Source organism: Ohtaekwangia koreensis, assembly GCF_900167975.1.
GTDB classification, from domain to species: Bacteria; Bacteroidota; Bacteroidia; order Cytophagales; family Cyclobacteriaceae; genus Ohtaekwangia; species Ohtaekwangia koreensis.
Genome location: NZ_FUZU01000001.1, coordinates 3,084,375 through 3,142,045, shown reverse-complemented (window position 1 = coordinate 3,142,045; position 57,671 = coordinate 3,084,375). Strand labels below are relative to the sequence as shown.

Genomic DNA, 57,671 nt, shown 5'->3' with positions numbered 1-57,671 from the left:
GTGCATCGGATGCAGAGAATCTTTTATTGCAGGCGAGCAATCCGAGCAATGTGATTGAACTGGCACAGAACTATAAAACGGCAGGTATATATATACATCATGGAGACAGCGATAAAGTTGTATCCGTAGATTATGCGCGTCAGATGAGAGCCCTGTTGGGTACATTTCATAAGGACTTCAGCTATTATGAATATCCAGGGGGATCGCATTGGTTCGGAAACGAGAGCGTTGACTGGCCGCCTATCTTTGATTACTTTAACTGGCATACTATACCAGACGACAGTGCAATCAATGTAGTAGACTTCACTACGGCAAGCACGGCTATATCGTCACAATTTCATTGGGCATCGATACTGCAACAGGAGCATTCGTTTAAATATAGCCGCATAAAGCTCAAACGTAACAAAAAGAAAAATGCAATCACGGGGACAACTGAAAATGTATCCGTACTAGCCTTCTCGTTAGAGGATTTCAAACCCAATACAACCTTGACGATTACACTGGATAGCCTTGCGTCTGTGCAGTATACGGTTAAGTCAGCAAATGATATAGTATATCTTCAGAAACAGGGAGCCTGGAAAATAGGGGTCAAGCCTGATCCAAAACATAAAGGGATCAATCGCAATGGATCGTTCAAAGAAGCCTTTAATCATAAAATGGTCTTTGTATATAGCACAGCCGGTACCAAGGCAGAAAACGAGTGGTCGTATAACAAAGCCCGTTATGATGCGGAAGTTTGGTACTACCGTGGCAATGGAGCAATTGATATCATAGCCGACAAAGAATTCAGTGCCGCTGCATACCGCGATCGTGGAGTCATTCTGTATGGCAATGCAACGACCAACACTGCGTGGAAAAAATTACTGGCGAATTGTCCTATTACGGTGCAGCGGGGAAGTATCAAAGCAGGAGGGAAGCAGTATACGGGCGATAACCTCGCCGCATACTTCACCTGGCCACGCGCCGATAGTGAAATTGCATCGGTGGGTGTTATCAGCGGTACGGGACTTTCTGGTATGCAAGCAACAGAGGCTAACCAGTACTTTGCTGCCGGAAGCGGTTTTCCGGATTACCTGATCTTTACAACGGACATGTTGAAGGACGGTGCAAAGGCTGTTAAGCTTGCCGGTTTCTACAACAACGATTGGAGTTTTGAGAACGGCCAGCAAGTTGGCAACTAACTTTTTATCAAATTCATAACACATCTATACTTTTATCTCTGCACGTTCTGAAATTACTTACCGGGCACTCCGGAGTGTAATTTCAGAACTACGAGGTATCATATCGATAAATCTCCTGATAGCCAAAGCATTCTAAGGACCAGGCGCGGTCAAAATCAGACTTTTGATTCAAGGTTACTGCCGCGCACATTCAAAAGTATATTTTAACTTTTAATTACAAAGTACTTTTAAGTACAACTATAATACGCTCTTTCCGTTAGACTGCATTGAGCAAATCCAATATATTGAAAACTATACCGATGATTACACCCTGGATAATAGAAAGCAGATCTGGAAGTAGGGTAGCACTATAAAAAATTTGTCTTAAAGCTTTGAATTACAAAGTACTTTTAAATATTCTAACTACATGGAAAAACTTCAGTCCCCCTTCACGCAGACAGATGCTATTCACTCTACCGGAGAAGAGACGCCCAACTCGATGATTTATATAGTAGGATATGCTCTTTTAAGTATATCATTTTGTCTTTATGTAACCTTTGCTTTTTTTAACCTGGATGAAGGAGAGCACGTTTCTACCTTTGTAGTGCATTATCTTCTGGCACTTGTATATGTAGTGCTGCTAATCACCGATCATTCATACGGTATCACAAAGAGCTGGAGAAAAGAAAATATTCACAAGACGGTTATCCTTCTTAACTTGTTCCTGATAAGTGCGTATGCGCTCAATAGAGTTTTTACAGTCTTCCAGGACTCGACTGATTGGCTTTGCGCGTACCTGATCATTGCTTCAATAACAACGTTGAGTTACCGGTTCTTTCATGTACTTCCACGGTGGGTTAACAGATTGCAACAGGTGTTATTGGGAAGTACCATTGTATTGTATATATACTTGTCAATCTTTGTTTCCTATATCTACGGTGTTGGAACGATCGGAATCCTGTTCCTGGGAATAGGAATGCATGCCTTTGTGCCGCTTACTGTATGTATTGCTTGCTTTTGTCTGTTACGATTTTCTTTACGCAATGGAAAAATACAATATCATGCGGTGGTTGTTGGTATCGTTGCAACGCTGGCATATGTCACCAGTTTTGTCATTGAATGGAGTACTCGTGTCACAAGAATCGAGACGCTCGCCAATCAATCTGTTATGTACCCGGAGATGGAGCTTCCGGTGTGGGTAACGATAGGACAATCCCAGAAGAACGACTGGATCTCGCAGCGCATCCTGAAGTCGGACCTGGTATATACAACCCACAACCGATTTGCCGATTGGCGATTTATGCCATCCTCATCGTCCTGGAGTGAAGTAAAAAAACATGATCCGTTGGTATATGTGGCAAGTATCTTTGACCCAATTTCCGTTTCGAAGGATGACCGGGTAAAGATACTACAGTCTTTTCATAATGGACGTCACCAGGCCCAAGAGCGCTTATGGTCGGGTGATAATCTTACAACCTCCTATATTGTATCGGATGTAGACATATATACAGATCTGCGATTGGCCTATACGGAGAAGTATTTGAACATTCGGAATAACGCAGGTGGCGACCACTGGTGGGGTAATACTGAAGAAGCGATCTATACTTTTCAATTGCCCGAAGGCTCCGTGGTAACTTCACTTTCGCTATGGATCAATGGCGCGGAGCAAAAAGGTATACTCACCTCGAAACAAAAAGCAGTGAAGGCTTACAAGACAATTGTTGGCGTTGAAGCACGTGATCCATCGGTTATACATTGGCAGGAGGGCAACACCGTTTCGGTTCGCATTTTTCCGTGTACGAAAGACGAAGAGCGCAAGTTCAAGATAGGCATCACATCACCGCTCAGGCTGCAAGAAGGAAAAGTATACTATGAAGGTATAACATTCCGCGGACCGAACCCAAGCGGTGCAAAAGAAACACATCGCATACGGTTTATAGGGGGTGCAAAGGATGTTGATCTGCCCGGTGACTTTATGAAGGATAAAAAAGGCGACTATATTTTCGAGCAGTCATACGATCCTGATTTTGCTTTCAGCTACAAGGCCGTTCCTGTAAAAGATAATCGATTCAGCTTTAACGGCTATACATACTCACTGGCAGCGCATGAGCCTAAACTCCAGCCGGTGACAATCAAAAATATATACCTTGACATCAACAATAGCTGGAGCCGGGACGAGATTGATGCACTGTCAGCGCTTTCGAATGAATATACACTGTATGCCTGTGTTGACCAGGAAATGATGAGTATAAATACTGACAATTGGAAAGACCTGACCAGGGCACTGCATGAACAGAATTTTTCATTGTTTCCCTTTCACCGCGTAAAAGATATAGAACACTCTCTGGTGATTACCAAGGGAAAAGCCCTCTCTCCACACTTGCGTGATTTCAAGGATAGCAAGTTTGCACAAGGTGTTCGCAAATTCTTTGCAGCAAGAAAAAAAATAAAAGTATATAACCTGGAGGGAGATGTGTCCACTTACGTAAGCTCGTTCCGTGAATTACGGGGATTAGAATTTACAGAAGGCTCTATAAACACACTTCTTAATCATTTGGGAAATAAAACATTTCCGTTGACAGAAGAATCAGACGAGCGTATAATTCTTCACGATGCACACATGATCATCAGAAAAGTAAAGGATGAAAATGCACCTGCGGGTGAAGACAACGCTCCCGACCATTTAGCACGTCTGTTTGCCTACAATAACATCATGCGAAATATAGGTTCCGATTACTTTGAGGATGACTATATCGATGAGACGTTGGTCGAGGAAGCCGCTACCGCCTACGTTGTCTCTCCGGTATCGAGTCTGATCGTACTAGAGACGCAGGAGGATTATAAGCGATTTGGTATTCACGATATTGATAACAGTTTATTGAATGCTAGCAAGAATTCATCAGGTGCCGTGCCTGAACCACATGAATGGATGCTGATTATACTGTTCCTGACTTTTATAGCCTATACGATATATAGATCAAAACTGAGACTGGCACAATGAACGTCTTGTTATTGTATTTGCGGTATTTTATTCGCCCCGATCATTATAAGTGTGTTGGCTGGATCACGCTCGGGATAGCAGGAGGGGCGATTGCCTTTCCGCTGTCCTTTGTCTCGGCTAGCAATGTATTATTAGGTTTTTGCCTGTTGCCTTTTGCTATACTTACCGATGGAAGGCAACGGGTAAACTATATATACCTGGTGGCGATCCTGATGATGGGTTCCGTTGCCTATATCTATGCTGTACGGACATTTTACTTTTTTGCACTGGCCTTTTATATTCTGTTTTTGTTTGAACTTGTGCTGGGCCGAATCAATTCCCTGGTGTTGTTCCTGCTGGCTTTCATGTCACCATTTTTCAACCAGATTGTTATCATACTTGGATTTCCAATCCGCTTACAACTGAGTGAGTGGGCAGGAAAATTACTTTCGGCAGCAGGGATGATGATACAGGTAGAGGGGAATGTGATGTTACTCAATGGAACGGCATTCAGCGTTGATGAAGCGTGCATGGGACTCAACATGCTGGCTACATCACTGCTCATGGGAGTCTTCCTCATCGCGCATCAATATCATACCCGAAAACTGAAGCTTGGCTTCTTGCCCCTGATGGTTTTCTTCTCTCTTGTTCTGTTACTCAACGTTGGCAGCAATCTTTTGCGCATTGTTATGCTCGTATTGTTCCGCATTGCACCCGGGCATCCTTTGCATGAGATGATGGGTATATTTTGCATGCTTTTGTATGTAGTCGTTCCGCTATATTTCCTCGGTCGTTGGATGATAAGCAGGTTTGGAAAACCTTTCTCTCAAGAGACACACCCTATGCAGATCAGTATATTTACGCAAGCCCTGATTACTGCATTGGCACTTGCAGCAGTCTGGACAGGCTGCCAAATCCGGCATGAAAGAATACATACAAATCCGGAACATGCTCACGTTCAATTGAAGGGGTTTCAGCCTGTAGACATGGAAAATGGTATCACCAAAATGTTCAACAAGAATATCCTGGTATATATCAAGAACATCCCGGAGTTTTTTTCCGGAGAGCACACACCATTGATCTGTTGGAAAGGAAGCGGCTATACCTTTAAAAGCGTAAAGACTATAGCTATAGATGGCCATGAAATTTACTGCGGGCAACTTCATAAGCCTGGCGCCATCTTGTATACAGCATGGTGGTATACTAACGGCAGCACAAATACTATCGATCAGTTAACGTGGCGAATGGAAATGTTTCAGGGTGAACCTGGCTTTTGCCTGGTCAATGTTACGGCAGGTACGGAGGCAACTTTACGTACGGAACTCGAAAGAATCTTTGGCGGAAATGCATTATCGATAAAACAGCAGATATAGTATGACACCGGATCAGAATTCAGTCATTACAATTCAAAGAAGCATAAAACGGATCTTGCAGGTATTTATAGGGGGGCTAGTCATTAGCGGTGTTACGGCATTTCCAATAGAGTGGGAGCTGGGTATAGCATATGCGTGGATACAATCCTGCTCGTGCGAAAACACATTAACGCGATGGATTGAACTTGCTTATACCGGAATTCGTGAGACCAATCTGCAATATCCTTTTATATCCTACGGAACAGACTGGCTTGCTTTTGCGCACCTGGTAATTGCTATAGTGTTTATAGGTCCTTTGCGGGATCCCTTTAAAAATATATGGGTAATTGAATTCGGACTAATTGCTTGCGCTGCCATTTTTCCGCTCGCCTTCATTGCAGGAAGTGTCAGAGATATACCGCTATACTGGCGCCTTCTGGACTGCTCCTTTGGGTTGATTGGTGGATGCCTGTTGTGGATATGCTATATGAAAATAAAGCAGCTTGAAAAACTGAGTGCACTCAAAAAGTAGCTGCTAATATTTCCGGCAATACAAGGCTACATCTTTGATCATATTTTTTCCGAATGCATAGGAGAGGCCTTTGTCTAAATACGATTTGGTAGGATTATCAAAAAAGAAGGAAGCTGAATTCGGTACATTAAATCCCCAGGAGCCAGAATATTCCAGTTGGCCGGGTAAGATCAATGCGATATGTTTACCTCCGGCAGATGTAGTATACACCGCGATCACAGCTTTCTTGTCGTTGGCATTTTTCTGCGCTTCATTTAATGCTTTTTGTTCGTAAGCATGTCCTAATAAAGTCCATTGGCCATTATCCAACATCGAGTTTGATATTTCAAAGATTTGCAGGTACCGTTTCAATTTATCAGAGTAAAAGGCATTTACTTTATATACCTTGGCAACTGATTCGCCTATAAAAGAACTGCATTGATATTTTTCGGGAGATGTACTGGTGCAGTTCAGAAACTGCGTCATTGAATTTGATAATTCCTGTTTCCAGTTTTCATTTAAACTTTGTCCGTGTGATTGGCTGAAGATCAGCAGGAAGCAGATTGCCACATAAAGTGACGGATGCAATTTCACTAAAAGGTTCCGGAAGCAGATTGGGTAATTTGGCAAACGCATAGAGCAGAATTTATAGAAACAAAATTATAACTTTCACTGATCCCTAAAATCAATCCGTGCTCCGGCCAGTACGTTGCGTGTAATCGTCATGTACTATTTTAATTCATTACACTACTTTGTAAAAAAGAAATGCATTCTTTTTGAGCTCTCATCGAAAAATATCATGCATTACCTTGTATCGCAATAGCTCAAATGCGCTCCTATATTGTTTGTAATTGAAAACACGTGTGTAAGAATCGAACCACTTTAGAATCAATCGAACCGCTGTATAAAATATTTTTCAAATATGCGTCTCACCATTCATCGTGATGATTAGCAGCATGTATTTTTTAAGAAGCCATGGCGGGATAGTATAGGACGGCTGAAACCTTTTTAAGAGAATTTCATAAGCGGTTATTGAAAGCGGGGCACATCCTCTATATTCGTTTTTATAACGACCTATAGAATGTACTGGTACGCACGCATCTTTACTTTATTATCACTGGCTATACATATCCCAACGGCAATTCATGCTCAGTCGGTATGCCGGGCCATTAATCTGAAGACTGAATACCTGGTGAACCCGATTGGTATTGATGTCCCTAATCCAAGATTTACATGGAATATCGAAGATGCGCGACACGGTGCACGGCAAACATCTTATCGCATTCTGGTTGATACAGATTCTATAGCGCTCACCGTAGACAAAGGGAGTATATGGAGCAGTGGCTGGGTTAATTCAGACAACACGCTGGCAATATATAGTGGTGAAAAATTAAAACCCTTTACACGTTATTTCTGGCGATTAGATATAGCCGATCACGAGAATACAAAAACCAGACAAGGTACTATTGCTCGTTTTGAAATCGGGATGGTGGACATGAAGAACTGGCAGGGAGCCTGGATCAGCGATGGTCATGATGAAAATACCAAACCAGCGCCATACTTCCGCAAGGAATTCACTTCTAAAAAGAAGATTGTGTCCGCCAGGGCGTACGTTGCAGCAGCGGGATTATTTGAACTATATATAAATGGGAAGAAGATAGGCGATCATCGTCTTGATCCGATGTATACCCGTTTTGATCGTAGAATTTTGTACCTGACCCACGATGTAACCAGGCAACTCCAATCGGGGACGAATGCTATAGGGGTGTTGCTTGGTAACGGCTGGTATAATCATCAATCTACTGCGGTATGGAATTTCCATACGGCAACATGGCGTGCACGTCCTGCATTTTGCCTGGACCTGCGCATCACTTATGAAGATGGCAGCACCGAAACTATTTCCACCGGCAAAGGATGGAAGACTTCATTGAGTCCGGTGATATTCAACAGTATTTATACTGCAGAGCATTATGATGCAAGGTTGGAACAGCCGGGTTGGAATGCTCCCGGCTTTATCGAAACAACATGGAAAGATATAATGTATCGTCAGGCACCTGCAGCACAGATCGTAGCGCAGACCCTGCATCCGATACGCAATGTTGAAGAAGTTACAGCCAAAGGCTTCCGGAAATTGAACGACACTACCTATGTTTTTGACCTGGGTAGAAACATTGCCGGAGTTACGCAACTTCGGGTCAGCGGCCCCGCCGGTACAACGGTACGGCTAAAGCACGGGGAGCGTGTGTATCCAAACGGCCGTGTAGATCAATCCAACATCGATGAACATTATCGTCCTGTAGGCACAACCGATCCCTTTCAAACCGATATCGTTATCCTTCGCGGGCAAGGGGAGGAACAATTCATGCCACATTTCAACTATAAGGGATTTCAATATATAGAGGTCACGAGTAGTAAACCATTAAACCTGAATCAACAAAGCCTGGTTGGATATTTTATGCATAGCGATGTACCGGCTGTAGGGCATTTAAAATCTTCGAATCCTATCGTGGATAAGATCTGGTATGCTACCAATAATTCGTATCTCTCGAATCTCTTTGGCTATCCAACCGATTGCCCGCAGCGCGAAAAAAATGGCTGGACGGGTGATGCACAGATCGCTATAGAAACTGGTTTATATAGTTTCGATGGTATTACTATATATGAGAAGTGGATGGCGGATCACCGCGATGAACAGCAACCGAACGGTGTACTGCCAGCGATCATTCCCACCAATGGCTGGGGCTATGAATGGGCCAATGGTCCTGACTGGACCAGCACGATTGCAATCATCCCCTGGAATATATACATGTTCTACGGCGACAGTAAAATTCTGGCGGATTGTTACGACAATATGAAGCGGTATGTGGATCACATCGATGCCACCTATCCCACCGGGCTTACAACGTGGGGGCTGGGCGACTGGGTTCCGGTGAAATCAAAATCTCCTGTGGAGCTTACTTCCACATGTTATTATTATGCGGACGCGGCTATCCTTGCCCGTGTTGCCGCTATACTAGGTCACCCTGACGACCAATTGAAATATACCGCGCTTGCTGCCAAGATCAGGAATGCCTTTAATACGAAATACCTGAACGCAGAGACCGGTATATATAGTACAGGACTCCAAACAGAATTGAGTGCACCACTTTTCTGGGGACTGGTACCGGATACGTTAAAAATAAAGGTTGCAACCAACCTGGCAAAGCGCGTGGAAGCGGATGGATTTCACTTGGACGTTGGTCTGTTGGGTCAAAAAGCAATTCTAAATGCATTGAGTGAAAATGGCTATGCCGATGTTGCCTATCGCATAGCCGCGCAAGAGACATTTCCTTCCTGGGGATGGTGGATTAAAAACGGAGCTACCACGCTATATGAAAACTGGAATATCCAATCTGCGCATGATATATCCCTGAACCATATCATGTTTGGAGAAATAGGAGCGTGGCTTTACAAAGGACTTGGCGGTATTAAGCCTGACGTAGACAAACCCGGATTCAAGAATATAATTTTGCAGCCGTATTTTGTTAAAGGCCTCAATCATTTTGAAGCGTCCCATACCGGACCACAGGGAACGATTACAACTTCCTGGAAGCGCCAGGGAAAACGAATCAACTATACAGTAACGATACCTCCCAATTCTACAGCCACGGTATATCTTCCGGAAACGAATCAAAAGGTATATCTCAATAAAAAGGTACTGCAGGAGAATCCAGTGCAATTGGTAGCAGGGAATTTTGTGTTTGAATGGAAGTAGGTTTGGCTTCCATTCTGATCTGCAAAGTAGAAAAATAATAAATAAACGAGCGGCGCCTGGCAAAGAATAAACCTCATGTTTTCGGTCGTTCAAAGATGTCGAATACCGAAAGGAACTATCACTTGAAGACGCGTGTATTATATTTGTCTGATAAGCTTTACAGGAGAACGTTAGATGAATTCATTGCCATACAACCTGGAGGCTAGTCCACATTTTTTAGATTTCGAGTTTAGCAGCACAGGGCCAAAAGGAGAGGTGCGAAAGATAGTTCGGTTCACGAAAATGAAGATTGCCGATGCCAGTATCGAAGTCTATAATATAGGCTTCGGAGATTACAATAAGTTGGAAGATAAAATCGATGATCTGATCGTAACGGATAATAAAGATTCCGATAAAGTCATGGCTTCGGTGGCCGCAGCAGTGATGACGTTTACTGATCATCGGCCTGAAACGCTCGTGTTTGCGCAAGGCAGCACAGCTGTACGCACACGGTACTATAACATGGTCATTGCCTATCATTATAAAGATATAAAAAGCAGTTTTGACGTCTGGGGGCACTACCAGGGCGAGTGGGAAGTATTCAAGCAAAATAAAGCCTATACGGCCATTTTGGCAAAACGTAAATAAGTTTGTACATTTGTATAACTAAATGATCGGTTTCATGTCTATAACCATCAGTCAGAAAACAAAAAGCAATGACAGTCGTAAGACTGTTGTGGTGAGTAAGAAAGTAAAGAGTCATGCAAAGGATCCCTTCTTTGTAAGCAAAGCCAAAGCAGCAGAAGCGTTCCTGAACAAACATGGATTGCCTGCAGGGTTCTCAAAATAGTCGCTGATTATAAGAATAGAAAAAGCCGGGTATATCACCTGGCTTTTTCATTTATAGAGTTGATTGTTTTATGAGCGTTGAATAAATCGCAAGGTATTTCCATTCGGATCGTCCACATAAAATTCGCGTGTTCCCCACGTCTGGCTCACCGGACTTTGGTGAACAGGAGAATTTTTATTGCCAGGCTTCAATCCTCGTCCTATATACTTTAGGAAAAGCATGTCTATGTCTTCTGCAATGATCGAAACAACGGCACCTGTGACACCGTCACCGCTATGAGAAGACAGATGTAGCTCTGCTCCCTCTCTTTGTAAAACGCTAAAGGAAGGCGCCCCGGTTTCAGGCCACGTGCCAACCCATTCAAAGTCCAGCACATGTGTATAGAAGAGTATAGATTCTTCCATATTGGCGCATTTCATCATCGGAATAATATTCATCTAACCCGCATTTACTTTAAAAGGTATATATGCATTTCAGACTATGTAGCATAGGGTAACTTTACAATGAAACTGGTACCTATACCAACGGTGCTCTTAATTTCAATGGTACCCTTGAGGCGATCCAAAGATCTCTTCAAAATATATAGTCCAAGACCAGTACCACTGGCATTTTGTGTGGCCCGGAAGAACATATCAAATATCCGGGTTTGATGCTCCGGTGCTATACCCTGTCCGTTGTCTGTCACTTCAATGGTAATGCCGGCCGTTTCGGTGTATACAATTACGTTTACAAAAGGGGATTGCCGTCTTGCATACTTGATTGCGTTTTCAATGAGGTTCTGTAAGATCGTGTTGAGCAGCATCCATTCGGAGTGAAATTCAATGGCGGGCTCAATCTCTTTTTTAAATTCAATATTGCTGAAGGCAGGTAATCCATGGAAGGACATGATGCATTCATCAACCATTTTAGCAAAGTCTATTTTCTCCTTTTGTAAATCCGTGTGACTGAGTGTTGTCAGGTTGATTAACCCTTTGATAATATTGTTCATCCGTTCAACCTGCGCATGTTGTCTGTCCACATACTCAAGGGCATGGGCATCGGTTATTTCCATCTTCGCTAAAAATGTCAACCCCAACATCGAGGCGATCGGACCTTTCAGATCATGCGAGATGCGATAAAAGAATGAATCCAATTCCGCATTTTTGTTTTCAATGATACGCGTCTGAAGTTTATTTGTCTCCAATGTAGTCTGCAATTCTTCATTCGCTTTTGAAAGCTGCTCCGTTCGCTCCTTTACTTTGAGTTCTAATTTCTCGGTAGCCTCTAATTGTACTTGCAGCGCCAGTTGCTGGGCTTCCTCTTTTTCCATTTTATACCTGCGGTAACGGTCGCCCAAGGCAAATGCGATGATGATCGTTTCAAGGGTTGCACCAATCTCTACAAAATGGGTTGTCCAGAAATTGAATTCAAATACACCACTGTTACGTAAGGTCAGGAGCAGTCCACCGATCAGATATATAGTCCATGCAGCAATAAAAAAGCTTGCCGTTTTATTGCCTTTCACGCGACAAACAATTCCGGTAGACATATATATAATGGTGGAGAGGGAAATGAGGTTATTGCCCGCAGATGAAAGTGTTTTGGTAGCCACCAGGATGGTAGCGATCACGGCCATTGGAATCAGCGACAGCAAAATATAGTACATGATCGTAGAGTATTGCCTGACCTCTAAAAATCGTATTGTAAAGATTGACAGAAAAATGGTGAGTATACCCAGCGTCATTCGTCCGGCATAGAAATTCATCATGGGACTTTCCGGCCATAGAAATTTACCGGCATACCCGGAAGCTGATGTGAAGATCAGAAACGTACATACAATAGTACAGATATAGAGCAGGTAATTTCCCTGATTGAGGCTCAGGTAAATGAAGAGGTTGTAAAAGAACATGACAATGAGGATGCCGAAGAATATACCATAGCCTATATCTACCCACCGGACCTCTTCATTGAATTTTTCTTTTTCTATAGCATAAAGCGGAAATGTTTTCGGACTTCTGCCAGCGATCCGTATATATACCGTACTGAGAGAGTCTGCCGTGAACTGTAACGGTAGCACATGTCCTGTATGTGATACTTTCCTGATGCTGTGCGCCCGGTAGTAGCCAGAAGCATCATGATGCCATGTGCTGTCGCTGTGCCATTGATAGAAGTCCACATATTCGAGAAACGGAGCTGGAATTTCAAGATACCAATGCACACCTGGCTTAGCGATTCGGGTATTGATCTTTAGCCAGATCGTTGACTTTAAATACCCGAACTTAAGGTTGCCACCACTGCTGTGAAAGCGTTGTTGGAATGCTGGCGTTGTTACCTGTTCGATCGAAACGGAATCGGTATCATCAATAAAGACTTCCGTGTTGGCATCGAGTCTGTAAATGATGCTGGTATCGGCCAGCAGATAAGGTTTTTGGGCAAAACTGTCGAAGTTCAAAAAAAAGAATAGGAGGGCTATCGCCAGGGTAGATTGCAAACCAAAAGAAAGACGCATGACGAAAGCCTTAATGACAATTAATCAAATATAGCTAAAATCAGAAGATGATAGCAGGAAAAGAAATATACCGTCATATATTAAAGCAGTATATTTTTAATGAAGAGTTTGCCGCAAGTCTTTCGCCAGGAACTGCACTTCAGAGTACGCTGCATACGATCGAAATAATGCTCACGAATAGATATCGACATCATAAACCCAGAAAGTATTTGAGGGTCGATCTTGTAAATCCTTACATTTGCGCAGCTGTTGACCTGCACTATGAGCCGGATCTCTTTAATTGTATTTTCTTGCATTTTGTTTTCCGGGTGTACCCGATCTTCTTCTTCAACTTCGGTTTCCTTTTATTATTGGCGAACCAGCTTTCAACTCACCCCAGCGGAGCAAGAGACGCTTGCGCTTAATGAGGTAACAAAATTATATGTGCGCTACTTTGACGTTGCCCTCAAAGATGGAAAGCCAATTCCAGTTTCCCCCATCACTTTTAAAGATTCACCGGGCAAGGCAACTGTTGTGCCGGTGATATATATTAAAAATGAAGTTATGCTTCACCTGGCATTAGAAGCAGAAGATCTGGCAAAAAAAATAGTGACGTATATAGACCAGATAAATACCCGTTATGCTATACTTTGTACAGAGATCCAGATTGATTGCGACTGGACATTGACAAGTAAAGAAACTTACTTCAACTTTCTTGAGCGGTTGAAGAAGGTAAGCAACAGGAAACTTTCGGCAACCATACGACTACACCAGGTTAAATTTCATATGAATACGGGTATACCTCCGGTGGATCGTGGTGTGTTGATGTATTATAATATGGGACGCATCAGTGCTGACTCGTTAAACTCTATATATGATCCCATGATTGCAAAGCGCTATACAGGCGCTCTGAAGAATTACCCGCTCACACTGGACATTGCGCTACCTGTTTTTACCTGGGGCATGCACATCCGCAATAATAAAGTCATTGCTTTGCTAAACAAGGTTGATAATGCTGCGTTTACCAATGACATTCATTTTGAAATGAGAGCACCATCATTTTTTGAGGTGAAGGAAAATGTCATTAAAATTGGACGCTATTTTGAAAAAGGCGACCGGATAAAAATCGAATCCATTACACCTGATGAACTTGAAGGCATGGCTGAAGATCTCTCTGGTTACTTGCGTGAAAAACCTCAGGAAGTGATCTTCTACGATCTTGATAATTTTAATTTGAAACACTACCCAAATGAAAAACAATTCTTTCAAAAAGTCAGTCGCTATTTTTAGCCTGATAGCCTTCGGTGCATATGGAGGGCTGCTTGCGTGCGCTGATTATTTCTGGGGCTATGATTATGATTCAAGCTTTACTCCCGAGACGTACGTTGACAAATCATATCTCCCTTTATTTTTTGCTCCCAATGATGTCTTCTATAGTATTGGTTTTGACAGCGATCATACCATTCGATTCAATGATGTTATCCTGGCAGATTGGTCAGGTTATCTAAAGGGCAAGATGACCACAAAGGAATTGTCGTTTTTCTTATTGAATGATAGTGCTGTTACCGTGATCAATCAATTATATACTGCCATTCAAAAAAAACAGAGCCCTCCTGCAGTGTATAGTAAGTTGAATCTCGCCGATGAAAAAGTAAGAGGTTTCATCGAATTCATGTATCACGCTAAAACAATTGAAGTAAGCAGTACACAATCTGCTGATTCATGGAACTACGATGAAAAGAAAGCTCCCGTAGTAGACTATAAAACTGTTGTCCAGGTAGAAAAGCTATATACATCAACTAGCGATGCTTTCCTGAAAAATCGATATTGGTTCCAAACGATGAAGGCTTACTTCTATAGTCAGAATAAGCAAAGTGTTATACCGTTCTTCGAAAAGACAAAAGCATCTGTTCCTGAGAATACATTATACTATCGTGGATTGTCATATGTAGCCGGAGCGCATTATAGCAGAAAAAATTATACTACGTCCAACTATTTATATAGTGTTGTTTTTGACAAGTGTCCGGAGTTACGAACGGTTACGGCCTATAACTTTCATCCACAGGAGGAAAAGGATTTCCGGGCTTCGTTGGCGCTGGCAAAAACTCCGGCAGAGAAGACTGGTCTTTGGGCATTGTTCGGTTACTACGCTGATGAGAAAACTGCGATCCGTGAGATCTATGCCTTGAACCCGACCAGTACACACCTCGACTATCTTTTAACCCGCCTGGTAAACAAAGAAGAAGTTAGGTTAAATGATATAGCTTTCAAATCTGCAGATGACTATCGCAAAAGTATGAAAGAGCAGCAGGGCAAAGATGCGCTGCAACTGGTGAACACCATTGCCAAAGAGGAGAAAACAGGTAAGCCATATTTATGGAATATCGCTGCAGGATATCTGAACATCTTTACAGGAAATCATTCCCTCGCCCTTCAGCTGTTGGAGAAAGGAGAGAAGCAAGGACCGAAGACTGACCTTGCTGCCAAGCAAATACGTTTGTTGAAATTGATCAATACACTGAGCAGTATAACCGTGATGGATGCCAAGGCCGAGAGTAAAGTACACCCTGAACTTCAGTGGCTATACATTACCTGTACCAAGAACCCCGATGATACATTCCGCTATACACACGCCCTGACATGGAGCAAGCGCTATATATCATCGCTATACCAGCGCCAGCAGAATCCGGTGTTGGCAGAGTTATTCAACCGCGATGATAAATTTTACCAGACGGTTGCTAACCAGGAAGCGATGAAAAGCTTTATGGCGAAGTCTTCTCAATCTCCATGGGAGCAGCTGGCAAAAGGAATTTATAACGTAACCTTGTCAGATATATATGAGTACCAGGCTGTGATGAGTGCCTATACCGGCAACCTTGATGCAGCCATTTCCTTTATGGAAAAGTCTGATCAGTCAAAAGATGCACAGTTGCTTGGAAATCCGTTTAACGGAAAGATCAAGGATTGTCATGACTGTGATCATGCAGCCACTCAGAAAGTGAAGTACACCAAGTTATCCTTCCTGAAGAAGATGAAGGAGATGCGCACCTTTGTTGACAAGGGCGAAGATGTATATAATAACAGCCTGTTGCTTGGAAACGCATTCTATAACATGACCTACTTTGGTAATGCCCGTGTGTTTTACTATGGAGCGATCACCAATCAATACAGCAACTATATAGATCCCTTTTACCAGCCGCAGTTGCTGCGCTGCGCCAACGCCAGGCAGTATTACCAAAAAGCGTTTGAGGCAGCAGCAAACCCAGAGCAAAAAGCGAAGTGTGTATACATGCTTGCCAAGTGTGAGCGTAACGAATTTTATACGGATAAATACCACAGCGCAAATGACTTTTACGGAGAGCCTGAAGTAAGCTTCCTGGCATGGGATGGTTTCAAGAAGCTGAAAAACGAATATGCGAGCACGCGTTACTATAAAGAGGTGATCAGCGAATGTGGTTATTTTCAAAAGTATATTGAAGGAAACTAAGAAGTGCTTTTACAGATACACACAGCCGTTCCGGTAGGGGGCTCGTTGTAGCGTCAGCAAACGAGCCAACCCCAGGGCTAGTGTATTTTTTTTACGAGGCCTTGTAATATAAAGGCGCTATATCAACAATTATAAAAGCCGTTTTTTTACTTCTATTCAACACCTACTTCAACTACGCGGACGGGTTGCGTTTACACCTTACAGCTTCTAAGTAAAACACTGATATCGTTGATAAGTAATTTATGCAAAAAGTGGTGAATTAGGCCTTTTCAATGGTTTGTTCTGGCTTTTAGAGAGCAATTCACCGCAACATCCTGTGCGCGTTTTTTTAGCACCCAATGTCAGATAGACTTTCATTTAAACGAGCAAAATAATTTTAAGCAGTTCACCTTTGTATAGTTCACTGACCGGGCAGCTATAGCACTATAGATTACTCAGAAGGCGAGAAGGTTACACTATAAATTAAAACGTTTAAATCTTATGATGACATTTCATGAAAAACTCAGCATCCTGAATATAATGAAGGAAGCCAGGCAGTCGATTGAACTGACCTATAACAAAAGACAAGTTGTTCAGAAATGTCAAATCGTACAGGTGATTAATAACGAATACATCATCATTCGCCAACGGAAGTCTTTTTTTTCAAACGTGCGTGCATTTCTGAGTATTGACGCTGTCGATGATATCAAGATCGATTAGTAGTAAATTGGTATATATAGGAAGTAGACTATGTTTACAGTATAGCCGTAGCAGTATATAAATCGCTCACACCAGCGACTCTTACCGGGTGAATACTTTTGATTCCGGATCCAATGCATCCTTGAGCCAATGGGGGTTCATCAGGTCGAGTTCATCGGGTAATCTGTGCAGCGGAAAATATGAGAACGCAGCGCTTTCACTGTTGGATATACCTTCCTGGATTTGATCTATAAGCTTTACTTCAAAGTACGTAACAACATACTGTACGGCTCTGTCGGGATAATAATATGTAGTATATTCCGGTGAAGAGTATACGCCAATCAATCGAACTACTTCACTTCGCGTATAGGCTTCTTCCTGTATCTCCCGGACAATGGCTTCCTGTACCGTTTCCCCGAACTCCACATGCCCTGAGATTACACACCATTTCTTTGTGTCCATTCGTCTTTGCAACAGAATATCTCCTTTTTCATTGAAGATAATGGCCGCCACGGCCGGTAAAATCTCTTTCCGTATCATAGGCATGAAGTTATAACCTATTCCACTGGTATGAAAGTATATATTATAGATTCTTCAGTGGGTGTTATATAGCGTATAACACGAACTATAGTAATCAGTTTTTTTGTATGAGAAAATCAAATCTGAACCTTTACGGATAAAGAATTCAGATTTGATTTTGTTGAGTATCACTGCAGAATTAATTGTGTGGTGTGCCGGGATCTGGACTCGTGTTCTTCTCGTATACTTTGAAATCTGTAATCCACAGGGATTCGTTTTTTAACAAGGGACTTTGTCCTACGGGGTTGTTGTCTAATCTACCACCTGCCAGGCTGCGGTAAATGCCATACTTGTTTCGAATAAATGAAGCACCACTACGCCACATATCAATGTTGGTGTCCTCGAAATCGATCAATACTTTACCGTCACGGATGCGAATAATTTCGCAAGCATAATAACCGTTATGTGTATAGTGCATCTCTTCACGTACCTGCACCCACTCATCTTCGAAATCTGACAAAGGTATATTGTTAACTACGGTACCTTTGCCCGTGCTTGCTCCATCTACGGAATGTATAATTTGCATGCGCTTGTTGGTGCCATCACTGTTTGCACGTGGTGTGATGGTGATTACCGGGCTGCCGTTGTTAGGTCCGTCTTGCGCCTTCAACTGGTGAATGTGGCAGAAATTGGCAGTCGGTTGAAAACCTGCGGGAAGTTTAAATTTCCATTCCAATATTTGCCACTCATCCCAGTTGCCTTGCACTTTGGCCCACGTAGTGTTGTTTGTTATTGACTTCATTTCATTTCGTTGACGATCTACCGTGGTAGCGCTGCATCGGTCTCCATCGATAACAGGATCTATATGTATATCAAAACGAAAAACAGGTTTAGCGAATGTAGCATCCCGTACAATATCGCAATGTATACCCTCGGAATGTCCGCCATATCCACTGTTGCAATGCGGATGTTCAGAATAATCAAAACCGAAAGTTTTCATATAGGTATTGATCTCATTGTAAGGTTTGCCGATCATCGAGGGAGCAGCCTCCATCGTAGATGTAAGGGTATATCCTCTGCAGCCAGGACCTGTCAGTGTCTTGGAGACGCATGTACGGCCGCTCTTTATCCAACCTGTTGTGCCGACCTGAGAGTATAGTGTATCCAGTGTAAACTCAATGACGTATTGGTTTGCACATCCGAGGTTATCAAACTTCACGATGTTGGCTGAATGTATAGCGCATCCTGTATTGCCTTCGCTGCTGGAAATCTGATGCGACCAATCTTTACCGTTAACGGATACCGACACTATATTTGATATCGTTGGACTTGCTTCGCCACACGTACCAAAGTCTATAATAAAGTGTCCCGGATCTTTTGTTCCAACACTCTTTGTAAGTGTATATTTCCAGGTGGTGCTGTCCACTACAAGTGAAACCTGGAAATCATTGTCAGACGGTTTGCGCATGGCGGATGCATCATCGCCGGTAGATCCGGAAGAGTCGTCTGCCGGCACCATACTCTCTTCCTTGCAAGCATATGTAACTGCTGCAAGGAGGATCACAAGAATGAGGGTTTGGGATAATCGTTTTTTCATTGGCGTTTAGTTTAAATTGGTGAACGTACAATGATGACGACCTGAATTCCTGTCTGCCTTACAAACTCAAGGTGTAAAAAACGTTCAAAGAACGGGTATAAAATTGATTGGATTGGCCCGTGGAAAACAAGCGAAGGTGTTTTGCCTGACCTCGCTCGTTCTTACTATATATAGTGAACAGCTTAAATGTTACACCACTATATTTCGGGAAGTGGATGATAAGGGATCTGCGTGAAGGACAGCGATAGCCTATACGGTTTGGTGTATATGTTCCGCCAGATATTCACTGAATCCGGTTGTCGCCTTTACAGGAATTGTGCCTTTGCCTTCAGGTCCGGTTTTACCGTCAACAACCATCTGCGTCATTTCGATGAAGTTCTTTGTAGCATCTGCGGTGAAGCCAAATCCCTGGAGCGTTTTTGCCCATTCCTGGCGAGGTATCTGCTGTACTTTGACTTCTCGTCCTAGAGCATTCCCGAACATATTCGCAATGTCAGTTGCGTTATACGACTCCGGGCCCTCTATTTCAAAGACAGGTTCGCCCTCTATATCTCGAACCATCATGTCGGCAATGAATTGTGCAACGTCTAGTGGCGATATCATAGATATTTTCAAATCAACAGGATAAAACGATGGGAGTATACCCGTATCCTGAATAACAGAAACATAATTCATCCAATTGCTATAGTAGTAAGCGGGACGTATAAAGATTTTCTGAATGTCAAGCGACATGAAGGAATGCTCAAGCAGGTATGACATCTTCAGGTTACCACTATCATTTTCATGTTGCGCTCCCATCGAGGATAATCCCACTATCTTTTTAATGGTTGAATTCTCAATAGCTTTTCTATAGTTGGTTAAGATCTTTTTAGTATCTCCAATCACATCATTGCTATTTCCTGTTTCCGGTGTTAACAGAAATATAGTATCACCATTTCTGAAAGCGTTCTCCAATGCAGGTAAATCAAATGCATCGGCCACTTCAATCGTCAGGTTTTTATTTATCTGTAGTGTTTTAGCTTTATCTGGATTTCTGATAATAGCTTTCACGCTTTCATTCCTGGAAAGTAAATTGTTAACGATAGCGGAACCAACTTGTCCTGAAGCACCCAGTATTATATTCATAGCGTTTTATTTTGATGCGCCGAGCGGTTGCATAGATTTTAAATACACGTCCATTAAGACGCTCGATTTAGAAGGTAAATAATTGTGCCGTAGCCATGGCGTTGCGGGATGCCTCTGTTTTAGCTGGTTGTTAAAAACAAAGTTCCGATAGTTAGTCTATCGGAACTTGGCACTTCTTTTCGGTTGTAGAGACTACGAATTATATACTTAATGCTTAATGATTATTCGTTTCGTAAAGAGTTCTTTGCCTTGCGATACATGAATATAGTATTCGCCTTCCGGCAAGTTCGCTGTACTTAACTGTAGTGGACCGTCTTTTAAGCTGGCTGATCTTCGTAGCTGGCCCTGATTATCGTAGAGTGTTATGTCATAAGCGGCAGAGGATGTACTTGCCGGTGAAGGGTTTTGTTTCTCTGCCTTTGTATTCTCGAGGCTGATGGTCACATAATCGTTTACCGGGTTCGGATATATACCTATACTATACATGCCGTTGCAATTCACATAAAAGTATGCGTAGCTGAAATCTGTCCAGCCGCAGTTAGCCGTATAGGCTCGTACTCCTACGTAATGGCTTCCGCAGCCATAAAAAGTAAATTCGTGGTTATAAGCACTGGTCTGTTGAAACGAGCCATCCAGATACCACTCGTAGTCATAGTAACCTGCGCCGGCAACCTGTGGCACTTCGGCATATACATTTGCGTAGCCTCCATAAAATGTATTCTGTGGTATGTTTACGGCTCCTATAGTAGGACCAACAGATACGTTCAGCCGGGTAGTAACGGAGGTGCTGGAGCACGGGGAGGTGATCACCACTTCAACCCATCCCGGACCATTCCAGTTTGCAGTTGCTACAACCGAATTGCCGGAAGTAGTGTTTAATGAAATGTTGCTGCTCTTCGTCCAGGTATAGGTACCGCCAGCAAAGTATGGAACCGAGTATGTAGTGTTGCCACAGATAAAAGAATTACTCGCGGATATTTTTGTGGCGACATAGTATTTCAGGTTTGTTGTCCCGTAGGGAGTATCGTTCCAATTGTGCTCCATTAATGGGTACATGTTCCATTTTGATTTGAATCTTCCTGGCGTTGGCGTTGTGATCGCTGTATGATCACCCGATCCCCATGAAACTTTTCCCGGATATGTTTCTGAACAAACCTGGATATAGCTTCCGTCCGTCATGTATACATCTTCGTCTGTTTGAACATAGTACCCGATCCATCGGGTTGGCCCGCCTTCTGCTATACTCCAGGCATATCCATGACAATTAAAAGTTCGTGACGAACTGTAGCCGTTGGAGGTAACAAATTGAGTCCGGTTTGGACTGGCAAAATAAGAATCCCAGTACGCGCGATCTGCATTGGACATCTCGGGGACAATATAGGCTGTCACTGCACTCCCTTTTGGTGTACCGATATAACTCAGTGTTTGAGCATTGATATTTATACTCAATGCCAGGAAGGAGAAAAATAGTATTCGTGAAATATTTTTCATAGTCTTAATTTTTTGAGAGGTATAGTTTTGTTTGACTGACAACATTATCCAGCACGGCATAGTCTGCCACTACACCTTGATCTGTAAAGTATTTATATTTTTCGTCCCGAAGTGAATTCAGTGCGGGGGTATAGTTTGATTGCTTTAGTATGCGCGCCATGACCCAGCCAGTAGTGCTATATGATAGCGAACCGTATACTTCCTGGTCATTCTTTTTTGCATCGAGTTTTTCTTTGGCTAGGCTCAGCAACGCTTTCCTGTTCCTGGTGTCGAGTGAGGAGAGCACGCTTTCCTGTGCCAGTAAAATTTCGATAGCCATGATCTGGAAGGAGTATTCTCCTTTTTTCTCCAATGACAATTGCCTTGCTGCGGCTGCCGGATTCATGGAAGTATATTTCTCCAGTAGTAACGTTGCAACATCCTTTCGCTTTAACAATTCATGGGCTCCGTTAAAATTCTCCTGCAGCTTTCGTATACCTTCCTGTGGCGTACTGAAAACCATAAGGTCTCCGAGCAGCGGGTAATTGAGGTATGTTTCAATCAGGCCTTTCGTTGATATAGTTGAAAGCAACGACTCGGGTAGGCTGCATGCATCACGCTTATCCTGGTAACTTTTCAAGGCGTTCCATTGTTCTGTTCCCCGCTTTACAGGGAAGTCATAAGCATCATTTGCTTTCTGTGCAAATCCACTGGTAAGATCAACGAGCATTACCAGCACGATAATGAAATAGAATTTTTTCATGGTGTAGTTTTTAATGGGTAACTAATGAGTAACGTTAAAAGAAGTGCGTCACTAAATTTAAAAACGCAAGCGTGATATACCTACGAAAAGTCTGGCGATCCCGGAAAAAATATCACTGTTACGACTTATATACATCTACATTCACAATCATTGCGAATGATTGTTTGAACTTGCGAAGAGTATACAACAAGGATAGATATAGCGAGAATAAAGACAACGGTTATAAAATAGCATTTTTTATTTGGGCCTCATCCTAAATCCCTCTAGGGGGAGAGGGACTTTTAAGCTCCCATTGTGTCGTGAATAGATTGTGTGGCCTCACCCTAAAGAGGCTGTCTCAAAAGTCTCCTCTTGAAAAAATGCCCCATATACAATTTTGTTTATGGGGCATTTTACTAAGTGATTAAATTCTTTATTTGGTATACAGATATATTAACGACATAGTATATGACTCATCAGGAACAAAAAAGACTTTTTGAGACAGCCTCTTTGTTTGGAGTGTTCTATAGAGTTAATCTTTGACTACACTGTTGTTTGCAAAGATGAAGAGTATCTGCTGATCTTCTCCAGTGATATATAGGAGAGTATTAATATACCCAGGAAGATTAACGGGAAGAATGCGTTGAATCCGAAGCCATCGACTACACCGTTGCTGACGGAGGCTGCTATAAAATCGAAAGCAAAACCTGCATACGCCCATTCTTTAACTCTGCGCGGTATAGCAGGGATGATCAACGCAATGGATCCTGAGACTTTGAATATCATCAGCATCGGACCGAAGTATGCCGGATAGCCGAGGTGACTGATTCCTTCGCGTGCCATTTCGGTGTGCGATGTGAGTGCTGGCATAACGCCTTCAAACAAAAAAATGATAATGGTTGTAATCCAGAAAGTGATTTTGTGCTTTTTCATAGTAGTTTTATTTTGAGTTGTTGATGATCGTTGTTGATACAAAACTACTGTGCAAAATCGATAGCGAGCGTGTGTAAATCCGACTATTTAGAGGTGGATTTGCGACAACTTCCTATAGCGAAAAAAACGTTACGAAAAGCGCGTATCACTCTTTGCTCTTGCTCACACTCTTCTCCATACCGGTAATGATCTTGTTAACTTCATTCTCCGTGGACTTTAATTTTGCCTGGCAAAGCGCAATCAACTCAGAAGCGCGCTTGACCTTATCAGCCAATTGATCGACAGAGACGGATTCATTTTCTATTTCGTGTGCAATCTGTACAAGCTCATCGTAGGCTTGCTCATAGGTTATATTCATTTCCATGGTAATCTTTTTTGAGGGTGACGGTGGCATCAATTTCTTTGTCGGCTAAGATGATTGAAATATTATCACCGGCTGCTATCGTGCTGGCGTTGTTTATAATTTTATCGTTGTGTTTTACAATGGCAAATCCCCGTTTAAGTGTATTTATAGGAGAAACTAATTTTACCAGCGATGTATAATGATCGAGGTTACTTTGCTGGTTTTTGAGATATAGTATATTGAAAGTCTTTAGATTTCCTGCCAGGTTTTGCAGGTCATTCCGTTTGTTTGAAATTGTAATCAATGGCCCAGATAACAACTTGGCTGAGAGGTTTGCAACAGCGCTCTTATTAACATCGAGTATATTTCTTGTAGTATGGATGAGGTTTGCCTTCAGGACCGCCAACTGTTGATAGCTTATCGAGAATGCTTGCTGTGCTTTGAGTAAAATCGACTTCTGCATGATTAGCAGAGCCTGTTCAAATGCGCGGTTGTGGGCTACAATAAACTCTGCTGCTTTGGTTGGCGTCTTGGTTGCTGTATGCGCCATCAGGTCTGCGATTGTTGTATTCTTCTGGTGTCCTATTCCGGTAATAATCGGTATAGGGAAGCGTGCTATAGCCTGGCCTACAAGGTAATTATCGAAGATGAGGAAATCGGTTTGCGCACCTCCGCCTCGCGTGATCACGACTGCATCATAGGCTATACCTGTATTATATACTTCGATCAATGTATCGCGTAAAGCGCCTGCATTGAGTTCACCCTGTACTTCGGTGAAATACTCATCAACCGTAAAAGTATACCGGAAGGGGTTTGCCAGTAAAGTATGTTTGAAATCCTGTAGTCCAGCAGAAGCCCTGGAAGATATAACAGCAATATTCTGGAGCACATGATTCAAAGGGAGTTTCTTATTTCTCGTGCTATACTCTTCGTTTACCTTTTGAATGTGCGCGGGATTTTCTGCTACCAGTTTCTCCAGCGTGGCAAGTCGATGCCGTTCAATGGCACCGAGTGTGAAGGCCAGATCTATACTGTTGACCTGGAGCTGCAAACCAAAGGTAGGGTGGTAGTCTACCGTTACATTTACCAGTACCTGTATGTCATTGGTAAATTTCCGTTCCGTGATACGCTCGAAATTTTCAATTTGCCTGGCGCCAACGCCCCAGGCTTTCGCTGAGAATTTAGCAAGAATATTGTTTGTGGTGGAGTCTTTCTCAACCAGTTCGAAGTAGTGATAATTGGAGGCAGCCTTGAACGTATGATTTGTAACATCGGCGATTACCCAAAAGCTCGTAGACCGAAAGGCATCTTTCAGTACGTTGTTTATAATCACGGAGAGCTCGGAGAGTCTTAATTGTGCCGGAGCCATTGGCTATATATCTTTCTGTATGATGTCTATATATACTACACTTCGAAACTATATTTCCAGGTAATTTATCGATCAGCCCTGGGAGAAATATCAGCCAGTGCCTGAATCATCTCTTTTTGAATGATTGCATCCAGTTGACCAAGTTTTTCAGCGAGGTCTTCATGTATAGTTTCTTTGTCGATTTTACCATGCTGAATCAGGTGTTGCAATTCGAATTGCTTCTTTAGAATAGATTGTAAATATACTGTATTCTGAATAGCATGTTTCAGTAAATATAACTGCAACACATCCGGTTTGGGAGTGTTGCCTTGCTTTTCAAATTCAGCATTCCGAAGATCTTCGATGTTGGCCATAGCGTTGATAAATTCAAGGGTCAATATTTCGAAAAAAATCAGTCGTTTCAAAGGGCTGTAACTTTTATTCGTACCGGCTGTAATACCCGTGATCCTGTATGATATGAGTTTGTATTAACAGTGAATAGATAAAGGTTGGTATAGAAATTTAGCTTAATCGGTAAACAATCAAAGCTATGGCAAAGACAGCGAAGAAAACCTCAAAAAAATCGGCTAAGAAAGCCGGCAAGAAAACTGCAAAAAAGCGCGGTCCGAAAGACAGAAGTTATGTGAATCAATCACAGGAATTTGAAGTAAAGTATGCAAGCAAGCGTAAAACGGCTGCTAAAAAATTCGGCTCGAAGAAAGCAAAGTAACGGCTGACTTCAGTTGTCCGTATGTTTAAGCTTTCTGTATCGGCTTTGCTTGCATACCTGGTATTAGAAAATATATACTTTACGCACTTACTACGATCGTATGGGTGAGTGCGTAGCCGTCAGCAACGGTTCCGGTTACAGTGGCTATTTCATTGTCAATAGAATCTGTAAAGACGCTATCACTTGCATTGTAAGTGTAGCCGCTCATGCCTTTGGTATAGCCATTGGCCGTTGAAGCATTTACCAATACCACAGCACTGTTGGAGCTTTCCGGAAATCCGATTTGTGTTACCAGTAAAGATGAACCGGAAGCATTATATATATGTACGTGAATGTGCGTAGCACGACTCTGATACCAGCCTGGAAAAATCGAAACGAATGATACCTGTCCATCGCTGTTGGTGACTTGTCGGCCTCTTAAGAAATGCACCGCCGTATAGTCAACGGTCTGCATCGATGTTCCTCCATACTCCGAGTAGTAACCATCTTTATCACAATGCCAGATATCAACGTATGCGCCTTCAAGTGCAGCACAGCTGTTATTCTTGTTTTGTATAGTGATCGTTATTGTAAAGGCTACACCGGTTCTATCGGAACGTATATCAGTCTTTACAAGTGTCGATGGACTTTTGGTTGGGAAAGGTCCTTCTGTTTCAGCATCCGTTGTTGAGCACGAACCGGAAGCCGTTGTCACGGTAAAGCTGGTGGCTGAAGTAACCGTAACGCCATTTACAGTCACGGCAACCACACCCGATGTAGCACCGCTTGGCACGGTCACGACAAGTTGCGTAGCCGTAGCGGATACAACCGTAGCAACCACTCCGTTGATCGTTACGGTATTGGATGCTGGTGTTGTGCTAAAGCCTGTACCGGTAATAACAATGGATGATCCTGCAGAGCCACTGCTTGTAAAGCTGGTAATAGCAAGGTCTGCTGTGCTTGAACTTGTTGTTACTGTAAAGTCACCCGATGATGTTCCGGTTTGCCCGTTCACAGTGACAGCGATTTTACCTGTACTCGCACCCGACGGCACAGTGACGGTAAGCTGTGTTGTAGTGGCTGCTGTAACGGTAGCCGTTGTTCCATTAAACGTTACGGTGTTGTTTGTAGTAGTTGCACTAAAATTAGCACCACTGATAATTACAGTGTCGCCAACCGCACCACTTGTAGCAGTAAAGCTGGTAATGGAAGGTACGGGAGTTGCATCGTCATCTTTACTACACGCCACGATTAGCGGTGCAATCAAGCTGCTCATTCCTAAACTCTTCAAAAATTGTTTTCTCTCCATGGGTATATCATTTATATACTGAATAACGACAAAAATGAAGAAGGTAATCGGTGCTACCGAGGGCCGTTAATACATTTGAGGTGAACGTGTGGATTATCAAGGTGTACACTGAATTTATCTTCACCTTACGCACGTTCATCAAGGATGCTAGTAATCTGATCATAAGAGAATCAAAAATTGTAGATACCGCCTTTACAGTGATAAATCATTTTCAGGTATTCACCTATAATAAGATTTACGAACGTAGAAGGTATAGATGAAGTAAGTATAGGTTGAGTATAGACTGAGTATATATTTACCGTTGTTCGTAGATGAACAAAGAAAGATGTTCATGGACATAAGAAACGCGGCAAGTAAAGTATACTGAATATGAACTTGAAGTTTATGTGCTGGCTTGTTGTGGGAAACGCGAAGGAACAACGCGATGTACATTATCCATATCCGGATGGGAGAGAACTGAGATGTCGCCAGAAATGACTTCGGGCTATGCACAAGGTATAGTTGCAACCTTATGCATAGCCCGAAGGTAAATTCTTTTAAGAGATTACATGTTCAGATCTTTGGTAACATCGCTTTTAACGTCACCCACTTCTTTTTTCACATCTTCCATAGCACCCTTGAATTCTTTCACACCTTTACCAAGGCCTTTCATGAACTCAGGGATTTTCTTTGCTCCAAAGAATACAAGCACAAAAAGTCCGATCAATAAGATTTCCTGGAAACCAACTCCCCCTAAAAACAAAAGAACTGTGTTCATACGATTTTTAATGTTTAAATGCTTTAACCCGAAATCGGCAAACCGCCACAACTGCGGCTGTCATATCACAAAAGTAGTTTTTTAATTGCTACGTTTCCAACAATACAATACATAATAGGTATAGGTTCACTATGTGTCGGCAACCGTGTGGGATGGCTGGTCAGGTGACTTGGCTGCAAATGCTAAAAACTTGGGAAATAACCGTTTACAGTGCATCAGGCTGCCTATTACGAAGTTTTTTACACTGAAAATTTTCCTCGTATTTAGCGGTGACGCATAGCCACATCGTGCATCACATTATATTTGCCCCCTCGAATTTCATACAGCTAACATTTACATGATCATAAAGAAACTGGCGGTTCCGCTTATCAACGATAAAATTTTGCAACAGGCCGAGCATGGCTACATTGCTACAGCCGCCATCACCGATGCCGGTTTTGACTTTATCCGCAGCCGACTGCCTGGTAAAACGAAACTGGATATTGTTACCGGACTAGATGGGTTGACTTCACCGGGAGTCCTCAAACGGATCTGGCGACATTACCAGGATCGGTTTACATTGCGAATCTATACCCGGAACATTTTTCATGCGAATGTATATATCTTCGAATTGCCCTACAGGAAGTCCGTTGGTTTTACCGGTTCCGGTGCACTCACACTCGAAGGACTGAAAGATCACGAAGAGATCTTCAACAAGGTAACGGATATAAAAGAGGTAGAAGCCTTGCTATCGTGGTATACCAGTTACTATGAGTTTGCCGAGCCGCTTACCGAGGAGATGATCGCAGAATATGAGTTGATCTATCCCTATATGAAGCAGCGTGAGATTATATCCCGCGAGGAGAAAAAACAATTTGTAGCGTTGACTACGCGTGGCTTCCAGTGGGATGGTATCAAATTCAAAAATCAATATTTCAAGAAGGAAGATTACCTGGTCTTCGGTAATGCAAAGAATACATTGAACAACGAAGCTATACAGGCAGAACGTGCTGCTGTTCAAACTAAACTTCTCCAGTTACACGAGTCTGTTCAAAAGCATGTTACCCGATTAAAACTGCGGGCGGACGGCAACACCGTTGTGAGCAGTATAGATATAGGCAACCGGCAGGATCATAAACTTGATTCGATGGCTTTGTCGTATGGCAGGAGTGAAGCGGATTTGAAAAAGTATGCTGATACTGCTACGTCAGATGATTTCATGACGATGCAAGTGGTCATTCAGCAAAAAGATATAGGGGTTTGGCTTACGGTCGGGAAGCCTCGTACAGGCAAGCAAGACCGCGAATACTTTCGATTAAAAATGCACGATGAAAATTACCGGAAGACTTTTTTTAGTTCACTGGTGGGCCTGGGTGCGGGTTACTGGATTGAAGTTGCAGGGGAACAGAAAGTCGTAGAATCATTTTCACAGGATGAAGTTTTATGGGAGTATACCAAAGCGGATGACTGGATGTATTACCGTTTTATCATTGGACGAAACTTTCAGCCTGGAGAAGCTGCCGTTAGCAATGATGCGATCGTGCAGACGATCGAACAGGAGTTTGATAAATTGATTGTACTATACAATCACATGAAGCACGTTCGCGAGCAATAAATAAAAAAGTGTGATGTTAATTGCGAATCGCGGATTAACATCACACCTATAGATGTCAAGTATATATTTGATCTATTTATTGTTTCGCTCAATCTCGCGAAGGTTCTCCATCTTCTTATTACGGAGAAAGCCGGTAATGTCTTCGAAGTGTTCCTTCACACGCTTGTTACCAAACTCAAATACTTTATTGGCCAGGCCATCCAGGAAGTCACGGTCGTGAGATACCAGGATCAGCGTTCCATCAAATGCCTTCAGTGCATCCTTCAATATATCTTTTGTTTTGATATCAAGGTGGTTGGTAGGTTCATCGAGAATGAGCAGGTTAACCGGCTGCAGCAATAATTTGATCATGGCTAAACGCGTCTTCTCACCACCGGAGAGATACTTTACTTTCTTCTCAATGGTTTCGCCACTGAACATGAACGCGCCCAGTATATCTTTAATCTTCGAACGAATGTCGCCTTCAGCGATCTGATCTATAGTTTGAAAAACCGTGAGTTCTTCATCGAGCAACGATGCCTGGTTCTGGGCAAAGTATCCGATCATACTGTTGTGTCCCAACTGAAGTTTACCTTCAAAGTCGATCTCGCTCATGATTGCTTTTACAAGCGTAGATTTACCTTCACCATTCTTGCCGACAAAAGCGATTTTCTCTCCGCGCGCAATGGTCAGCGATACATCCTGAAACACGGTGTGATCACCATATTTCTTCGTCAGACCTTCCACAATAACGGGATAGCTACCCGACCGTGGTGCCGGTGGAAACTTCAGATTCAAGGCAGAAGTATCCACTTCATCCACCTGGATGATCTCTATTTTCTCCAGCATCTTTACCCTCGATTGTACTTGTAAAGTCTTCGAGTAAGTTCCCTTGAAACGATCTATAAATTCCTGAATGTCAGCGATCTGTTTCTGTTGATCTTCAAATTGCTTTTGCTGTTGCTCGCGCCTCTCGGTGCGCAGTTGCAGGTAATGCGAATAGTTTGTTTTGTAGTCGTAGATCCTACCCATCGTAACTTCTATCGTACGATTGGTCAGGTTGTCAACGAAAGTTTTATCGTGACTGATCACGATCACGGCTTTGGCGTTGTTGATCAGGAAATCTTCCAACCATTGAATGGATTCTATATCCATGTGGTTGGTAGGCTCATCGAGCAAGATCAGGTCAGGCTTTTGCAGAAGGATCTTTGCTAATTCAATGCGCATGCGCCAGCCACCACTGAACTCGTTTGTAGGCCGCGTAAAATCTGATCGCAGAAAGCCAAGGCCCATCAATGTCTTCTCAACTTCTGCATCGAAATTGATTTCTTCTATCGAATAATATTTCTCACTGAGTTCAGAAACCTGCTCGATGATCTTTGAATATTCATCCGATTCATAATCCGTGCGCGTTTCCAATTGACTGTTAAGTTCATCCATTTGCTTTTTCATGTCCAGGATTTTGGAGAACGCTTTGGAGGCTTCTTCAAATACAGTACAGTTGTCTTCGGTAAGTAAATGCTGTGGCAGGTATGCAATGACAGCGTCTTTGGGAGCAGATACTTTTCCGCGTGTAGGTTTGTTAACACCAGCAATGATCTTAAGTAATGTAGATTTCCCTGCACCGTTCTTACCCATCAAGGCAATCCGGTCATTTTCATTGATATTGAAAGTGATGTTACTGAAAAGAGCTGAACCGTTAAACTCAACACTAACTGCGTCTACTGAAATCATGATTTAGAAAATAAGGGCACAAAGATATATAAAGTGAATTTCTTTGGATAACTATTTTTTCGAACGATCCGCCAGAGCGCAGACATGAAAGTATTATACACAATCACGCATTACGGTTGAAGAGCTTTTCGAACGGCCGGGGCTACTTGTGTTCCGAATAATTCTATCGAGCGCATCATTTTACTATGCGGCATCGTGCCTACACTCATTTGCGCCAGGAAGCGCGTGTGCTGGAACAGCGAGTGCTCATAGAGTATTTTATCGATCACCTGTTGTGGACTGCCCACCAACAGCGATCCTTCGGGCGAGCGCATCATTTCATAGTGCTCACGATCCATCTGAGACCATCCGCGTTCGCGGCCCAGGCGTGTCATGACTTGTGCATACGAAGGATAAAATTCATCTGCTGCCTGTTGAGAAGTGTCCGCAATATAGGTATGCGAGTTGATGCTTACCTGCAAACTTTCCAACGCATGGCCTGCCTGCTTTGCAGTCTCCCTATAGAACGAAACGTGAGGGGCAAACCGATCGGGCGAGCCACCAATGATCGCTAATGCCATCGGTATACCAAGGGTTGCAGCACGCTGTATAGATTCCGGAGTGCCTCCTATAGCAATCCATATCGGAAGCTTGGTCTGATATGGACGTGGATATACACCCAGGTTATTGATAGCAGCACGATGCTTTCCCTGCCAGGTGACCTTCTCGCTATCATTTAGCTTTAACAACAGATCTAACTTTTCAGAAAACAATGCATCGTAGTCACGAAGGTCATAGCCGAACAGCGGGAAGGACTCAATGAATGAACCGCGTCCAACCATCAGCTCTGCGCGTCCGCCGGACAGTAGGTCTACCGTTGCAAAGTCCTGGAACACCCGAACCGGGTCGTCTGAACTCAATACAGTAACGGCACTGGATAATTTTATGCGTTTCGTTTTCTCGGCAGCAGCGCCTAATATCACAGCGGGAGAGGAGACTACATAATCCGGACGATGATGTTCTCCAACAGCGAAAACGTCCAGTCCTACCTGCTCGGCGAGTGCTACTTCCTCCATCAGATCACGAATGCGCTGATGTGCGCTGATCATTTTGCCGGTGATGGGATCTGCCGTGAGTTCTGCAAAAGTATATATACCTAATTCCATATATCCTAAATTCTATGCATGACAATCATGCGAGGAATTAAGTTCAATGAAGCTATACCAGCATCGTGATTTTGCAGCAATGGGAATGTATTGTGATTTACATTAAGACCGGATCGATAGCGCTATTTATACCACAGGAACCTTAGCAGAAGTTATAGTTCTTTCGTAGCTGGTATATTCGGGGATGTTCACGATAAACTCGCTGCCTTCACCAGGATTACTTCTTACCAGTATATCACCTTTGTTCTCGCCCAGTAATTCCTTGCACAAGGTCAAGCCAAGGCCTGTGCCTTTTTCATTGTTGGTGCCGGGCTGTTTGACATTTTCATTCAGCGTAAAGAGTTTATCCTGGATCTCATAGGGTATTCCTACACCTTGATCTTTTACAGAAATAGAGAGTATATCTCCGGCAGTCTTCACCGCAATAACAACATCGGTATTGGCGTGACTAAACTTGATGCTGTTGGAGATCAGATTTCTTACCACCGTATCAATGGCATGATAGTCACCGTATCCATAGCGTTCTTCTCCTTGCTGAAAAATCAATCTCACTCCTTTACTTTCTGCAATAGCCTGGTATAGCGAGATGTTCTTGCGAATAAGATCAGTTGTATTGATTTTGTCAAAGGTCCATTTACGCTTTTGCGATGAAGTCATCGACCACTCCAGAATATTGTTGATCAGTTCAGTAAGATTATCCAATGAGGTATCGATCTTGGCCCGCATGTCCATTAGCTCCTCCGTTGTTAACGCATCTACATGCTCGGTGATCAGGTATGAAAATCCTTTCAGAGAATTTAGCGGTCCGCGTAAATCGTGAGATAGTATAGAAAAGAATCGGTCTTTTTCACTGTTCAATTTCTTAAGGTCATCACGCTGTTGCTCGATCTCCTTGTTCTTTACAGCCAGTATATTCTTCTTGCTACGGGTTGTATAGTATGCGTAGAATAGCAACACCACAACGAGTGCTAACAATACGATACCTGCTGCCAGTGCATAGGCTATAATATTTTTCCGTTCTATTCCAGCTTGTTGCAGCTCCTGATCTTTCTTTAGCAAAAGAATTTCTCTTTCCTTTTCTTCCAGGTTGAATTTTGCTTTCAGTTCTTCCAGGTTTGCTTTATTGGTCTGGTTATGTATACTATCGGCAATGTGGTTATATAGTTTCTGGTATTGCAGTGATACCTTATAGTTACCTCGGTTCTCTTCTGCTTCGGCCAGGAACTTGCTGGCACGTAACATGGTTGAAAATGCCTTTATCTGTTCGGCCTTCTTCAATGAGAGCGTGGCGTATTGAATTGCTTCGCCGGTTTTACCCTGATGTTGCTTGACGCGAACAATGCCCATCAGATTACTGGCTTGTCCATGCATATCCTTATTCTTTATAAAAAGACTGTCGGCTTTAAGATAATAGCGTAATGCTGCACCCCACTGATTGCTATGTTCCTCGATGGAACCGAGGTTGTTATACCCTCTGGACATGCCGTACAGATCATTCCTTTTTTCTTTGATCCGCAAGGACATGATAAAATGTTCCTTTGCAGAGACTTCGTCACCAAGATCCTGATATAGTATACCCATGTTATTCAAGGCATAGGACTCGCCTTTGCTATCACCGAGTTTGCGAAACATTTCAAGCGCTTGTTTGAAATACTCAAGAGACTTTTTATAGTCTTCAGAGTTTGCATATATAATGCTGATGTCATTGAGCGCGTTGGCAATCTGCACATCATCATTAATTTCACGGTATAGCTTCAAGGCTTCGAACATATCATTCAATGCTTCAGCATTCCCTTGATCATGATCTCTTTTTAAACGCCCGATATGAAGCAAGGCATCCGCTCTGCCCTTGGTATAATGAATAGCCAATGCTTTTTCAAGGCTGGCCTGTGCACAAAGCATAGCAGAGTCGGGATGAAACCCCTGATACTTCATAGAAAGTATATACAGGATCTTTACCTGTTGCGTATCGCTGGTAGTATTTTTTAGTTCGTGCAGAAGACTGTCAATACTTTGAAGTTTCTGACCGCTAACCTGAATCTGGCAAAATGAGAAAAACACACAAGCAAGAATGCCCGCAATTTTAAACTTCATTCTTCTTGTCGGTAGGTGCATCTTAGATTAGAAAGGCCTGTTGTATATACAAAGATATAATTTTATTGATTTAGGAAACGATTGACGGCAAGATGCTATGTTAATTTCTCACGCTGCAAACAGATGTTTGTGCATGGATACAAGAAATCAGCAACATGCCCGTGCACGTTAAAAAAAATATTGCTTTTATAGTTATAGGATGTAAAGGATCAGCGTCCTGAACATAGGCTTTATCATTTTATTATGCAAAGAAGTTTACAACCTGCAGGGCAAACACAAAAACAGATACCACTGCCATCAGACTAATAATCAGGAAGGCAATTCCTTTACCTTTCAGTTCGTCATGAATAGGAGAGGCCTGAATCTCGAAGATCCTGAATAATGTTTTTGTTGAACGCCATGAGAAAACACAAAAGAGAGCAAGCGACAGAAATATACCTGCCCACGGTGCACCTTTCGTATGAATGGATAGAAGATAGGCGATGAGGAATGAAATAACACCTGATGTACCGCCTGACATTAACGCAGTTTTGGCTTTCATACCAATAAAAACAACTGCCACCAGACCACACGTTATCAGGAAGGTTCCGTAAAAGATTAAAAGCAATGCCTGGTAGTTCATAGGTATTTTAATTTCGCGCATAAATATAAGCCACCGGCATTAATACACACGCAGGCATTTTCATTATCATCTATATTATTTAAAAATGATAGTATATAAAGTCGTTTCACTGTGCGGTATATGACAATTAAATTTTGTTCATATTTGCCTCCTGATGACACTATTGACAGTATCCGGTATCTCCAGGCAAGGCGAGAGTAATTTTGCATTGAAAGATGTTAGCTTCTCACAACGCAAACTTCAAAAAATAGCGATTGCCGGTGAAACCGGTTCCGGGAAAAGTACATTACTGAAAATTATAGCTGGGTTAGTACAACCCGATGAAGGAGAGATTGTATTCGAAGGTGAAAAAGTCACTGGCCCCAATGATAATTTAGTGCCCGGCCATAAGGGGATCTCATACTTATCACAGCACTTTGAGTTGCCCCGGTTTTTGAGGATTGAACAAATACTGGCTTACGCCAACACGCTATCGGATGTGGATGCTGCCCTCATTTATGAAGTTTGTGAGATCACACATTTACTGCAACGAAAAACCGATCAACTATCAGGAGGGGAGCGGCAACGTATCGCCCTTGCTAAATTATTAATCGCTTCACCAAAATTACTTTTACTGGACGAACCCTTTACCAACCTGGATATAGTCCATAAGAATACATTGAAGTCCGTTATTCAAAATATAGGCAAGAAGTTAAAGATCACCTGTATACTGATCTCACACGATCCGATTGATACGCTGTCGTGGGCTGACCAGATCCTGGTCATGCAAAACGGACAGATCATTCAGAAGGGAAGTCCTGAAAAAATATACCGACAACCCGTAAATGAATATGTAGCAGGTCTCTTCGGAAAGTATACACTTTTGAAGCCAGCGTATTCAAAAGATATGCTGAAACTTCTTGATCGCGATCCTAAAGGTAAAAGTATATTTGTTCGTCCTGAGAATTTCAAGATCACAACAAAAAGCAAGAAAACCGTTGCCGGGATGATAAATAAAATCAGCTTTTGCGGCAGCTACTACGAAATCAACGTTGCACTCGGTGGTGATAACATTCTGATCACGACCGGAGTCCCTACGTTTAAGACAGGTGATAAAGTGCAGGTTTTATTAAGCGACTTCTTTCTGCTGTAAAGCTATAGTTAGTGTCATCGAATTCTTTTGGGGGTTTAATGCTATAGGCGATCAATCTCCATACTATATATCTACCGGTAAAGCAGGGCAATCATCTCCTACAGTTTCAACCATAACCGTTATACCGGAACGCTCGCTCATATTCTATTTTCAATAATGTTTTGCATTCTCAAAACTATTTTACATACATTTACGTAATTAATCATCAATGAAAGGAACAAACCTCGGTGAGTTTGAAGAAATCGTTTTGCTTACGATTGCCGCTTTAATAAATGATGCCTATAGTGTAGCCGTTTGTGATGAGCTGGAGAAAAGTACAGGCCGCGCAGTAAAGCTCGGTGTTGTACATGCTGTGCTGAATCGCCTGGAAGAAAAAGGTTTTGTGAAAAGTAAATTGGGAGAAGCGACAAGCACGCGTGGCGGAAAACGGAAACGATACTATACCGTAACAAGTGGGGGAAAGGCTGCGCTTATCAAAGCAAAAGAAGTACGCGACCAACTTTGGAATCGTATACCTGACTTTATACTAAAGGGAGCCTCATGAAAAAACAATCCATGCATCCACCGCGATGGGCCGAACGGTTTCTTGAATGGTATTGTCGCCCCGCACTGCTCGAAGATCTGCAAGGTGATCTTCACGAATACTTTGAACGTAACCTGAAAGCGAAAGGACTCAGGCGTGCACGGTTCATCTATATAATGGATGTCTTCAAGTTCTTCAGATCGTATACTGTTCGCAAACCAGAATTTATAAACCTCTTAATTCATTGGATTATGATTGGCAGCTATATCAAGACTTCAGGGCGCAGCATTGTGCGCAATAAATTATTTTCCGGCATCAACATCATCGGTCTGGCCATTAGCATGTCCGTTGGATTGATGATGATCGCCTTTGTCTCAGACTTGTTTTCGTATGATGACTTTCATGAAAACGGAGATAGAATATACCGGGTCAATACAACGGATCAACGTACCGACCAACGTCCGTTTAGCTTAGCGACTTCGTCTGTGAAGGCAGGCCGAAGAATACAGGAAACCATTAGCGGCATTGAAAAGGTAACACTTCTTCGAAGGGGATTTGGCGGTGATGCCAAGGTTGGTGAGGCCACCATTCCTATATCTGGTGTATGGGCAGATGAAGCTTTCTTCAACGTGTTCTCATTTCCGTTGTTGCAGGGCGATATGAAGACTGCACTGAAAGAACCTTACTCCATTGTACTTACAGAGAAGTCCGCTAAAAAGATTTTTGGTGAAGGTAACGCGCTTGGGCAGTCTGTTAAATTTGATACAGCAAACTATATCGTGACGGGTGTAATGAAAGATATACCCAAGCTTTCACACATGCGTTTTGACGTGCTGGTCTCCTTTGTCAATGCGGAAATGAATAATATTTCCGAGGATGGGAGCTTTATGGATTGGACCAATATATATTCTAATTACACCTATATCGTTCTTCCTGAAAGCGGCAATCCCGAGCACATACAAGCCAGTCTGAATAAACTAAGTGCAAAAGAAAATATACCCCTTGACAATAGAAAAATAGAATTGAAACTTCAGCCCCTTTATGAAATTGCCTTGCAAGCTAAAAATGCAAATCCGATAGGTCCTTCAATCAATAAAATTGCTATATGGATTATGATTGGACTTGCGTTGATCGTAATTCTGTCGGCATGTTTTAACTATACCAACCTTTCGATAGCGCGTTCGTTGAGGCGATCGCGCGAAGTAGGAATTCGTAAAGTTATGGGTGCTAAAAAAACGCATGTGATCGGACAGTTCGTAGCGGAAGCTATTATTATATCACTGCTTGCCCTGGTGTTATCGCTGGGAATGTTCCTGCTTCTGCGAACACAATTTCTTTCACTCGCACCTTTTTTTCAAGATATGCTTTCTTTAGATCTCTCACCACGATTGATCCTCTGGTTTCTGCTCATGGCCATTGGTGTGGGTATAGTAGCCGGAATTTTACCGGCACTTTTCTTTGCACGCCTCAATACCATTAAGGTACTGAAAGATGCATCATCACTTCAGGTATTTCGGCATGTAACGATGCGCAAGGCAATGATTGTTATTCAATATACTTTCTCCTTGATTTTTATTACCGCTACTATTATAGGCTATAAACAGTATAGGAGTTTTCTCACCTTCGACCTGGGTTTTACAACGGACAACATTGTGAATATTAAACTCAATGGTGTCAATGGCGATTTCTTTGTTAAAGACTTGAAGGAACTACCGGAAGTTGAAGACGTATCGAGATCGCTCCTGGTAACAAGCCTTGGAAATATATATGGAACGCAGTTGAAATATGAGAAGCTAAAAGATTCTGCAAATGTATGGGTAAATATGGTAGATGAAAATTACTTGCCCTTGCATCAACACAGGTTTCTAGCAGGACGAAACTTTAATCCGAAGACGAAAGAAGCCGATGAAACAGAAGTGATTGTTAACGAACAGATCTTGCATCGATTCAATATGGCAGGCCACGATCCCGCCAAGGCAATCGGAGAAGAGGTAACGATAGATGGGAAGAAATTAACAATTGTAGGTGTTGTGAAGGACTTCCACTATGGAACCCTGGAAGATGAAATTCAACCCTTAGTATTACGACATTCGAGTATAGACACCTATGGCTATATCAATGCAAAAATCAAGACCAGTGATTGGCCCGCTACTTTTGCTGCGATGGAGAAAGCCTGGAAAAAGATTGATCCTGTTCATCCGCTCGAAGCCAGGTTCTACAGCGAACAGATCGAAGAGGCGTATCAGCAATTCTCGGTGATGGTAAAGTTGATTGGCTTCCTGTCATTTCTTGCTGTCTGCATCGCCTTTATGGGACTGCTGGGAATGGTTGTATTCACAACGGAGACGCGATTGAAAGAGATCAGTATACGCAAAGTGCTGGGAGCGAGTGAACGAAGACTGATATACCTGCTAAGCAAAGGATTTATAGCACTTCTGGCCATCGCTGCACTTATAGCATTGCCTGCAACCTATATCTTCTTTGATAAAGTAGTCTTGGTAAATTTCGCATATCATCAACCTATACATTTCACTGAGTTAGTGATCGGTCTGTTGGTTACACTTGTTTTAGCAACGGTGATGATCGGCTCCCAGACGCTGAAAGTTGCGCGAAGCAATCCTGCAGAGGTTCTCAAAAATGAGTGACGCCCGGTTGCCGTATGCATACATTTTAGCATATACACGGTAGCGCATCAATGCGCTACCGTGTACACATGATAGTATATATTTTTCAATTGATGTATATGTCGTTGTGTGTGGTATATAACAAAGGCAAAGAATTCCAACCGGGTCAATTCTCCCAACGCAGGGTGTTTGCAGGTCTCGGAAAGGTTTAACGTGGTGCCGGCTTGTACTAACTTCTGGCGGGAGGATTTCAGCTTGTTGATTACGTTCTCCCGGTCGAACGTTGTCAGGGAAGGAAGAACAATTTCAGGCGATTTTAATTTCACCTCAAAATTCAAAAACACTTCCTTGAGCCAGGTTATTTTTTCATCCGGGTTGCGCAGCGTAACGGTGGTTTCTCCATAAAGTGAATCTATAACAGATGAATCCGATCGGTAAAGATGATCGGCTACTTGTGCAGCTGTCCAACTTCCCTCAAAGGGAACAAGATTGATTTGATCCTCCTGAAAAGAATTAAGCAATTCGAAAAGTTCTGCTGTGACGTTTTCCAATGCATCGGGAATTCTTATTTCCATATAGTGTAAAGTTTATGTATCAACGATAGTTTCAAGAGCCGTTGCGGTGTTACCGTGTGAATTACAATGTAAACCTAGGAACCTTTAAAGAAATAGTCAGGGTGTAATTACGGCAATCTTACTGGCCGATCGCGGCATTCGCAATGACTCACAGCATTATCAAAAACACCATGGATATCGTTAGGGTAGCCAGTCCGTAGTATCAATTTTCTTATTGTTTTTACGGCATATACGTGCGTATTTTTTGCTATTTTTATCGGCATATATACTGCCGTTTGTTTAGACCTAACCATTTTTTAAATATATATGAGGCCTCTGTTACTGATAATCCTGTTGCTTTCTGCAGGTAAACTTTCCGCACAAATATCATTGGTAAAGGATATTAACGATCAAAGCGATCCTGACAACTCGACGGCATTGTTCTATAAGACCAGTGCCGGAGGTAAAATTTACTTTCATGCGGGCGTCAATGACCGTAGTGGCATTGGTGTGAGCGATGGAACTGCGCAAGGCACACATGTTATCTACAAGGTTTCAGTAATGAGCTGGAGTGCATCGACCTATTTTGTTGCCGTTGGCAATACAGTATATTTCACCGGACAAGACAATGTGAATGGTGCAGAGCTCTGGAAGACGGATGGTACAGACGAAGGTACGGTATTGGTCAAAGATATAGTACCTGGTTTTTATTCAGGCTATCCTACTTCGTTCACCAATGTAAATGGCACGCTTTACTTTACAGCACAGACCTATGAATATGGCATTGAACTCTGGAAGACCGATGGAACTGAAGAAGGCACCGTGCTGGTGAAAGATATTGTTCCCGGTTATTCGTCCAGTGGGCCATCAGGGCTTACCAATGTAAACGGTACGTTATTCTTTAGAGCCGGTACACCGGCTACAGGAGATGAGCTTTGGAAAAGTGATGGCACAGAAGCAGGCACTGTATTAGTAAAAGATATACTGCCTGGTTCAGGCACCAGTATACCTGAATCACTTACCAATGTAAATGGTGTGCTATATTTCAGTGCCAACGCTGGGGGCAAAGGAACGGAGCTTTGGAAAAGCGATGGTACGGAAGCCGGTACTATACAAGTGAAAGATATATTTTCCGGGGCGGATGGAAGCTATCCCTATGAGCTAACTGTGCTGAATGGTAATCTATACTTTCGCGCATTGTCATCTCCGAATGTGATCGGACTTTGGAAAAGCGATGGCACAGAAAGCGGGACTATTGCTATAAAAGAACGTGATGATGCTGACATCCATTTCCTGCATCGGGTAGGCAATGCTATATATTTTATTTCGGATGGCGAACTTTGGAAAAGTGATGGCACTCCTGCAGGAACTGTGATGGTAAAGGAAAAAATAGCCAATGACGATGGCATAGCATTTTCAAGTTTTGCGGCAAGTGATAATACATTATACTTTGTTGTAAATGATGGCACGCATGGATACGAACTTTGGAAAAGCGATGGTACGAATGCAGGAACGAAGCTGGTAAAAGATATACTCGCGGGTGCAGAGTCTGGGGCTTCGGGGGAAATTGCCATCCTGAATAACAACGCTTACTTTACCGGATATACGCCAACGTTGGGAGAGGAGCTCTGGGGCAGCAATGGCACCGAGGAAGGAACCGCCCTTGTAAAAGATCTGTCACTTACTAAAACCTATGCCTCATCTCCCCATGAGTTTGTGTCCCTGAATGGTATAGTATATTTTGTCGCCTCTGACCCCGACCATGGCGCAGAGTTATGGAAAAGCGATGGCACTGATCAAGGTACCACGCTTGTAAAGGATATTGAGCCAGGCGTTACGGGTAGCCAACCTATATATTTGACTGCATTTAACAATGCGTTCTACTTCTTTGCTGAAACATCGACTTATGGAAGGGAACTTTGGGAAAGTGATGGTACTGCCGAGGGCACCACGATGGTAAAGGATTTGGTAGAAGGTGCAGGCACCAACTATCCACTGGAACTTATCGTGGGAGATAATATACTCTATTTCACAACGCTGGCAGGTAGTGCCCGTGAACTTTGGAAAAGTGATGGTACGGCTGCCGGAACCCAGACAGTTGCTACGCTGGGAGATGCGGACGGAGATTTTTATATAAATGCCCCACTTTTCAACAATGGCAAAATATATATGGTTGCTTCCACAGAGGATGAGGGGAAGGAGCTTTGGATCAGTGACGGTACGGAGACAGGCACAAAGCTGCTAAAAGATATAGAGGTTGGGAATAGAGATAGCTATATATATAATTTTGCCAGCGCACAAAATACTGTATACTTCCTGGCATCACCCACAAACGGGGAAGCCGGACTTTGGAAGACCGATGGCTCGACAGAAGGAACAGCGCTTGTAAAGAGTACGGACGCGGGAAATATTGAAGGACTCCATGCTTTTAATAACAATTTGTTTTTCCGGTTTCATGTGTCAGATGAGTACAATCTTTGGAAGACCGATGGAACGCAGGCCGGTACAGTCATGATAAAAACACTTGCCTCAACCGATGAGGTTGTGCTCTTCTCAAGGGAAGTACTGCTGCATGATCTTTTCTACTTTATAGCGTATGATTACAACGGTGGTATTACACTTTGGAAAAGCAATGGCACGGAAGCACAGACTTTACCCGTGAAACACATTGACTTGGGAAGTGGATATCACTATGTGCAAAAAATATTTATAGTTGACGACATCCTATATTTCTTTATTCAGGACCTGACAGGGTTTAGTCAATTGTGGAAAAGTGATGGCACGGAAGCCGGAACCGTGTTTGTAGAAGATGGTGTCAATGTATCTTCTGATGTATATGTATTGGATAAAATGGCCTTCTTTCAAGCCGATGAATGGAATGGTGATTATGAATTGTGGAAAGCAGACTTTAACGTAGTGACCGGTGTAGAAGAATCATTGGAGCATACGTTGACGATATATCCCAATCCATCGTCAAGAGTTTTATCAGTGAAGATGAAGAATGGTTCACCCATCTATAGCATATCAATTTATGATAGCAAAGGCGGTTTGGTAGAGCAGCGATCCGCGCCAAGCGATATCGAGGATGCATTTGATATTCACATCGAAACATACCGTTCGGGTAGTTACATTGTGATGGTTAAGAGTGCAAAAGGAATTTACCGTGCACGGTTTATTAAGAAGTAATTTGATTGAGGGCCGTCTGATTCAGACGTATCTATTCCTAATCAAGAATTTATACTAATACTACATTTAACACTTACGTTGTTAAGGTGTAGTATATTGTCAGAATTTTAAATCACTATATACTATAAAATTGAATTTAAATGAGCACTGAAATTCTGGACAATATTCAACACTTTGGTAAAGACACTAATTGTATACGGCTACTCAAGAAGTACGCAACACTACTGACTGTTTTTATGGTTATCGGTTATGTGTTAGATGTTGGAGGTACAGCGTTATTCGGTTTGTTAGCAGACGATCTTGGCGTAGAGAATACAATATTCATTCAGTATATCTATCTCATTCCCCGCTTTATTATGAGCTTGACTACAACAACGATTGTTTACCAGGACATGAAAAGAACGAACAGTTATTCAGGGGCCATCCTGGGACTTACGATCTTTTTTGATGAAATCGGTGCTACATTTTTTATTATCTATGTAATGTACAACGAACTCTCTGCAAAGAGCGCAAAGGTATAGTGTCTCTGAGCGGAGTTAAATATAGGCCGAGCTATTTGGTAATGGATAACAATGAGGCCTTCGCTGTTTCCAGAAATTTCCAACGGGAGGTCTTCGAGAATTTCTGTTGAAGTACTTTCCCGTGTTTATAGTTCGCTATTATCTTTTTCCAGTTCTTCGTATATACTTCAATCATGTGCCGGACTGAATATGATTGTAATGAAAGGATTGTATACCGCTCGTCATCCTTCTTTACTCTGGCTTTCATTATTTCTAACTTAACGTAAGTCCTGATGAAATAGAATAACGATTGAGCCATTCGAAGTCGAAAACTCTTTACGTTTAAAGTCTTCCATTCGCAGATCACCTTATAGGGATTAAGGACTTCAAAACATTTGGCGCTTTCCTTTAAGTACTTTTTATAGTACTCCATTGTGGTCCGGTCCTTGGTAATAAAATGTTTGAAGGTCAATTGCTCGTCATACCAAATATGAAAGCCTGCGATAACAAGTGCCAGGCATAGTTCGTAGTCACCACCAGAGCTAAGCTCCTTTCCAAGCCGGTCTGTTAGAAGGCTTCGGTATCCTGCCAGCTGAAGTATATCATATGCAGATTTACGGATTACGCAGCCAGCACCGTATACCGTGTTGCGTTTTGCCATGCCACTTTTCTCAGCTTGCTGACCTGCGGCATATACCGAGTAAGCTCGCACCCAGGCAGGAGGCTCCTCTTCAAACACCAATTCACCGTTGCCTCCCAATGCCCCTATATTTTCATGAGCAGACATTACTTCGTATACTCTTTCTATATAGTGAGGATTCAACCAGTTGTCGTCATCGCATAGTAAAATATAATCAAAGCGTGCGCTGGCAAAGCCGCGTGTGCGCGCATAGCTTAAGCCGGGTTGTGGCTCGTGAACAATTCGAAAATCATTTTGACAACCGTATTTATTCCATACTTCACGGGCTATCGCTGCTGTGTTGTCGGATGATGCATTATCGATGATGACAAATTCCCATGGAATATGCTTGGGTACTTTTTGATTGGCTATATACCGAATGGTTTCCGGCAATTTGCTTGCTCCATTGTAAGTACAAATTACTACAGAAACACCACGGCTGCTCATCGGTTAATAATTAGTCTTCCGACCATTTTTAAAATCTGATATGCCAGGAAGATATCCTGGTGCATGCTCCATGCTTTTTTCATTTGCATTCGTGCGCCTTTACTATCTCTGAACTTTGCCCATAAAACGCCTGCCGTTCGCAAAGCATAGTACGCATAGAACTTCTTCGCTCGCTGCAGGGCTGCTTTTCTCTCATGCTCGGGTAAAAGTCTGTTTATCTTCTCCATCACAAATTCGAGATCATGCAGATTCTGCGCTGATGAAAATGACTTACCTGAAATTGAGTTCTCATGTCTCCGATATGATGCCAATATAGCGGGGCTATATGCGAATGGATATTTGGATGCGATTCTTGCCCACATTTCCCAGTCTTCTCCATAGTGTACTCCGTAGAATGCGCCCAGTTCTTCATATACTTCACGCTTTACTGCAATGGCTACATATTGGATGCGCTGTCGCTCCGACAAACGAAGCAGCCAATTTTCCAAAATGCCTTCTTCGGTAGATTCTGCATCCGGCACCAGTACAACCTTACCAGTCTCATCTATATACTGGTAGTGACAAAATGCTGCGCCAACTGTGGGGTATCTTTCAAATAAACTCTCCAGTCTTTTATAAAAACCGAGATGAACCAAATCATCACTGTGTAACAGATGGATATACTTTCCCTTTGCCAGGTTGATACACGTTTCAAAATTCCGAAGGCTTCCAACGTTAAACGGCTGGCGATAGTACTCTATACGGCCGTTACCCAATTGGTAAACAAAGGACTCTACATCAACATCCGTGCTGCAATCATCCACTACCTGGATTTGCATATCGACTTCGTCTTGTGCTTGCTTCAACACACTCAGTATAGATTCCTTCAGAAAGGGGCCAGCATTATAAACCGGAATCATTACTGACCACTTAGGTCTCACAAGAGCCACTATTGGCAGTATTCGAGGTGGCTCGTTAGGAGTGCGAGTAAAATTTGCAGGATGCCAACTAGTATTCAATGAGATTTTTTCATTTTAGGTGGCTATACTAAATATACTATTTTATTCACAGTTAGCAAAAGCCGAACGGTATTTTTAAGTCGCCAGCGAATGGCATATATAACTTTTCTAAAAATCAGATTAAGCTTTCCGGTTTTAACGAGCAACGGAAGGCTATACTTCCATGGTAATTCCTGGAAAAGCTGGTAAATAATAAAGTCGCGCTTAAACCAGGCCGCTTCTTTTATATCAACCACGTTGCGATTCACATTTTCTGTATCGATTATCCGCTTTGTAATCTGATCCAAAAGGGAAAGACAATCCACAATTTTCGCAATGCTTCTTGTCTCTGCCAGCGGAATAACGTTGTGCCGGAGACATTCCAGGTATTCTTCCGGAAGGAAGAATTCATTACCCATATAGCGTTGTATATTACGGATCACATTTTGCCGATTTGCAATGTCATACTCGGTCTTGCGAAGTACCGTGTTCAGACTTGATGGTGAAAAGCGATAATCCAGCAAGATATCGCTCAGGTTTGCAATTCTAAATTTTTGGGCCAGCTTCCAAAAGAGGTCGTAATCCTCCGAATACAGTATACTATACATTCCGACTTCTTGTACTGCACCCTTACGATACATAACAGTGGGATGGTATATCCAGCATTCGAAGTTAAGGTTATAGTAAAAAAAACGGCTGGTATATTTTTCAAGGCGAACGTGCTTTTTACCAGCTGTTATGATACGACATGCTGTTGAGAGCAGCATGCAATCCGGATTGCTGATCATGTAATCATATTGCTTCTGAAGTCGTGCCGGGTAACTTATATCATCGGCATCCATGCGTGCAATGAGTTCGCATGAACTAAGATCAATGCCACGGTTTAATGTTTCAGATATACCCAGGTTGGCATCGTTCTGAATAAAGCGAATTCTTGCATCAGTATACGAATTAACAATTGCTGCACTTTCATCGCTGGATCCGTCATCGATAATTAGAAATTCAAAATCCTGAAACGTTTGATGCAGTATACTTTCCATTGCTTCCCGCAAGTAAGCGGCTGCATTGTAGACAGGCATCAGAACGGTAAGTTTCGGTGCTTGCATTGGTAATTATGAATTTAATACTCTTTTCATAACCCGCCTGACCTTGTTCTTAATTTTGGAAGGGAGTGTATATAGTACAGCAAACGTAAATGGATAGTAGTAGGGCATCAGTGCCTTTTTCAAAAGTTTATCAATTCGCTTATCGCGCTCAGGATATTGATCCAGGTAACGCTTTAGCCATTCAAGGTAGTATTGTCTCACAGAATGATACCGCCCATCCTGGTGAACATTAAAAACCTGTGAGGCTGGCCGCTGGCGATACAGGTTGTTATGGGCCGATGATATATATACATTTTCATTCAAATAGATCTGCGCCAGAAATGCCTGGTCTTCATATACCGCTGTATCTCCGATGAAATCCTCTACAAACAAAATGTGATCATGCACATTTCGTCTAACCATCATTCCGGATGGACATGGAGCGGCTCCTGGTCCCAAGGGGTAAAGTTGTAACATTAGCGTGGGTGGTATATATAGTTGGTTTTGCGCTGCCCCAATTTCAATGACAACATCTTGATGATTATTTCCCTGCCAACTATACCAATATAGGGATGCTTCCATAAGTACAGTAGCCTGGGGATGTTTGTCAAACAGAGTCAACTGATTTTCAAGTTTATTCGCTAACCATACATCGTCTGCATCCAGGTACGCAATATATTCTCCCCGGGCATGTGCTATACCCAGGTTCCTGCTTTTGCATACGCCTTTGTTTGCATGATTTTTATGTTGCAGATATATTATTTTGTCAGGATAAGCCTTCACATAACGCAGGGCAATGTCCGGACTTGAGTCAGGAGAACCATCGTCCACTAGGATCAGCTCCCAATGCGTATAGCTTTGACTCACCACACTCTGTATAGTTTCCTCCAGGAATTTTTCTTCCTTATAAAAACAAGTGATGACAGAAACCATGGGTGTTTTTGATGCATCCATACTATACTTTTGATTGATGCAATCCGGTTAACATACTCGTGAAATCCTTAGCGTTCATGTTCTTTACCTGGAAGCGAGGCAGGTCATATATAGCGCTTCGTTGCGTTGCATGGAGCGCCGATGTGGAGACAGCATAGTCAAAGCCAAGCGTTTGCGTTACACGGGGAGTATCCTGATTCAAGCTTCCGTATGGATATGCCAGCCCGGTTATACTTCTGCCGGTTAATCTTTCCAGTGTATATCGGCCACCTTGGATTTCATTCTTTTGCTCCTCGGCAGATAAAAAAGCTAACGCAGGATGATTAACAGTATGCGCTCCAATTTCAAACAGCGGGTTTGTTGCCATTTGCATGATGTGTGCTTCATTCATCAGGGGCGGGGTATCTAGTTCCTGTACCCCGGCCCATTGCTGAAGGTTCGTAATGATTTCTTGTTGCCCTGCAATTGACATGGGCTTCATCTCCATCCAGAGGGTATAAAATAATTCCAGGCGTTTATTGTAAAGAGGATGGCCATAACGCCATTGCGCTATTTCTGTTTTCGCTGACGCTGTCAGGATGCGCGATTCTTGTAAATCAAAAACAAATTGCTTTGCGGGTATATCCAGTGCAAGCTTTTGCGGCAGGGTAGGAGTTGTTAAAATGATTTGTTCAAGTATATCCCACCAATATGATTTTTCCTGAGCTTCAAATTTAGCAGTCAGGTAGAATGTAGCAGGAACACTATATTTCTCGAGTATAGGTTTGGCTTCTGTAAAGTTGTCGAGGTATCCGTCATCGAAGGTAAGGGACAGCAGATTTTTAAGTGTTTTTCTTTTTCGGATGCGGGCTGCGAGTTCATGCATGGGGATCACCTGGTAATTACCTTTGAGGTATTCTATATGCGCTTCAAAGTTTTCAGGACTCACACACAGGTCCCAAGGATCAACAGACGCACTCGCAATACGATGATACATGAGAACGAGCGCTGTCTCTTTTCGTGACTTGAAAATATTTTGAAATAGCGATGCCATCTTACTTGGTTACACTCACGGCTATAATTACCTGGTAAGCAGGATCCTGAACGTCCAGAAAATCTTTTCGTACCTCCGGCAACCCCATGCCATATAGAAATGCTGTCGCTATATATACATTACCGTAGGTTTGCAATTGGATCGCATCAGGAGCAAAATTTTCGGAAAGCATTCTTCGCATCGATTTATCGGTAAAAGCCCAGAGCCAATAATCCTTCCATTCGCCTTTATCGATATGGCTGATGCCGGGGACCGTGAGCAACAGTACACCGCCTTTTTTTAATATCCGGTGACAGGTATATAACGCGGCTTTAAAATCATAGATGAAGTGCAGCGTCTGCGTGAGTATAATACAGTCGAAGGAGTCGGATGGAATTTGTGGGACATCACTTAAATCTCCCACGAAGGTGACCGTTTCATTTGCCCAGGCAACATGCAGCACATCACTTTGCGTTACATTCTTCCCTCCATAGTGAAGTGTATATGCGTTATCGCCAATTTCCAAAACACGGCCTTTTATCAGGTGTTTGTTTTCAGTGAGAAACTTTTCAATATAATAACGGTCTACAGGTCCACCGCGATCAAAACCAAAGTCGTTACTAAAAGGCGTAGTTCTCTCCAGATCTGCCCATGCTATATTTCCCTGGGGAGGGATAAAACTCCGGAGGTAGCCACGCTTGAATAACATCTTACGTGCAAACATGGGAAGAGCCTTCTTTACTATATTCTTCAGATTCAATTTCAGAATCCTGGCTTCAAGTTGTAATGCAGCTTTTGGTTTTTGACCAAGTAAGAAATTACGTTCTGCCCTTGACGGCACTTGTTTCATTTTTGATACCTGGCGATGCAGTGCTTCCAATAACTTGCCGGTATAGTATTCTGTCCAAATCGATCGCCCGCGGTGCCAGGCAGCTTCCTCTTCTTTGCTTTGAAGATGTTCTTTTTGAAATGCATGGACCTTCAATGCCGATATCAGCATGAAAGGAATCTTTGCAGACATGTTGTTGCCATGTATTCTATAGGCTGCCATGTTCTTATCGTGATCACCTACCGGATACTTGCGGGTAATGCGCATATATAGATCGTAATCTTCACAAGCCCGAAGTGAAGTATCAAACTGGAATTCGTTTAATACCCAACGGGTATACATCACGGCAGCGTGCATACCTATATAGTTCCCTTGTAAAAGATTGATGTAATGATTCTCGTTGACAACAGAGAGTTCGTCTTTTTCAACAAGGTATTTCCATTCGTCAACTTTATCGTGCCATCCGGAAACGAATGCCCAGGAAGGATGTTGCTGAAGATAGCGGAGATTCGTTGCTATTGCTTCCGGGTATAAATAGTCATCGGCATCGAGGAAAACGAGATACTCGCCTGTGCTATTTTGAAAGCCCGTATTGCGGGCAGCCGACAGTCCATGATTGGCTTGATATATATAGCGTATCCCTTCAATTTTTTCAGCAACACTTTTGGTGTCATCCGTTGAACCATCGTCTACAACGATGATCTCTGTATTTTTATAGGTTTGTTGCTTGACGCTGTCAATGGCCTCGACCAGGAATCGCGCATGATTATAACAGGGAATGACAACCGATACAAGTGCTTGATGCGACACAGCTATATATTTAGGGTCCTGGTTTAATTACTTTCTTGTCTGCTGAGAACTACCTGTCATACCCGAATTGGATGAAGTGTTTTTATTCTGAAGATAAAACAATAATCCTGAGAAAAGGCCCTTCATTTCTACGAATATCGTTTTATACCTGCCTTTATAAAAAGGAAACCCGCGCAACAGAAGCCAGCCGTAATACTTGGGGATCTCCCATAACAAGTGTTTGAGGTTGCCCGAATGTTTGAATTGTTTATACTGGAAGAGTATGGCAGCGGTAAAGCCACGCATATAATAAAAGATCTGATGCTTCAAATCGCTGATAGCGGTGCGGTGGTAATGCGACACTACTGCTCTGGGGTTGTAATGAACGGAGTACCCCGCAGCCAGAATCCGATACCACATTTCTGAGTCACCATTGCAACCCGCAGCGCCTACATCGAGACGCTCATCAAAGTATCCCACGACATCAAATATACTCTTGCGAAATGCCATGTTTGCTCCGGCTCCGATGGTCCACACCGGTGGACCCTTTGGTAAACTTGATGCGAAGAAATCAGAGTCGTATCGCTTATCAATAAAGCCACGGTTGAAGGGCCAGAAACGCTCGAAGATCCATTGCGCTTCGGTACGCAACTCAGCGGCAAGTACAAGGCCTGTCATGGCCGCAACATTTTCGTCTTCAAAAGTCCTATAGGCATGGTATACCCAGAGGGGATGTATCGCAGTGTCATCATCGGTATACAGTATAATGGATTGGGTAGCTGCGCGAGCCCCGGTGTTACGCGCTATATCCAGGCCCAAACGATCTTCACGAAGATATCTAACACCGGAAAATGTGTTTACGGTTTTGCGCGTACCATCATCCGCAGAAGCATTGTCCACCACAATAATTTCAGCAGGCTTGCATTGCAGATTCATCAGGCTATCCAGGCACTTTTGCAAACTGGCGGCACGGTCCTTTGTACATATTACTACCGATACATCGCAGGTGTTGGGTAGGTCAGGCTGCGTACTGAAAGCTTGCACAAAAATTCTTTCAACATCAGATTGTGTCTTTACCGTAACGGCTGATTTTTTTGAATAATGCTCAAGCGCCCAGGAGGCAGCATGGATAACTTTTTGCTCAACTATAGCGTGTGATAATTCTTCGCTTGGCTTTAGAAAGAGATGTCCTATTGGAGTTTGATTCCACCACAGTACTATATACCGCCCTTGTACATCGAATGATGGAACCTGCCATGCAGAAGCTATAGCAAGATTCAGGTGGATGCACTGATAGGGCACGTATGAGTTCATAGAGGTTGAATGCTAGAACGAAGGTATAGGAGTAAGGACAACCGGGAAATCAGGGCGAACATAGCCCATCCATTTGCCATACCAATTTGTATTCTCCCGGTAATCTTCTACATCAAAGGATATACACTCGTTGAGGTAGAAAACTTCTACAGATGTGCCCTTCACGAAAATTATAGAGATATAGTATGAGCCGTCATTGAGAAAGTTTCCGGGTATAGTACACGTTCCTTTGATCAGCCCTTTACTATAGTTCTTTGACTTTGAGCTTACATCAAAGATACACTCGCTGCTTTGGGTAAAGAGATGTATACCGGTAACCAGGTCTATACCATCATCGTAATTCCAGAATTCAAATTCCAGCGAAAGTCTGGTACGCACATCGATGGGCGTTGCCGGATCATCCAGATCCGGGACCAGTCGCACAGACTTAACGCGCACGATATCATTGCCCGGGGCTGCTTTAGGATCATTCCATTCCTGTGACAACTGGTTCTGCTGAATTCCACTCAGATAATAATTTACGACTTTATCAGAAGTACCGATCTGTAGCGTTTTTCCTTTTTGCAAAAGCATGGCGCGGTGACACAGGTTCGTAACGGCCTGCATGTTGTGGCTGACAAACAAAATCGTACGTCCCTCTTTTTTAGAAGCCTCATTCATCTTGCCAAGGCATTTCTTTTGAAACTCGGCATCACCTACAGCCAACACTTCATCTACTACCAGTATATCAGGTTCAAGATGTGCTGCTACAGCAAAGGCAAGGCGCACATACATACCGGAAGAATATCGTTTTACCGGTGTATCAATAAACTGGCTTACGCCCGAGAACTCCACGATCTCATCAAACTTGCTCTTGATCTCCTGGTGCTTCATTCCCAGGAAATGACCATTCAGGTATATATTTTCACGGCCCGTCAATTCTTCATGAAAACCTGTACCGATTTCCAGTAAACTGTTCATGCGGCCACGTCCGAGTACATGGCCTTGCGTAGGACGTATAACTTTTGAGAGTATCTTTAGTAACGTTGATTTTCCGGCTCCATTCCGTCCTATAATTGCAAAGGCTTCGCCTTCCTTGATATCAAAATTGATGTCACGCAACGCCCAGAGAAATTCTGTGGACTCACCCTTATTACCGGCTGCTTTAAAAAATGGATCTTCCTTGCGGAGAATGGATTGATACCACCAGCGTTGTACGTCCTGCCGAAGTGAGCCCGTACCAATCTTTCCCAAGCGATATAGCTTCGATAAATTTTCAACTTGTATAATCGTATCGCTTGTCATGTATACTTTTTCCTTGCGTTTATAGTCTGTGATTGATCGTGCTTGTAAGCATCTGTTTTATTGAGCACGACTCAAACAACGTCAATCAGTTTAGCGCCCATTTTGTTAAAGAGTACGGTTCCGAACAAAAAAACTAAAAGCATACAGGCTCCGCTATAGGCAAGTTGTATACCCGATACAAGTCCTTCGCCTAAGAATGCCAGCCTGAAAAACTCGATCATCGGAACCAGTGGATTGAAGATCATGATATGCTGGATGTTCTCCGGGACAATGGATAGGGGGTATATTACAGGAGTAGCAAACATCAAGAGCCGGATGGTGAGTTGAATTAGATTGGTAAGATCCCTATACTTTGCCAGGAACACCGATAGCGCGAGACCGAGGCCAAGACCCAGGCCGGAGGTAACGATAAAAACCAGAGGCAGCGCAATAAAACAATATAGCGGGTTAAATGACACCGTTCCCGTGTATAAATAGTATATATAGAATATCAGGAAGAGCGCGAACTGAATGAAGAAGCGAATGATATGCGAAGCCGTTACCGAGAAAGGTATAATGAGTCGCGGGAAATATACTTTTGAAAATAAGGTAGCATTCGCGCTGAAGGTATATACCGATCCGGAGAAAGACTCTGCAAACAGGTTCCAGATGATGATGCCGCTTAAGTAGAAAAGCGTTGGAGGAGTATCATTTGTTGAGATGCGGACTACGCGATCGAAAATAAGAACATATAGCAGGACCGTTACCAGCGGCTGAATAACGACCCATACCGGGCCCAGTAAAGTCTGTTGATATTGCGTAAGAAAATCTCTGCGAATGAGTCGAAGCAACAGGTGGCGATATTCCCAGATCTCTTTCCAATTCCACTCGAACCAGTGAGACTCTGGCTTAATTTCCCATTGCCATCGCATAAGTAAAAATCGCTTTACTCAAAAATGAATAAAATTATTTACTATTCCAGTACCAAGTGGAAAATTCTGTTTGCAGTGAACGTACTCAGTTTGAAGTAATTAAAAGTTTTCCTTCGGAAAGGTCAGAAGAAATGTTGTGCCTTTATTCTCCGCACTTTGAAATGTGATTCTCCCTTTCATGAGTTCCACTAACTTCTTAATGATGTAAAGCCCCATCCCGATTGACTTTTCGCCTTTTAAGCCCGTTCTCGAAGCCGGAGTATTCTTGGTAAAGATATAGGGTATCAGATGTTCGGGAATGCCAATGCCGTTATCAGAGATCCGCACTGAAAAGGAGTGATCCATGTCCTTTACTTCACATTCGATAATACCATTGGCGTGTGTGAATTTACAAGCGTTGGAAAAGAGGTTATGAACGATCTGGAAAAACTTGACATCATCACCCGATATATATAGTTCATCCTTGTCAACTACTAATTTGAAGCCCTTCTCTGGATTAAAGTCACGCATGTTGGAAATTACAATCTTTATTTTTTCAAGGGCATTGAACCGGTTTGCTTTTACGAAGACGCGTTCGGACTCCAGATGCTCCTTTTTCAAGAAAGTGTTAATGATTTCTATGCATTGCTGTGTGTTTTCACGAATGAGCCGCGTATGGTTATCAATTTTTTTATACTTCTCTACCTTATTCATTTCGTCTACCAGGTTCAGCAAATTGGCGGTCAGGTTCAAGGGCCCGCTTAAGTTATGAGCAATCATATCCAGTAATGTATCTTTCCGTGCTCCGAAATCAACGAGGTAGTTTTCATGCTCCTTTAAGGTAGTAATGTCTTTAATGATAGACATCACCACGCCACTGTCTTCTATATAGTATATATCTGCCGTCAGGTATTTAGATTTTCCTGCAGCATTGATTAGCATTTGAACATTGCTCAACGTATATTTTGACTGTAACTGCTGCAGGATTTCCTCCAGGTAATTACTGTCATAATTTAGAGCTTCTTTTAGCACCTCGATGGGCCTGTCGATGATGTTTTCCATGGTTGTCCCAAAAATCTCGGACAGCATGTGGTTGCAATACGTGACTTTATTTTCATGAAGGCTGTAGACGAAAATACCATCTACTGATATATCTCCTATATCCTTTACAGTCGCAATTTGATATTTGGTTTCAGCCATCCTTTCAGCTGCCCCAACAAGATATTACGATGTGTTCATAATATCGGTTAAGACAACCTGACGGATTACACAATAAAATATATCCACACGAAATCGCCCTCAACATCATTGATGAGCATTCAAATTATGGATTTGATTACCCATTTTTTAAAGGCACCTGTCCTTTAGGGCAGGCATAGTTTATTTTACTGTCGCGCGCTGGTAATGCTACATACTCTCATCATGATTCAATGGAGTATTCTGGTTCGATCTCAGTAGGGTATATATTACCATGTTATCTTCTTCATCCTTCCTCTCGTTGTTCTGTACAAAGTTGTTATTCTCTAATAATCGTATGGAGCTGTTGTTATCTTTTCGTGTATACGCATCCAATGTTTCAAGATGAAGGACCGTAAAGCAATAGTCAATGATGCACTTTATTGCTTCGCTCATAATTCCCTGTCCCTGGAACGAAGGATGAAGTTCATACCCGATTTCTGCCAGAGTTTTACGGTTTGAAAAATTCCAGACACAGATTGTGCCGATCAATGCGGGGTCGTCTTTCAGGCAGATGGCCCAATAGATCCAACGGTTTCTTCTTATACCATCGTTCACCCTTTCTATAAAATCACGAGCATCTTCTGGCCCGTTCTGTTTTTGCCGGTTTGTGTATTTGTTTACCTGCTCATTGGAGCGGATTGCATATATAGCCTTGTCATCGCTATACGTTAATGATCTTAAATTCAAACGCGTTGTCGTAAACGTAGCAAGGGGAGTAAAGCTTATTGCGTTCATCGGTATATGTTGAGTGCTATCGTAGATCTTCTGAGCACGGATGCTTTTTCACACCGGGTGCAAAAGTTATTGCTAAAATCACAACAGGGTATAGTAGCTATTGATGCACACAATAGCGGCTATAGATCTGAAAATGATTTAGATATATACTTTCTGCTAGAGTTTCAGTTCTACTTTTTTACCACTTTGAACGGCTTGGTATATGGCGTCAATAATCTTCATGTCTTTTACGCCTTCTTCGCCATCCACCGGTACAATTGGCTGTTTTCCCTGCAGGATGATACCTGCCATTTCATCCATTTGCACGGTCTGATGTGTAACGTGTGGCTGGTCTAACTCGCCACGGTGCGTACGGCCTTTGATCGGTCCATAACCGGTTGACGGCTGCAATTCCGCATATCCTTTTTCACCATTGAGGAAAAAACGATCGAGACTGTTCATGCTATAGGTTGAAAGGCATGAGGACACGGCTCCACCGGGAAAACCTAACTGGAACTGAATTGTCTCATCAACACCTGCTTTGAATTTCTGCGGATTGTTCTTGGTTTCCTGTGCCGTAACCCAGATCGGTTCTTCGCCCACCATATAGCGGGCACCGTTAATCGAATATATACCGATATCCATCATGGCACCACCTCCGGCCAGTTGCTTGTTCAGTCGCCATTGATTCGGATCACCGATTGTAAAGCCTGACAGTCCCTGGAAAAACAAGATCTTGCCAAACTCGCCATCCTTTCTCATGCGGACTATTTCCAGTGTCTTCGGTTCAAAGTGCATCCTGTATCCAACCAGTAATTTTACATTCGCTTTTTTACAGGCATCAACCATCTGCTGACCTTCCTGCGCATTTATAGCCATCGGTTTTTCGCAGATTACGTGTTTACCTGCTTTAGCCACCCGAATCACCTGGTCGTGATGAAGAGCGTTTGGCGTTATAACATATACCGCATCAATATCCGGGTTGTTCTTAATGTTGTCGAAGTTCTCATAGTTATAGCAGTTTTTCTCTGGAATGCTATACTTGCTCTGCCAGTCTTTGATCTTGGACGGAGTGCCGCTGATGACGCCTGTAAGTTTAGCCTGCTTGCAATCTTTCATCGCTTCGGCTACACGCGAACCGTATGATCCAAGGCCCATAATGGCAACACGTAGTATTGGCCCTTGATACTGTTTGCCATATGCTTCGGGATTGTATTGCTCTGTTTTAAAAGATGATAAAAATGGTAACGCTAAAGCGGATGCTGCTGCGCGTTGTAAAAAGTCTCTGCGTGATTTCATGGTTGTGGGGCTTTTGTTTATTGCTGATCGATCAACAAGATCCTAAATTATAAATCTTTCTGTATATACTTTTATGCAAAGGAATTTATAAAAGGATATATGGACGTTTTATCGGCTTATATAGTAATGCATAAAGACTGTAAGTCATGTGCAGCATCTTCAGCCAGGTGTGTTTATAAACCAACTTGTTCGGTAACGGTGTCACCGAACCGGTATCGAAAATAGATCTTGAAAGAATTATAGAGATCGTAAAAAAAATGTTTTATCAATTAAACCCATAACTGCCAACGGAGTCTAACCGGCTCGTTTAACAGAATTTTATAATGCGACTATTCACACTTTTACTACTAGTACTGTTTATCTCCTGCTCAAAAAATGACGATGACATAGTTGACCCCGTTTATGTCGATGATGATCTGGACG

General features: G+C 42.7%; 49 protein-coding genes (2 of these 49 cut by a window edge). 18 read left to right on the top strand and 31 right to left on the bottom strand.

The window, feature by feature from the left end; translation table 11 throughout:
- The 4 genes from B5Y40_RS12370 to B5Y40_RS12355 form a co-directional block, all read left to right on the top strand.
- On the top strand, positions 1-1,181 hold the 3' portion of the coding sequence (locus B5Y40_RS12370; RefSeq protein WP_245840524.1) for a carboxylesterase family protein. The gene continues 1,108 nt to the left of window position 1, outside the view; 1,181 of the gene's 2,289 nt are visible here — the last part of the coding sequence; the start codon falls outside the window, past its left edge; it ends in the stop codon at positions 1,179-1,181.
- 406 nt (positions 1,182-1,587) lie between these two features.
- Complete coding sequence (locus tag B5Y40_RS12365) at positions 1,588-4,161, top strand: XrtN system VIT domain-containing protein (RefSeq protein WP_079686958.1); 2,574 nt, start codon at positions 1,588-1,590, stop codon at positions 4,159-4,161.
- Positions 4,158-5,513, top strand: a complete 1,356-nt coding sequence (gene xrtN / locus B5Y40_RS12360) for an exosortase N (protein ID WP_079686957.1) — start codon at positions 4,158-4,160, stop codon at positions 5,511-5,513. Before B5Y40_RS12365 ends, xrtN begins: the two co-directional genes overlap by 4 nt.
- Before the next feature lies 1 nt (position 5,514).
- Positions 5,515-6,024 (top strand): hypothetical protein, encoded by a 510-nt coding sequence (locus tag B5Y40_RS12355; RefSeq protein ID WP_079686956.1) that lies wholly within the window; start codon positions 5,515-5,517, stop codon positions 6,022-6,024.
- 3 nt (positions 6,025-6,027) lie between these two features.
- Here B5Y40_RS12355 and B5Y40_RS12350 read toward each other — a convergent pair whose 3' ends face one another.
- Positions 6,028-6,639, bottom strand: a complete 612-nt coding sequence (locus tag B5Y40_RS12350; RefSeq protein WP_143785715.1) for a hypothetical protein — start codon at positions 6,637-6,639, stop codon at positions 6,028-6,030.
- A gap of 445 nt (positions 6,640-7,084) precedes the next feature.
- Here B5Y40_RS12350 and B5Y40_RS12345 point away from each other — a divergent pair, with 445 nt between their 5' ends.
- The 3 genes from B5Y40_RS12345 (at position 7,085) to B5Y40_RS29630 (ending at position 10,586) form a co-directional block, all read left to right on the top strand.
- Positions 7,085-9,757 (top strand): glycoside hydrolase family 78 protein, encoded by a 2,673-nt coding sequence (locus B5Y40_RS12345; RefSeq protein WP_079686954.1) that lies wholly within the window; start codon positions 7,085-7,087, stop codon positions 9,755-9,757.
- A gap of 174 nt (positions 9,758-9,931) precedes the next feature.
- Entirely contained in the window at positions 9,932-10,384 is a 453-nt protein-coding gene (locus tag B5Y40_RS12340) for a DUF6934 family protein (RefSeq protein ID WP_079686953.1), read from the top strand.
- Positions 10,385-10,418: 34 nt separating this feature from the next.
- Complete coding sequence (locus tag B5Y40_RS29630; protein WP_159453687.1) at positions 10,419-10,586, top strand: hypothetical protein; 168 nt, start codon at positions 10,419-10,421, stop codon at positions 10,584-10,586.
- A 68-nt stretch (positions 10,587-10,654) separates the two neighbouring features.
- Here the strand turns inward: B5Y40_RS29630 and B5Y40_RS12330 are convergent, their stop codons facing one another.
- Both B5Y40_RS12330 and B5Y40_RS12325 read right to left on the bottom strand, forming a co-directional pair.
- Complete coding sequence (locus B5Y40_RS12330) at positions 10,655-11,023, bottom strand: glyoxalase superfamily protein (RefSeq protein WP_079686951.1); 369 nt, start codon at positions 11,021-11,023, stop codon at positions 10,655-10,657.
- A gap of 41 nt (positions 11,024-11,064) precedes the next feature.
- Positions 11,065-13,074: a sensor histidine kinase gene (locus tag B5Y40_RS12325; RefSeq protein WP_079686950.1), complete on the bottom strand. Its 2,010-nt coding sequence runs from the start codon at positions 13,072-13,074 to the stop codon at positions 11,065-11,067.
- Between the two features lie 423 nt (positions 13,075-13,497).
- On the opposite strand from B5Y40_RS12325, the gene B5Y40_RS12320 reads away from it, so the two are divergent.
- The 3 genes from B5Y40_RS12320 to B5Y40_RS12310 all read left to right on the top strand — a co-directional run bounded on the left by B5Y40_RS12320 (position 13,498) and on the right by B5Y40_RS12310 (position 17,239).
- A complete protein-coding gene (locus B5Y40_RS12320) occupies positions 13,498-14,343 on the top strand; it encodes a hypothetical protein (RefSeq protein ID WP_185145723.1) in 846 nt (281 codons plus the stop codon).
- Positions 14,303-16,540, top strand: a complete 2,238-nt coding sequence (locus B5Y40_RS12315) for a hypothetical protein (protein ID WP_079686949.1) — start codon at positions 14,303-14,305, stop codon at positions 16,538-16,540. Before B5Y40_RS12320 ends, B5Y40_RS12315 begins: the two co-directional genes overlap by 41 nt.
- Before the next feature lie 480 nt (positions 16,541-17,020).
- The gene (locus tag B5Y40_RS12310; RefSeq protein ID WP_079686948.1) at positions 17,021-17,239 is read left to right on the top strand and encodes a hypothetical protein; all 219 of its coding nucleotides are present in this window, start codon (positions 17,021-17,023) and stop codon (positions 17,237-17,239) included.
- An 81-nt stretch (positions 17,240-17,320) separates the two neighbouring features.
- Here B5Y40_RS12310 and B5Y40_RS12305 read toward each other — a convergent pair whose 3' ends face one another.
- From B5Y40_RS12305 to B5Y40_RS12265, 9 genes are all read right to left on the bottom strand, one after another.
- Entirely contained in the window at positions 17,321-17,758 is a 438-nt protein-coding gene (locus B5Y40_RS12305) for an NUDIX domain-containing protein (RefSeq protein ID WP_159453686.1), read from the bottom strand.
- A 178-nt stretch (positions 17,759-17,936) separates the two neighbouring features.
- Positions 17,937-19,334, bottom strand: coding sequence for a hypothetical protein (locus tag B5Y40_RS30175; protein WP_245840523.1), 1,398 nt, complete (start codon positions 19,332-19,334; stop codon positions 17,937-17,939).
- Between the two features lie 249 nt (positions 19,335-19,583).
- On the bottom strand, positions 19,584-20,459 hold the full coding sequence (locus B5Y40_RS12295; RefSeq protein WP_079686946.1) for an NmrA family NAD(P)-binding protein: 876 nt from the start codon (positions 20,457-20,459) through the stop codon (positions 19,584-19,586).
- A gap of 207 nt (positions 20,460-20,666) precedes the next feature.
- Positions 20,667-21,950 (bottom strand): T9SS type A sorting domain-containing protein, encoded by a 1,284-nt coding sequence (locus B5Y40_RS12290; RefSeq protein ID WP_159453685.1) that lies wholly within the window; start codon positions 21,948-21,950, stop codon positions 20,667-20,669.
- A gap of 4 nt (positions 21,951-21,954) precedes the next feature.
- Positions 21,955-22,692 (bottom strand): hypothetical protein, encoded by a 738-nt coding sequence (locus tag B5Y40_RS12285; RefSeq protein ID WP_079686944.1) that lies wholly within the window; start codon positions 22,690-22,692, stop codon positions 21,955-21,957.
- A 522-nt stretch (positions 22,693-23,214) separates the two neighbouring features.
- On the bottom strand, positions 23,215-23,604 hold the full coding sequence (locus B5Y40_RS12280) for a DoxX family protein (RefSeq protein WP_079687185.1): 390 nt from the start codon (positions 23,602-23,604) through the stop codon (positions 23,215-23,217).
- A 145-nt stretch (positions 23,605-23,749) separates the two neighbouring features.
- The gene (gene xseB, locus B5Y40_RS12275; RefSeq protein ID WP_079686943.1) at positions 23,750-23,968 is read right to left on the bottom strand and encodes an exodeoxyribonuclease VII small subunit; all 219 of its coding nucleotides are present in this window, start codon (positions 23,966-23,968) and stop codon (positions 23,750-23,752) included.
- Positions 23,946-25,316 carry an exodeoxyribonuclease VII large subunit gene (gene xseA, locus B5Y40_RS12270; RefSeq protein WP_079686942.1) on the bottom strand — a complete coding sequence of 457 codons (1,371 nt, stop codon included), beginning with the start codon at positions 25,314-25,316 and terminating at the stop codon, positions 23,946-23,948. The genes xseB and xseA overlap by 23 nt, the downstream gene beginning before the upstream one ends.
- Before the next feature lie 65 nt (positions 25,317-25,381).
- Positions 25,382-25,720 carry a hypothetical protein gene (locus B5Y40_RS12265; RefSeq protein ID WP_143785714.1) on the bottom strand — a complete coding sequence of 113 codons (339 nt, stop codon included), beginning with the start codon at positions 25,718-25,720 and terminating at the stop codon, positions 25,382-25,384.
- A 125-nt stretch (positions 25,721-25,845) separates the two neighbouring features.
- Between B5Y40_RS12265 and B5Y40_RS12260 the strand changes: the two genes are divergently transcribed.
- Positions 25,846-26,025: a hypothetical protein gene (locus B5Y40_RS12260; protein ID WP_079686940.1), complete on the top strand. Its 180-nt coding sequence runs from the start codon at positions 25,846-25,848 to the stop codon at positions 26,023-26,025.
- A 79-nt stretch (positions 26,026-26,104) separates the two neighbouring features.
- Here B5Y40_RS12260 and B5Y40_RS12255 read toward each other — a convergent pair whose 3' ends face one another.
- Positions 26,105-27,313, bottom strand: a complete 1,209-nt coding sequence (locus B5Y40_RS12255) for an IPT/TIG domain-containing protein (protein ID WP_221408912.1) — start codon at positions 27,311-27,313, stop codon at positions 26,105-26,107.
- A 544-nt stretch (positions 27,314-27,857) separates the two neighbouring features.
- Positions 27,858-28,070 carry a Sec-independent protein translocase subunit TatA/TatB gene (locus B5Y40_RS12250; protein WP_079686939.1) on the bottom strand — a complete coding sequence of 71 codons (213 nt, stop codon included), beginning with the start codon at positions 28,068-28,070 and terminating at the stop codon, positions 27,858-27,860.
- A gap of 337 nt (positions 28,071-28,407) precedes the next feature.
- Here B5Y40_RS12250 and B5Y40_RS12245 point away from each other — a divergent pair, with 337 nt between their 5' ends.
- Positions 28,408-29,664, top strand: a complete 1,257-nt coding sequence (locus B5Y40_RS12245; RefSeq protein WP_079686938.1) for a phospholipase D-like domain-containing protein — start codon at positions 28,408-28,410, stop codon at positions 29,662-29,664.
- Positions 29,665-29,736: 72 nt separating this feature from the next.
- Here the strand turns inward: B5Y40_RS12245 and B5Y40_RS12240 are convergent, their stop codons facing one another.
- From B5Y40_RS12240 to B5Y40_RS12225, 4 genes are all read right to left on the bottom strand, one after another.
- Entirely contained in the window at positions 29,737-31,377 is a 1,641-nt protein-coding gene (locus B5Y40_RS12240; RefSeq protein ID WP_079686937.1) for an ABC-F family ATP-binding cassette domain-containing protein, read from the bottom strand.
- A gap of 110 nt (positions 31,378-31,487) precedes the next feature.
- The gene (locus B5Y40_RS12235) at positions 31,488-32,522 is read right to left on the bottom strand and encodes an LLM class flavin-dependent oxidoreductase (RefSeq protein ID WP_079686936.1); all 1,035 of its coding nucleotides are present in this window, start codon (positions 32,520-32,522) and stop codon (positions 31,488-31,490) included.
- Between the two features lie 126 nt (positions 32,523-32,648).
- A complete protein-coding gene (locus tag B5Y40_RS12230; RefSeq protein WP_159453684.1) occupies positions 32,649-34,616 on the bottom strand; it encodes a tetratricopeptide repeat-containing sensor histidine kinase in 1,968 nt (655 codons plus the stop codon).
- Between the two features lie 241 nt (positions 34,617-34,857).
- Entirely contained in the window at positions 34,858-35,259 is a 402-nt protein-coding gene (locus B5Y40_RS12225) for a hypothetical protein (protein ID WP_245840522.1), read from the bottom strand.
- Positions 35,260-35,392: 133 nt separating this feature from the next.
- Between B5Y40_RS12225 and B5Y40_RS12220 the strand changes: the two genes are divergently transcribed.
- The 3 genes from B5Y40_RS12220 to B5Y40_RS12210 all read left to right on the top strand — a co-directional run bounded on the left by B5Y40_RS12220 (position 35,393) and on the right by B5Y40_RS12210 (position 39,538).
- On the top strand, positions 35,393-36,370 hold the full coding sequence (locus B5Y40_RS12220; protein WP_079686933.1) for an ABC transporter ATP-binding protein: 978 nt from the start codon (positions 35,393-35,395) through the stop codon (positions 36,368-36,370).
- Positions 36,371-36,578: 208 nt separating this feature from the next.
- A complete protein-coding gene (locus B5Y40_RS12215; RefSeq protein WP_079686932.1) occupies positions 36,579-36,914 on the top strand; it encodes a PadR family transcriptional regulator in 336 nt (111 codons plus the stop codon).
- Positions 36,911-39,538, top strand: a complete 2,628-nt coding sequence (locus tag B5Y40_RS12210) for an ABC transporter permease (RefSeq protein WP_221408911.1) — start codon at positions 36,911-36,913, stop codon at positions 39,536-39,538. The genes B5Y40_RS12215 and B5Y40_RS12210 overlap by 4 nt, the downstream gene beginning before the upstream one ends.
- Before the next feature lie 47 nt (positions 39,539-39,585).
- Here the strand turns inward: B5Y40_RS12210 and B5Y40_RS12205 are convergent, their stop codons facing one another.
- The gene (locus B5Y40_RS12205; RefSeq protein WP_079686931.1) at positions 39,586-40,092 is read right to left on the bottom strand and encodes a DinB family protein; all 507 of its coding nucleotides are present in this window, start codon (positions 40,090-40,092) and stop codon (positions 39,586-39,588) included.
- 306 nt (positions 40,093-40,398) lie between these two features.
- Here B5Y40_RS12205 and B5Y40_RS12200 point away from each other — a divergent pair, with 306 nt between their 5' ends.
- Together B5Y40_RS12200 and B5Y40_RS12195 are read left to right on the top strand one after the other, a co-directional pair.
- Positions 40,399-43,257: an ELWxxDGT repeat protein gene (locus B5Y40_RS12200; protein WP_079686930.1), complete on the top strand. Its 2,859-nt coding sequence runs from the start codon at positions 40,399-40,401 to the stop codon at positions 43,255-43,257.
- A 140-nt stretch (positions 43,258-43,397) separates the two neighbouring features.
- Positions 43,398-43,778 carry a hypothetical protein gene (locus tag B5Y40_RS12195; protein WP_079686929.1) on the top strand — a complete coding sequence of 127 codons (381 nt, stop codon included), beginning with the start codon at positions 43,398-43,400 and terminating at the stop codon, positions 43,776-43,778.
- 31 nt (positions 43,779-43,809) lie between these two features.
- Here B5Y40_RS12195 and B5Y40_RS12190 read toward each other — a convergent pair whose 3' ends face one another.
- The 12 genes from B5Y40_RS12190 to B5Y40_RS12135 all read right to left on the bottom strand — a co-directional run bounded on the left by B5Y40_RS12190 (position 43,810) and on the right by B5Y40_RS12135 (position 57,248).
- Positions 43,810-44,883 carry a glycosyltransferase gene (locus B5Y40_RS12190; protein WP_079686928.1) on the bottom strand — a complete coding sequence of 358 codons (1,074 nt, stop codon included), beginning with the start codon at positions 44,881-44,883 and terminating at the stop codon, positions 43,810-43,812.
- Positions 44,880-45,803 (bottom strand): glycosyltransferase family 2 protein, encoded by a 924-nt coding sequence (locus B5Y40_RS12185; protein ID WP_394333183.1) that lies wholly within the window; start codon positions 45,801-45,803, stop codon positions 44,880-44,882. Before B5Y40_RS12185 ends, B5Y40_RS12190 begins: the two co-directional genes overlap by 4 nt.
- 101 nt (positions 45,804-45,904) lie before the next feature.
- Positions 45,905-46,966 (bottom strand): glycosyltransferase family 2 protein, encoded by a 1,062-nt coding sequence (locus tag B5Y40_RS12180; protein WP_079686926.1) that lies wholly within the window; start codon positions 46,964-46,966, stop codon positions 45,905-45,907.
- Positions 46,967-46,972: 6 nt separating this feature from the next.
- Positions 46,973-47,899, bottom strand: coding sequence for a glycosyltransferase family 2 protein (locus B5Y40_RS12175; protein WP_079686925.1), 927 nt, complete (start codon positions 47,897-47,899; stop codon positions 46,973-46,975).
- A 1-nt stretch (position 47,900) separates the two neighbouring features.
- Positions 47,901-48,911, bottom strand: coding sequence for a polysaccharide deacetylase family protein (locus B5Y40_RS12170; protein WP_079686924.1), 1,011 nt, complete (start codon positions 48,909-48,911; stop codon positions 47,901-47,903).
- 1 nt (position 48,912) lies between these two features.
- Positions 48,913-50,529, bottom strand: coding sequence for a glycosyltransferase (locus tag B5Y40_RS12165; RefSeq protein WP_221408910.1), 1,617 nt, complete (start codon positions 50,527-50,529; stop codon positions 48,913-48,915).
- 27 nt (positions 50,530-50,556) lie between these two features.
- Complete coding sequence (locus tag B5Y40_RS12160; RefSeq protein WP_079686922.1) at positions 50,557-51,822, bottom strand: glycosyltransferase family 2 protein; 1,266 nt, start codon at positions 51,820-51,822, stop codon at positions 50,557-50,559.
- A 12-nt stretch (positions 51,823-51,834) separates the two neighbouring features.
- The gene (locus B5Y40_RS12155; RefSeq protein ID WP_079686921.1) at positions 51,835-53,106 is read right to left on the bottom strand and encodes an ABC transporter ATP-binding protein; all 1,272 of its coding nucleotides are present in this window, start codon (positions 53,104-53,106) and stop codon (positions 51,835-51,837) included.
- A gap of 71 nt (positions 53,107-53,177) precedes the next feature.
- The gene (locus tag B5Y40_RS12150) at positions 53,178-54,017 is read right to left on the bottom strand and encodes an ABC transporter permease (RefSeq protein WP_079686920.1); all 840 of its coding nucleotides are present in this window, start codon (positions 54,015-54,017) and stop codon (positions 53,178-53,180) included.
- A 99-nt stretch (positions 54,018-54,116) separates the two neighbouring features.
- Positions 54,117-55,196, bottom strand: a complete 1,080-nt coding sequence (locus B5Y40_RS12145) for a sensor histidine kinase (RefSeq protein ID WP_079686919.1) — start codon at positions 55,194-55,196, stop codon at positions 54,117-54,119.
- A 207-nt stretch (positions 55,197-55,403) separates the two neighbouring features.
- On the bottom strand, positions 55,404-55,970 hold the full coding sequence (locus B5Y40_RS12140) for a GNAT family N-acetyltransferase (protein WP_079686918.1): 567 nt from the start codon (positions 55,968-55,970) through the stop codon (positions 55,404-55,406).
- A gap of 156 nt (positions 55,971-56,126) precedes the next feature.
- Positions 56,127-57,248 (bottom strand): Gfo/Idh/MocA family protein, encoded by a 1,122-nt coding sequence (locus B5Y40_RS12135; RefSeq protein WP_079686917.1) that lies wholly within the window; start codon positions 57,246-57,248, stop codon positions 56,127-56,129.
- Positions 57,249-57,571: 323 nt separating this feature from the next.
- Here B5Y40_RS12135 and B5Y40_RS12130 point away from each other — a divergent pair, with 323 nt between their 5' ends.
- Positions 57,572-57,671: the 5' portion of an alpha/beta hydrolase family protein gene (locus tag B5Y40_RS12130; RefSeq protein ID WP_079686916.1), read on the top strand. The gene runs 941 nt beyond the window's last position; the window shows 100 of its 1,041 coding nt (coding positions 1-100); it begins with the start codon at positions 57,572-57,574; the stop codon falls past the right edge of the window.

Bases quoted from the DNA above. Each gene is read 5' to 3' on its own strand.
- B5Y40_RS12240 (WP_079686937.1), bottom strand. From the start codon at position 31,377: ATGATTTCAGTAGACGCAGTTAGTGTTGAGTTTAACGGTTCAGCTCTT.
- B5Y40_RS12205 (WP_079686931.1), bottom strand. From the start codon at position 40,092: ATGGAAATAAGAATTCCCGATGCATTGGAAAACGTCACAGCAGAACTT.
- B5Y40_RS29630 (WP_159453687.1), top strand. From the start codon at position 10,419: ATGTCTATAACCATCAGTCAGAAAACAAAAAGCAATGACAGTCGTAAG.
- B5Y40_RS12170 (WP_079686924.1), bottom strand. From the start codon at position 48,911: ATGGCATCGCTATTTCAAAATATTTTCAAGTCACGAAAAGAGACAGCG.
- B5Y40_RS12345 (WP_079686954.1), top strand. From the start codon at position 7,085: ATGTACTGGTACGCACGCATCTTTACTTTATTATCACTGGCTATACAT.
- B5Y40_RS12260 (WP_079686940.1), top strand. From the start codon at position 25,846: ATGGCAAAGACAGCGAAGAAAACCTCAAAAAAATCGGCTAAGAAAGCC.
- B5Y40_RS12195 (WP_079686929.1), top strand. From the start codon at position 43,398: ATGAGCACTGAAATTCTGGACAATATTCAACACTTTGGTAAAGACACT.
- B5Y40_RS30175 (WP_245840523.1), bottom strand. From the start codon at position 19,334: ATGAAAAAACGATTATCCCAAACCCTCATTCTTGTGATCCTCCTTGCA.
- xseA (WP_079686942.1), bottom strand. From the start codon at position 25,316: ATGGCTCCGGCACAATTAAGACTCTCCGAGCTCTCCGTGATTATAAAC.
- B5Y40_RS12150 (WP_079686920.1), bottom strand. From the start codon at position 54,017: ATGCGATGGCAATGGGAAATTAAGCCAGAGTCTCACTGGTTCGAGTGG.
- B5Y40_RS12230 (WP_159453684.1), bottom strand. From the start codon at position 34,616: ATGAAGTTTAAAATTGCGGGCATTCTTGCTTGTGTGTTTTTCTCATTT.
- B5Y40_RS12295 (WP_079686946.1), bottom strand. From the start codon at position 20,459: ATGAATATAATACTGGGTGCTTCAGGACAAGTTGGTTCCGCTATCGTT.
- B5Y40_RS12175 (WP_079686925.1), bottom strand. From the start codon at position 47,899: ATGGATGCATCAAAAACACCCATGGTTTCTGTCATCACTTGTTTTTAT.
- B5Y40_RS12315 (WP_079686949.1), top strand. From the start codon at position 14,303: ATGAAAAACAATTCTTTCAAAAAGTCAGTCGCTATTTTTAGCCTGATA.
- B5Y40_RS12245 (WP_079686938.1), top strand. From the start codon at position 28,408: ATGATCATAAAGAAACTGGCGGTTCCGCTTATCAACGATAAAATTTTG.
- B5Y40_RS12145 (WP_079686919.1), bottom strand. From the start codon at position 55,196: ATGGCTGAAACCAAATATCAAATTGCGACTGTAAAGGATATAGGAGAT.
- B5Y40_RS12250 (WP_079686939.1), bottom strand. From the start codon at position 28,070: ATGAACACAGTTCTTTTGTTTTTAGGGGGAGTTGGTTTCCAGGAAATC.
- B5Y40_RS12235 (WP_079686936.1), bottom strand. From the start codon at position 32,522: ATGGAATTAGGTATATATACTTTTGCAGAACTCACGGCAGATCCCATC.
- B5Y40_RS12220 (WP_079686933.1), top strand. From the start codon at position 35,393: ATGACACTATTGACAGTATCCGGTATCTCCAGGCAAGGCGAGAGTAAT.
- B5Y40_RS12325 (WP_079686950.1), bottom strand. From the start codon at position 13,074: ATGCGTCTTTCTTTTGGTTTGCAATCTACCCTGGCGATAGCCCTCCTA.
- B5Y40_RS12190 (WP_079686928.1), bottom strand. From the start codon at position 44,883: ATGAGCAGCCGTGGTGTTTCTGTAGTAATTTGTACTTACAATGGAGCA.
- B5Y40_RS12255 (WP_221408912.1), bottom strand. From the start codon at position 27,313: ATGGAGAGAAAACAATTTTTGAAGAGTTTAGGAATGAGCAGCTTGATT.
- B5Y40_RS12215 (WP_079686932.1), top strand. From the start codon at position 36,579: ATGAAAGGAACAAACCTCGGTGAGTTTGAAGAAATCGTTTTGCTTACG.
- B5Y40_RS12365 (WP_079686958.1), top strand. From the start codon at position 1,588: ATGGAAAAACTTCAGTCCCCCTTCACGCAGACAGATGCTATTCACTCT.
- B5Y40_RS12350 (WP_143785715.1), bottom strand. From the start codon at position 6,639: ATGCGTTTGCCAAATTACCCAATCTGCTTCCGGAACCTTTTAGTGAAA.
- B5Y40_RS12355 (WP_079686956.1), top strand. From the start codon at position 5,515: ATGACACCGGATCAGAATTCAGTCATTACAATTCAAAGAAGCATAAAA.
- B5Y40_RS12200 (WP_079686930.1), top strand. From the start codon at position 40,399: ATGAGGCCTCTGTTACTGATAATCCTGTTGCTTTCTGCAGGTAAACTT.
- B5Y40_RS12290 (WP_159453685.1), bottom strand. From the start codon at position 21,950: ATGAAAAATATTTCACGAATACTATTTTTCTCCTTCCTGGCATTGAGT.
- xseB (WP_079686943.1), bottom strand. From the start codon at position 23,968: ATGGAAATGAATATAACCTATGAGCAAGCCTACGATGAGCTTGTACAG.
- B5Y40_RS12155 (WP_079686921.1), bottom strand. From the start codon at position 53,106: ATGACAAGCGATACGATTATACAAGTTGAAAATTTATCGAAGCTATAT.
- B5Y40_RS12210 (WP_221408911.1), top strand. From the start codon at position 36,911: ATGAAAAAACAATCCATGCATCCACCGCGATGGGCCGAACGGTTTCTT.
- B5Y40_RS12340 (WP_079686953.1), top strand. From the start codon at position 9,932: ATGAATTCATTGCCATACAACCTGGAGGCTAGTCCACATTTTTTAGAT.
- B5Y40_RS12280 (WP_079687185.1), bottom strand. From the start codon at position 23,604: ATGAAAAAGCACAAAATCACTTTCTGGATTACAACCATTATCATTTTT.
- B5Y40_RS12330 (WP_079686951.1), bottom strand. From the start codon at position 11,023: ATGAATATTATTCCGATGATGAAATGCGCCAATATGGAAGAATCTATA.
- B5Y40_RS12160 (WP_079686922.1), bottom strand. From the start codon at position 51,822: ATGAACTCATACGTGCCCTATCAGTGCATCCACCTGAATCTTGCTATA.
- B5Y40_RS12135 (WP_079686917.1), bottom strand. From the start codon at position 57,248: ATGAAATCACGCAGAGACTTTTTACAACGCGCAGCAGCATCCGCTTTA.
- B5Y40_RS12225 (WP_245840522.1), bottom strand. From the start codon at position 35,259: ATGCGCGAAATTAAAATACCTATGAACTACCAGGCATTGCTTTTAATC.
- B5Y40_RS12310 (WP_079686948.1), top strand. From the start codon at position 17,021: ATGATGACATTTCATGAAAAACTCAGCATCCTGAATATAATGAAGGAA.
- B5Y40_RS12305 (WP_159453686.1), bottom strand. From the start codon at position 17,758: ATGATACGGAAAGAGATTTTACCGGCCGTGGCGGCCATTATCTTCAAT.
- B5Y40_RS12180 (WP_079686926.1), bottom strand. From the start codon at position 46,966: ATGCAAGCACCGAAACTTACCGTTCTGATGCCTGTCTACAATGCAGCC.
- B5Y40_RS12285 (WP_079686944.1), bottom strand. From the start codon at position 22,692: ATGAAAAAATTCTATTTCATTATCGTGCTGGTAATGCTCGTTGATCTT.
- B5Y40_RS12140 (WP_079686918.1), bottom strand. From the start codon at position 55,970: ATGAACGCAATAAGCTTTACTCCCCTTGCTACGTTTACGACAACGCGT.
- xrtN (WP_079686957.1), top strand. From the start codon at position 4,158: ATGAACGTCTTGTTATTGTATTTGCGGTATTTTATTCGCCCCGATCAT.